The organism is Metabacillus sp. KJ11-3 (assembly GCF_055808295.1).
In genome coordinates this window covers 1,499,456-1,557,126 of sequence record NZ_CM147865.1, presented here as the reverse complement: position 1 = coordinate 1,557,126, position 57,671 = coordinate 1,499,456, and the positions used below count along the sequence as shown (strand labels likewise).

At 35.4% G+C, this 57,671-nt stretch carries 56 protein-coding genes (2 of these 56 running past the window's edge); 13 read left to right on the top strand and 43 right to left on the bottom strand.

Annotation, left to right across the window (positions count from 1 at the left end; genetic code table 11):
- A protein-coding gene (locus tag AC0L8O_RS08205) for a DUF294 nucleotidyltransferase-like domain-containing protein (protein WP_473448766.1) crosses the window boundary here: on the top strand, nucleotides 1-602 show its final stretch. The gene continues 1,309 nt to the left of window position 1, outside the view; 602 of the gene's 1,911 nt are visible here — the last part of the coding sequence; the start codon falls outside the window, past its left edge; the stop codon is at nucleotides 600-602.
- Nucleotides 603-607: 5 nt separating this feature from the next.
- Nucleotides 608-1,309, top strand: coding sequence for a 3'-5' exonuclease (locus tag AC0L8O_RS08200; RefSeq protein WP_473447254.1), 702 nt, complete (start codon nucleotides 608-610; stop codon nucleotides 1,307-1,309).
- A gap of 34 nt (nucleotides 1,310-1,343) precedes the next feature.
- On the opposite strand, the gene AC0L8O_RS08195 is transcribed toward AC0L8O_RS08200, so the two are convergent.
- Nucleotides 1,344-1,598, bottom strand: a complete 255-nt coding sequence (locus tag AC0L8O_RS08195) for a hypothetical protein (RefSeq protein WP_216774022.1) — start codon at nucleotides 1,596-1,598, stop codon at nucleotides 1,344-1,346.
- A gap of 243 nt (nucleotides 1,599-1,841) precedes the next feature.
- On the opposite strand from AC0L8O_RS08195, the gene AC0L8O_RS08190 reads away from it, so the two are divergent.
- Nucleotides 1,842-2,834, top strand: coding sequence for a hypothetical protein (locus AC0L8O_RS08190; protein WP_473447253.1), 993 nt, complete (start codon nucleotides 1,842-1,844; stop codon nucleotides 2,832-2,834).
- A gap of 52 nt (nucleotides 2,835-2,886) precedes the next feature.
- On the opposite strand, the gene AC0L8O_RS08185 is transcribed toward AC0L8O_RS08190, so the two are convergent.
- The 19 genes from AC0L8O_RS08185 to AC0L8O_RS08095 all read right to left on the bottom strand — a co-directional run bounded on the left by AC0L8O_RS08185 (nucleotide 2,887) and on the right by AC0L8O_RS08095 (nucleotide 24,451).
- Nucleotides 2,887-4,947 (bottom strand): heavy metal translocating P-type ATPase, encoded by a 2,061-nt coding sequence (locus tag AC0L8O_RS08185; RefSeq protein WP_473447252.1) that lies wholly within the window; start codon nucleotides 4,945-4,947, stop codon nucleotides 2,887-2,889.
- 22 nt (nucleotides 4,948-4,969) lie between these two features.
- The gene (locus AC0L8O_RS08180; protein ID WP_473447251.1) at nucleotides 4,970-5,296 is read right to left on the bottom strand and encodes an ArsR/SmtB family transcription factor; all 327 of its coding nucleotides are present in this window, start codon (nucleotides 5,294-5,296) and stop codon (nucleotides 4,970-4,972) included.
- A 122-nt stretch (nucleotides 5,297-5,418) separates the two neighbouring features.
- Complete coding sequence (locus AC0L8O_RS08175; protein WP_473447250.1) at nucleotides 5,419-7,662, bottom strand: AAA domain-containing protein; 2,244 nt, start codon at nucleotides 7,660-7,662, stop codon at nucleotides 5,419-5,421.
- A 136-nt stretch (nucleotides 7,663-7,798) separates the two neighbouring features.
- Nucleotides 7,799-8,167, bottom strand: coding sequence for a rhodanese-like domain-containing protein (locus AC0L8O_RS08170; protein WP_473447249.1), 369 nt, complete (start codon nucleotides 8,165-8,167; stop codon nucleotides 7,799-7,801).
- 117 nt (nucleotides 8,168-8,284) lie between these two features.
- Complete coding sequence (locus tag AC0L8O_RS08165) at nucleotides 8,285-9,076, bottom strand: HAD family hydrolase (RefSeq protein WP_473447248.1); 792 nt, start codon at nucleotides 9,074-9,076, stop codon at nucleotides 8,285-8,287.
- Between the two features lie 401 nt (nucleotides 9,077-9,477).
- A complete protein-coding gene (locus AC0L8O_RS08160; RefSeq protein WP_473447247.1) occupies nucleotides 9,478-9,879 on the bottom strand; it encodes a 2-oxo-4-hydroxy-4-carboxy-5-ureidoimidazoline decarboxylase in 402 nt (133 codons plus the stop codon).
- A gap of 22 nt (nucleotides 9,880-9,901) precedes the next feature.
- Entirely contained in the window at nucleotides 9,902-10,390 is a 489-nt protein-coding gene (locus AC0L8O_RS08155) for a (2Fe-2S)-binding protein (RefSeq protein ID WP_473448764.1), read from the bottom strand.
- Between the two features lie 22 nt (nucleotides 10,391-10,412).
- Nucleotides 10,413-12,698 (bottom strand): xanthine dehydrogenase subunit D, encoded by a 2,286-nt coding sequence (gene pucD / locus AC0L8O_RS08150; protein WP_473447246.1) that lies wholly within the window; start codon nucleotides 12,696-12,698, stop codon nucleotides 10,413-10,415.
- The gene (locus AC0L8O_RS08145; RefSeq protein ID WP_473447245.1) at nucleotides 12,685-13,572 is read right to left on the bottom strand and encodes an FAD binding domain-containing protein; all 888 of its coding nucleotides are present in this window, start codon (nucleotides 13,570-13,572) and stop codon (nucleotides 12,685-12,687) included. The genes pucD and AC0L8O_RS08145 overlap by 14 nt, the downstream gene beginning before the upstream one ends.
- Before the next feature lie 112 nt (nucleotides 13,573-13,684).
- A complete protein-coding gene (locus tag AC0L8O_RS08140; protein WP_473447244.1) occupies nucleotides 13,685-14,194 on the bottom strand; it encodes an NTP transferase domain-containing protein in 510 nt (169 codons plus the stop codon).
- A complete protein-coding gene (locus AC0L8O_RS08135; RefSeq protein WP_473447243.1) occupies nucleotides 14,181-15,191 on the bottom strand; it encodes an XdhC family protein in 1,011 nt (336 codons plus the stop codon). Before AC0L8O_RS08135 ends, AC0L8O_RS08140 begins: the two co-directional genes overlap by 14 nt.
- 280 nt (nucleotides 15,192-15,471) lie before the next feature.
- Nucleotides 15,472-16,296, bottom strand: coding sequence for a Cof-type HAD-IIB family hydrolase (locus tag AC0L8O_RS08130; protein WP_473447242.1), 825 nt, complete (start codon nucleotides 16,294-16,296; stop codon nucleotides 15,472-15,474).
- A gap of 151 nt (nucleotides 16,297-16,447) precedes the next feature.
- On the bottom strand, nucleotides 16,448-17,389 hold the full coding sequence (locus tag AC0L8O_RS08125; protein ID WP_473447241.1) for a VanW family protein: 942 nt from the start codon (nucleotides 17,387-17,389) through the stop codon (nucleotides 16,448-16,450).
- A gap of 377 nt (nucleotides 17,390-17,766) precedes the next feature.
- The gene (locus tag AC0L8O_RS08120; RefSeq protein ID WP_473448761.1) at nucleotides 17,767-18,840 is read right to left on the bottom strand and encodes a branched-chain amino acid aminotransferase; all 1,074 of its coding nucleotides are present in this window, start codon (nucleotides 18,838-18,840) and stop codon (nucleotides 17,767-17,769) included.
- A gap of 308 nt (nucleotides 18,841-19,148) precedes the next feature.
- Nucleotides 19,149-21,203, bottom strand: coding sequence for a choice-of-anchor I family protein (locus AC0L8O_RS08115; protein ID WP_473447240.1), 2,055 nt, complete (start codon nucleotides 21,201-21,203; stop codon nucleotides 19,149-19,151).
- Nucleotides 21,204-21,879: 676 nt separating this feature from the next.
- Nucleotides 21,880-22,308 (bottom strand): cell wall hydrolase, encoded by a 429-nt coding sequence (locus AC0L8O_RS08110; RefSeq protein ID WP_473447239.1) that lies wholly within the window; start codon nucleotides 22,306-22,308, stop codon nucleotides 21,880-21,882.
- Between the two features lie 127 nt (nucleotides 22,309-22,435).
- Complete coding sequence (locus tag AC0L8O_RS08105; protein WP_026560788.1) at nucleotides 22,436-22,756, bottom strand: MerR family transcriptional regulator; 321 nt, start codon at nucleotides 22,754-22,756, stop codon at nucleotides 22,436-22,438.
- Between the two features lie 276 nt (nucleotides 22,757-23,032).
- Nucleotides 23,033-23,191 carry a hypothetical protein gene (locus AC0L8O_RS08100; RefSeq protein WP_473447238.1) on the bottom strand — a complete coding sequence of 53 codons (159 nt, stop codon included), beginning with the start codon at nucleotides 23,189-23,191 and terminating at the stop codon, nucleotides 23,033-23,035.
- A 78-nt stretch (nucleotides 23,192-23,269) separates the two neighbouring features.
- Entirely contained in the window at nucleotides 23,270-24,451 is a 1,182-nt protein-coding gene (locus AC0L8O_RS08095) for an MFS transporter (protein ID WP_473447237.1), read from the bottom strand.
- Nucleotides 24,452-24,623: 172 nt separating this feature from the next.
- Between AC0L8O_RS08095 and AC0L8O_RS08090 the strand changes: the two genes are divergently transcribed.
- Entirely contained in the window at nucleotides 24,624-25,466 is an 843-nt protein-coding gene (locus AC0L8O_RS08090) for a deoxyribonuclease IV (RefSeq protein WP_473447236.1), read from the top strand.
- A 126-nt stretch (nucleotides 25,467-25,592) separates the two neighbouring features.
- On the opposite strand, the gene AC0L8O_RS08085 is transcribed toward AC0L8O_RS08090, so the two are convergent.
- Nucleotides 25,593-26,312: a metallophosphoesterase family protein gene (locus tag AC0L8O_RS08085; RefSeq protein ID WP_473447235.1), complete on the bottom strand. Its 720-nt coding sequence runs from the start codon at nucleotides 26,310-26,312 to the stop codon at nucleotides 25,593-25,595.
- Nucleotides 26,313-26,502: 190 nt separating this feature from the next.
- On the opposite strand from AC0L8O_RS08085, the gene yyaC reads away from it, so the two are divergent.
- The gene (yyaC, locus tag AC0L8O_RS08080) at nucleotides 26,503-27,096 is read left to right on the top strand and encodes a spore protease YyaC (protein ID WP_473447234.1); all 594 of its coding nucleotides are present in this window, start codon (nucleotides 26,503-26,505) and stop codon (nucleotides 27,094-27,096) included.
- An 86-nt stretch (nucleotides 27,097-27,182) separates the two neighbouring features.
- On the opposite strand, the gene AC0L8O_RS08075 is transcribed toward yyaC, so the two are convergent.
- The 8 genes from AC0L8O_RS08075 to gltB form a co-directional block, all read right to left on the bottom strand.
- Nucleotides 27,183-27,638, bottom strand: coding sequence for a CoxG family protein (locus AC0L8O_RS08075; protein WP_473447233.1), 456 nt, complete (start codon nucleotides 27,636-27,638; stop codon nucleotides 27,183-27,185).
- Between the two features lie 141 nt (nucleotides 27,639-27,779).
- Nucleotides 27,780-28,916: an alcohol dehydrogenase catalytic domain-containing protein gene (locus AC0L8O_RS08070; RefSeq protein ID WP_473447232.1), complete on the bottom strand. Its 1,137-nt coding sequence runs from the start codon at nucleotides 28,914-28,916 to the stop codon at nucleotides 27,780-27,782.
- Entirely contained in the window at nucleotides 28,913-30,547 is a 1,635-nt protein-coding gene (locus AC0L8O_RS08065; RefSeq protein ID WP_473447231.1) for an electron transport protein, read from the bottom strand. Before AC0L8O_RS08065 ends, AC0L8O_RS08070 begins: the two co-directional genes overlap by 4 nt.
- Nucleotides 30,529-30,810 (bottom strand): hypothetical protein, encoded by a 282-nt coding sequence (locus AC0L8O_RS08060; RefSeq protein WP_473447230.1) that lies wholly within the window; start codon nucleotides 30,808-30,810, stop codon nucleotides 30,529-30,531. Before AC0L8O_RS08060 ends, AC0L8O_RS08065 begins: the two co-directional genes overlap by 19 nt.
- A gap of 87 nt (nucleotides 30,811-30,897) precedes the next feature.
- Nucleotides 30,898-31,305 (bottom strand): YuzC family spore coat inner layer protein, encoded by a 408-nt coding sequence (locus AC0L8O_RS08055; protein ID WP_473447229.1) that lies wholly within the window; start codon nucleotides 31,303-31,305, stop codon nucleotides 30,898-30,900.
- Between the two features lie 159 nt (nucleotides 31,306-31,464).
- Nucleotides 31,465-33,105 (bottom strand): PAS domain S-box protein, encoded by a 1,641-nt coding sequence (locus AC0L8O_RS08050; protein WP_473447228.1) that lies wholly within the window; start codon nucleotides 33,103-33,105, stop codon nucleotides 31,465-31,467.
- A 196-nt stretch (nucleotides 33,106-33,301) separates the two neighbouring features.
- Nucleotides 33,302-34,786 (bottom strand): glutamate synthase small subunit, encoded by a 1,485-nt coding sequence (gltD, locus tag AC0L8O_RS08045; RefSeq protein ID WP_473447227.1) that lies wholly within the window; start codon nucleotides 34,784-34,786, stop codon nucleotides 33,302-33,304.
- Between the two features lie 50 nt (nucleotides 34,787-34,836).
- Nucleotides 34,837-39,366 (bottom strand): glutamate synthase large subunit, encoded by a 4,530-nt coding sequence (gene gltB, locus AC0L8O_RS08040; RefSeq protein ID WP_473447226.1) that lies wholly within the window; start codon nucleotides 39,364-39,366, stop codon nucleotides 34,837-34,839.
- Nucleotides 39,367-39,503: 137 nt separating this feature from the next.
- Here gltB and AC0L8O_RS08035 point away from each other — a divergent pair, with 137 nt between their 5' ends.
- Both AC0L8O_RS08035 and AC0L8O_RS08030 read left to right on the top strand, forming a co-directional pair.
- Nucleotides 39,504-40,406 (top strand): LysR family transcriptional regulator, encoded by a 903-nt coding sequence (locus tag AC0L8O_RS08035; protein ID WP_473447225.1) that lies wholly within the window; start codon nucleotides 39,504-39,506, stop codon nucleotides 40,404-40,406.
- Between the two features lie 239 nt (nucleotides 40,407-40,645).
- Complete coding sequence (locus AC0L8O_RS08030; RefSeq protein WP_473447224.1) at nucleotides 40,646-40,831, top strand: hypothetical protein; 186 nt, start codon at nucleotides 40,646-40,648, stop codon at nucleotides 40,829-40,831.
- Nucleotides 40,832-40,862: 31 nt separating this feature from the next.
- Here the strand turns inward: AC0L8O_RS08030 and AC0L8O_RS08025 are convergent, their stop codons facing one another.
- On the bottom strand, nucleotides 40,863-41,663 hold the full coding sequence (locus tag AC0L8O_RS08025) for a glycerophosphodiester phosphodiesterase (RefSeq protein ID WP_473447223.1): 801 nt from the start codon (nucleotides 41,661-41,663) through the stop codon (nucleotides 40,863-40,865).
- 109 nt (nucleotides 41,664-41,772) lie between these two features.
- Between AC0L8O_RS08025 and AC0L8O_RS08020 the strand changes: the two genes are divergently transcribed.
- Both AC0L8O_RS08020 and AC0L8O_RS08015 read left to right on the top strand, forming a co-directional pair.
- A complete protein-coding gene (locus AC0L8O_RS08020) occupies nucleotides 41,773-42,531 on the top strand; it encodes an NADPH-dependent oxidoreductase (protein ID WP_473447222.1) in 759 nt (252 codons plus the stop codon).
- A gap of 143 nt (nucleotides 42,532-42,674) precedes the next feature.
- Nucleotides 42,675-42,809 carry a hypothetical protein gene (locus AC0L8O_RS08015; RefSeq protein ID WP_473447221.1) on the top strand — a complete coding sequence of 45 codons (135 nt, stop codon included), beginning with the start codon at nucleotides 42,675-42,677 and terminating at the stop codon, nucleotides 42,807-42,809.
- Here the strand turns inward: AC0L8O_RS08015 and AC0L8O_RS08010 are convergent.
- The 3 genes from AC0L8O_RS08010 to AC0L8O_RS08000 all read right to left on the bottom strand — a co-directional run bounded on the left by AC0L8O_RS08010 (nucleotide 42,806) and on the right by AC0L8O_RS08000 (nucleotide 46,322).
- On the bottom strand, nucleotides 42,806-43,156 hold the full coding sequence (locus tag AC0L8O_RS08010; protein ID WP_473447220.1) for a hypothetical protein: 351 nt from the start codon (nucleotides 43,154-43,156) through the stop codon (nucleotides 42,806-42,808). The two genes, AC0L8O_RS08015 and AC0L8O_RS08010, sit on opposite strands and share 4 nt — an antisense overlap.
- A gap of 2 nt (nucleotides 43,157-43,158) precedes the next feature.
- Complete coding sequence (helD, locus tag AC0L8O_RS08005; RefSeq protein WP_473447219.1) at nucleotides 43,159-45,504, bottom strand: RNA polymerase recycling motor HelD; 2,346 nt, start codon at nucleotides 45,502-45,504, stop codon at nucleotides 43,159-43,161.
- Nucleotides 45,505-45,698: 194 nt separating this feature from the next.
- Nucleotides 45,699-46,322, bottom strand: coding sequence for a hypothetical protein (locus AC0L8O_RS08000; RefSeq protein ID WP_473447218.1), 624 nt, complete (start codon nucleotides 46,320-46,322; stop codon nucleotides 45,699-45,701).
- Nucleotides 46,323-46,484: 162 nt separating this feature from the next.
- On the opposite strand from AC0L8O_RS08000, the gene AC0L8O_RS07995 reads away from it, so the two are divergent.
- Nucleotides 46,485-47,267: a hypothetical protein gene (locus tag AC0L8O_RS07995; RefSeq protein ID WP_473447217.1), complete on the top strand. Its 783-nt coding sequence runs from the start codon at nucleotides 46,485-46,487 to the stop codon at nucleotides 47,265-47,267.
- Nucleotides 47,268-47,377: 110 nt separating this feature from the next.
- Nucleotides 47,378-47,593, top strand: a complete 216-nt coding sequence (locus tag AC0L8O_RS07990) for a hypothetical protein (RefSeq protein ID WP_473447216.1) — start codon at nucleotides 47,378-47,380, stop codon at nucleotides 47,591-47,593.
- Nucleotides 47,594-47,630: 37 nt separating this feature from the next.
- On the opposite strand, the gene AC0L8O_RS07985 is transcribed toward AC0L8O_RS07990, so the two are convergent.
- Both AC0L8O_RS07985 and AC0L8O_RS07980 read right to left on the bottom strand, forming a co-directional pair.
- Nucleotides 47,631-48,680 (bottom strand): aldose epimerase family protein, encoded by a 1,050-nt coding sequence (locus AC0L8O_RS07985; RefSeq protein WP_473447215.1) that lies wholly within the window; start codon nucleotides 48,678-48,680, stop codon nucleotides 47,631-47,633.
- 255 nt (nucleotides 48,681-48,935) lie between these two features.
- Entirely contained in the window at nucleotides 48,936-49,598 is a 663-nt protein-coding gene (locus AC0L8O_RS07980) for an alpha/beta fold hydrolase (protein WP_473447214.1), read from the bottom strand.
- A gap of 236 nt (nucleotides 49,599-49,834) precedes the next feature.
- Here AC0L8O_RS07980 and AC0L8O_RS07975 point away from each other — a divergent pair, with 236 nt between their 5' ends.
- The gene (locus AC0L8O_RS07975) at nucleotides 49,835-50,050 is read left to right on the top strand and encodes an alpha/beta-type small acid-soluble spore protein (RefSeq protein ID WP_026560765.1); all 216 of its coding nucleotides are present in this window, start codon (nucleotides 49,835-49,837) and stop codon (nucleotides 50,048-50,050) included.
- A 120-nt stretch (nucleotides 50,051-50,170) separates the two neighbouring features.
- The gene (locus AC0L8O_RS07970) at nucleotides 50,171-50,341 is read left to right on the top strand and encodes a hypothetical protein (protein WP_473447213.1); all 171 of its coding nucleotides are present in this window, start codon (nucleotides 50,171-50,173) and stop codon (nucleotides 50,339-50,341) included.
- Between the two features lie 164 nt (nucleotides 50,342-50,505).
- Here the strand turns inward: AC0L8O_RS07970 and AC0L8O_RS07965 are convergent, their stop codons facing one another.
- From AC0L8O_RS07965 to AC0L8O_RS07930, 8 genes are all read right to left on the bottom strand, one after another.
- Nucleotides 50,506-51,129, bottom strand: coding sequence for a CAP domain-containing protein (locus tag AC0L8O_RS07965; protein ID WP_264142683.1), 624 nt, complete (start codon nucleotides 51,127-51,129; stop codon nucleotides 50,506-50,508).
- A gap of 126 nt (nucleotides 51,130-51,255) precedes the next feature.
- Entirely contained in the window at nucleotides 51,256-51,447 is a 192-nt protein-coding gene (locus tag AC0L8O_RS07960) for a hypothetical protein (protein ID WP_473447212.1), read from the bottom strand.
- A gap of 8 nt (nucleotides 51,448-51,455) precedes the next feature.
- Entirely contained in the window at nucleotides 51,456-52,220 is a 765-nt protein-coding gene (locus tag AC0L8O_RS07955; RefSeq protein ID WP_473447211.1) for a 2-amino-3,7-dideoxy-D-threo-hept-6-ulosonate synthase, read from the bottom strand.
- Between the two features lie 18 nt (nucleotides 52,221-52,238).
- Entirely contained in the window at nucleotides 52,239-53,270 is a 1,032-nt protein-coding gene (locus AC0L8O_RS07950; protein WP_473447210.1) for a 3-dehydroquinate synthase II domain-containing protein, read from the bottom strand.
- 20 nt (nucleotides 53,271-53,290) lie between these two features.
- Nucleotides 53,291-54,544, bottom strand: coding sequence for a phenylacetate--CoA ligase family protein (locus tag AC0L8O_RS07945; RefSeq protein WP_473447209.1), 1,254 nt, complete (start codon nucleotides 54,542-54,544; stop codon nucleotides 53,291-53,293).
- 14 nt (nucleotides 54,545-54,558) lie between these two features.
- Complete coding sequence (locus AC0L8O_RS07940; protein WP_026560760.1) at nucleotides 54,559-55,314, bottom strand: amidohydrolase family protein; 756 nt, start codon at nucleotides 55,312-55,314, stop codon at nucleotides 54,559-54,561.
- An 11-nt stretch (nucleotides 55,315-55,325) separates the two neighbouring features.
- Nucleotides 55,326-56,621, bottom strand: a complete 1,296-nt coding sequence (locus AC0L8O_RS07935) for a phenylacetate--CoA ligase family protein (protein WP_473447208.1) — start codon at nucleotides 56,619-56,621, stop codon at nucleotides 55,326-55,328.
- Nucleotides 56,622-56,655: 34 nt separating this feature from the next.
- Nucleotides 56,656-57,671, bottom strand: partial view of a hypothetical protein gene (locus tag AC0L8O_RS07930; RefSeq protein WP_473447207.1) — the 3' portion only. Its footprint extends 475 nt past the window's final position; 1,016 of the gene's 1,491 nt are visible here — the last part of the coding sequence; its start codon lies beyond the right edge, outside the window; the stop codon is at nucleotides 56,656-56,658.

Genomic DNA, 57,671 nt, shown 5'->3' with positions numbered 1-57,671 from the left:
CACAATGGAAAAAGGATATACAGACCTGGAAAAATGAACTTGACGCTCAGGAAATCCAAAATTTTACGATGTTTTACGATTTCAGACCTATCTATGGAGATTTTTCGTTAGCAAGTGAAGTAAGAACATTTTTAAATGAAAAAGCACAGCATTCTAAAATGTTACAGCAATTATTAATGAAGGACGCTTTGCGTTTTAAAATTTCAGCTCATCCTTTTGGACTCATAAATATAAAGCAAAAAAACAAAAAAATTAATGTCAAAAAAACAGGTCTAACACAAATTATATATTCGACAAGAATAAACGCGATAAAATATGGAATCAATGAAGTAAGTACAATAAAAAGACTTAATGCTTTAAAAAACATACAAGCAATGCATCCTCGAGATGTTGAAAATGCTAAAACAGCCCTTCATTATTTACATTATTTTAGACTTAGACAAAACTTGAAAGAATTAGAAAACAATAATCATGTTTCTAACGAAATCCCGATTCATGACCTAACTAAAGAAGACAGAATGAAGCTTAAAGAAGCATTACAGGTTGCTCATCGTATGCAACAAGTAACAAAAATCAGCTTTAACAGAAACCGGGTGGTGTAACCAGTTTGCCAGATGAAATTAAGATCATAAAGTATTTTCTTTGGGATCACTACTTTCTAAAATACCATATAAAAAAAATGACGCAATTACCTTCCTTTTCAACAGCTAGACAATCAATCGAGAAATTCCTATCTAGTCAACAAGGACTGATGAAACAATCGCTGTCATCTTGCACCTTTACAATTTTTGATTTAGAAACTACGGGATTTTTTCCCGCTATGGGTGATGAAATCATTTCAATAGGTGCTATAAAAGTAAAAGATCTCCAAATACAATATAATGAAGCATTTTATACAATCGTCAAACCTATTGGAAAAATCCCAAAAGGAATCCAAGAACTTACAGGTCTGCCAGAAGAGATTCTTAACAAGGCAGAACCTTTTCCAGTTGGTTTATCCAAGTTTCTGGACTTTAGTAAAGGAAGTATATTAGTTGCACATCCCGCTACCTTCGATATTGAATTTTTAAAATCGACAATCAAACTATGGAGTCTTCCTCATTTTTCTGTTGAATATTTGGATTCACATCTTCTTGCAAATGAAATGTTCCAAGGAATGCGCAATTACTTAGATGAACTAGTTGAACGTTTAGGCATACCTGAACGAGAAAGGCATCATGCTTTAAATGACGCGATAATGACTGCAGAAGTTTTTATAAAGCTAATTGAAAAGTTTGATCCATCTAAAATGATTTCAGAATTACAGTAAAAAGGAGTGACTTTTGTAAGTCACTCCTCAATTTTTATACTTTTTTAAAGACTGCAGCCTGTATGGCCATTTCTCCTTGGTTATGATTTGTAATATGTGAGAAAGTGTAAACACATCCACATCCATCTATATCAAATAATGTCATTTCCATAAAATCTTGTGGCAACTCGTGCAAATGCTTTAAAATAATTTCGTTTTCAGATGTGTAATAAAGATCTCCTTTCTGTAAGTAGTGAACGAAAGGATTTGTTTCTAGTAGATTTTCTGACGGAATGTTGAAATAATTCATTTAAAGCACCTCACCTTTTTCTTTTAATTCAGTATTTTCTGATTATTTATATAATACATGATTATTTACACTTTGAAAACTATTTTTTAAACATTTTTTCAAGATTAATCTTCTGCCTTTTTCTACAAAAATTTCTTTTTTTCCTACAACTGTTTCTCCTGCATTCCTCTTTAATGACAAGCAAATGATACCAATTACCTAATCTACTTTTCATGATAAAATAAGCTGAAGGATGTGATAGAAATGATACGTTTTAACCAAATTTTCATTATATTACTATTATCATTCCCTTTTTTAATCAGCTTTGAAACCACTGATATAGATGATAAGACATTTGCATCTTTTCAATCACCTGAAGGAATAGATTTTACGAGTTATACGCCTTCTTGGAATGAAGATAAATTGAAAGATTTATATAAAGAACTGTTATTAAATAAACATGGGCAAGAGATATCGGAATTAAATGAAGTTAGGATTTTAGGTGGAACACATTCTAGCACAAACACGAAAGGAAGTTATCATTCTCTTACGAAAACAATTGTTTTATACCAAGGCAATAATTATGAAACACCCGTTGATTACCGGGGAACACTTTCACATGAATATGGGCATCATTTTGCCTATCATTATTTTCCAACACATCACCTTCCATTCTCAGAGTGGCAAAGAATACGAGGAATTGATGTTGCTGACATGAGGTGGGACTCTTTTTGGAATTATGATGAACGTTATCACGCATTCTACCCGCAAGAAATTTTAGCGGATGATTATGTTCTTTTATATGGTGCCACGAGGGAAGTAGAATCTGAAGATCTCATGTCAAATGAGATCTTCTATCTGCGTACCCAGCATGAAAATCAAGATATTCCAAATGTGCTGGAAAACAAGAAGTTACATTCTTTTTTGGAGGAAAAAACTGGCCTATCTATTGATTCATCACGGATCATTGAATCACCAAGTTTAATCGAGTGGAAAGATCAAACCATTCGTTTCTCAGTTTCATCAAGAGACCATATTGCATACCGCCTAAACCTTGAGCTAATTAATCAAAATGAAAACAAATTAATTGAATTGTATGAAGTAACCTCACATGATACGAATACATTGAACTTTAATCTACAAGATCAGGATATAATTAATTTGACCGACTATGATTATGCCTTAATTTCGATTGATATTGTTGACTTAACAACATCAATTGGATTTGAAACAGACGAAACACGCGTTTCACTTTAGTATTTTTTAAAAAAGGATTGAATAACTTAAGAGTTACTCAATCCTTTTTATGTTACTTTTTTTCATATAAAACGGTTAAGCTAATTAATGTGACGAGAATGGTAGCACCCATATCTGAAAGAATTGCAATCCAAAGGGTTAATAGTCCCGGAATTGTAAGGAGCAGTGCAATTAGTTTTAAACCTAATGCTAGTGCGATGTTTAATTTAATAATTGAATTTACCTTTTTTGCTGATTTAATTGCATTAGGTAGTTTCCCGAGATGATTTTGCATTAACACGATATCAGCTGTTTCAATGGCACTATCTGTTCCTTTTCCCATTGCAATTCCTAAGTCAGCTGTTGCAAGTGCAGGCGCATCGTTTATTCCATCACCAACCATCGCCACTTTTTCACGATTTGATAGCTCTTTTATTTTTGCCACTTTTTGATCCGGTAGCAAACTAGCAAAGTAAGATTTCACCCCTACCTTACCTGCTACCTTTTCGGCCGTTTTTTCATGATCACCTGTTAGTATGACCGTATGTTGAATTCCTGCTGCATGAAGATTTTTTATCACATTAATACTTTCTTCTCTAATTTCATCAGATATACCCATAATTCCAAGAGCATCACCGTCTGTTGCTAAAATGACAATTGTCATTCCTCTTTCTTTGTATTGCTTAATTTGTTCGATCACATTTTGTTGAAAAGTGAAATTCTTCATATGTGATTCATTTCCAAGAAAATACGTTACTCCCTCAATTTGGGCAACCAATCCACTACCTGTCACTGTTTTTAACTCTTCTACAGGTAGATATGATAATCCCTCTGCTTTTTTTACGATCGCTTTTGCAATTGGATGTGTAGAGTTTTTCTCAATGGAAGCTGCTATTTGCAGAAAGCCGGGATGATATTCAATATAATCTTCTACATAAGGTTCACCTTTTGTTAATGTCCCGGTTTTATCAAAGGCAATTGTCGTAACCTTTCCTAATTGTTCCAGGAAGACTCCACCTTTTATGAGAATTCCATTGCGGGCATTCTTCGTTATGCCTGACACAATCGCAATTGGGGAAGAAAGGACTAATGCACATGGACAACCAACAATTAAAACAGCTAACCCCTGATAAAACCAATCGCCCCAACTACCATCCAATAGCAATGGAGGGATCAGCATAACAAATGCTGCAATAATCATAATGAGAGGGGTATAATATTTTGCAAATTTATTAATAAATAATTCCGTCGGTGTCTTTGTTTCCTGTGCCTCTTCCACAAGATGAAGGATCTTAGCCAGTGATGAATCTTCATATGCTTTTGTTATTTTAATTTTTAAGATTCCTTCATTATTTATACTTCCTCCAAAAACGGGTTCATTAATTGCTTTTTCAACAGGCATTGCTTCTCCAGTAATGGCAGCTTCGTTAACAGAACTTTTCCCTTCAATCACGATTCCATCAGAAGGAATTTTTTCTCCTGCTCGAACGAGTACAATCTGATCTACACCTAATGAGGAAATACTGACTATCCGTTCTTCATTGTTTTCTATTACAGTTGCTTCTTTTGGTGCAATTTCAAGAAGCTTTTCCATGGATTTTCTCGCCTTTTGCATGCCGAGTCCCTCTAAGTACTCGTTCAGGCCAAACAGTATAGCGACTAATGCACCTTCTTTCCATTCACCAATTCCTAATGCACCAATCAAGGCAATTGTCATTAATGTTTCAATATTGAATTTAAATTTGCTTAAATTTTTTAACCCCTTTAAAAAGGTTTGATAACCACTTAAAACTGTTGCCGCAAGGAACATACCGATTGCGATATATTCATTTAAGAAATTCTCTGTGATAAACCCGGCGATATAGAGCAAAGCTGATATGGACAGAAGAACAATCCAATTGATACCTGATTGATGTCGATGATCATGGTCGGTACCCTTTCCATCTTCTATAAAAGCTCCATCAGAAGATAAGATCTTTTTAACCTTGTTTAAATCTACAGAATGATCTACCTTCAGCTTTCCTGTATTATAACTTAATGAGGCTGATTCACCTGATGGCAGTTTATTAATTTCTTCCTGAAGCTCTCTTGTACAATTGGCACAAGTTAATCCTTTTACTTTGTATTCATTCATTTCTCTCAACTCCAATGAGTGCTTAATGATGTTGCGCATGGTGAATGGTTTGCTGCAGGACATTCATGACATGATTATCATCAGGAGAATAAAATAATGTAGTACCTTCTCGTCTATATTTAACCAATCTGAGGTTTTTCAAAAACCTTAATTGATGAGAAACTGTCGATTGAAGAAGAGAGAGCTGCTCAGCTATGTCATTTACAGAATGCTCGTTTTGGGACAATAAGTGAAGTATTCTAATTCTTGTTGGATCTCCTAAAGCCTTAAAAGTTTGTGAAACAATAAATAGTGTTTCTTCATCAAGTTGCTCTTGATCCTTTTGTTCATGATTTACTGATTCATCCATTACATTCACCTCTTGCTTTTATTATATATTCAAATATGTATATATGTTCATATTATATAACTAAATAATAAAAAAAGAATTGGCTGCTGTCAAGCACACCAATTCATTTATTACAATAAATGTTATTCAATTATTTGTTCATGAACGTATTCAACCAGCTTCATAGAGGAAACACGAACGGCTACATAGGGTGGTTTGCTATTTTCTGATAGTTCATATGGCATTCCCAGCCACAGATACTTCTGATCAATGATGATAAATGGAAATGGGACGTTTCTTTTTATCAATCTGTCATATTTAACTCTTGATACAGAATGACTTGCAACTATAGAGAATGTGACTGTTGATTTTCTTTCGCCACACATTGTGCTCCATTCCACAGGCAGGTCCTTCTCCATTGGAATTCCGATTATAATTGAACTTCTTGCTTGTTGTATATCTTTTTTAAGGTATTCTAATTTCTTTGCATGTAACCATGTTACCCGTGAATGTTGGTTTTTAATCCAAGTACCAATTTCATGTGGAGAAACCTCTTGTTTCCTTGCTATTTGATGGTCTACAAGCTTGCGAATAATTTTGCCTCTATATACCTTCGATTTGACAAAATGCTTATCTGCAAGATGAATAAATTTACCTCTTGTTCGAGTCATGGCTACATTAACTAACCTTTCACTATTCTTTCCAATTAATAGCATACCCGGCCGTTCTTGCGGAAAGCTATCCACGGTATCAAACACCATAACGTCACGTTCACTTCCTTGAAATTTATGAACGGTTGCCGATATAATATCTGCCTCCATCAATTCTTCGGAATATATTTCGTTTAACAATGCCTCCATCAATACTGCTTGAGCTCGATAAGGGGTGACAAAACCAATTGACCTTGACCCTGAAATATATGCTTCATGTAAGACTTGGAATGATAATAATAAATGCCAAAAATTATATCTGGAATTAGAGGCTTTTTCACTTAAACAATACATTCCAGTAAAACTACTATCTAATAAAACAGATGCAGAATTTGCAAATGGTTTACGCTCAACAATCTCATGTCTTGCCGTTCTTACACTTTTATGGTCACCTACAAGAGAATTGTACACGTATTTATTTGTAAACGAAGAGATATCAGGATGCATTCTTCTCTGCTCTTTTAAAAGAAACAGATGAGGGTGCAAAGGTTGGCTATCATTTCTGTTTAACCATTCAACTACACCAGCTTTATGAAAGATATCCTCTCTTAACCATTCATCAACAAGTGGATGTATGGCTGTTGCAATCGGTGGTAATTGCTTAAAGTCTCCACAAATAATGATCCGTTTCCCTAACGAAGCCGCAAATGCAATTTGTGGAACATAAGCCATACTAGCTTCATCGACCATGACCACATCGAAGTTTTTTTCATATATAGCAGGATCGGTGGCTGCTTTAGCCAATGTTGTTCCTACAATATCCGCATCATGAACAAGTTCTATTTCCTTATGGCGAATTTTTTCCGAAACATTTGATAATTTACGTTCAATTACCAGAAGTTGCTCTGAGTCTCTTCGACTGTATGATTCCGCTAAAGATACTTTCATTAACCTTCTATCTTCGTAGAGCTCAGCTCTTTCGTTTGCTAAATCAGGGTGTCTTTTTTGGATCAGTTCATTTGTTGTTAAGTTGGTATTTGTATGTATGATTGTTTGTGATCCATAGCGTACAAGATCACCTTCTCGATATAAACCTTTATTATGGATAAAGCGTGTTATCTCCATCATAAGAACATCAACAGCTTGATTACTTTGCGATAAAACTAATACCGAATCTTTTTTGTTGTATTTATTTGCAGCAACCCGGCTCAATGTATATGTTTTTCCTGTACCTGGTGGACCCCAAACAAATGTTACCGGGTTATATTTACTCCTTAACACAAGTTCGTGAACAGGTGATTTAATTTTAGCAATGGGATGCTTTGCTTCATTTGAAGGATTCATTAACCTTTTTACCCTTGCGCGTTTCCTTTTACTTTCCTTTATCTCATCAAGCCGATCATGAAGCTGATCTAATAGCTCCCAAGGGTCATGAAGCAAGTATAAATCAAAAAGTTGATGACCTAATGATTGTTCCAAAGAAAGAATAACACTTTTGCCTTCAGATGATAAAATCCTGCCATTTACAATCAACTTACCAGATTCTACCTTTATCGTGGAACCAACTGGTACCTTTAGAGGCATAAGGGATTCAAAATAATACGTAAAACCATCCTTATTTGACATTAGTTGTCCATTTTTCAGGGCGTATTTTGTACTTCCATATTTTTTAAGATGCATAATTTCTGCTCGCAATGCTTTTTGCCATAATTTAATGTATAGATTTGTGGATTTCATTCGTTCAATCCCTCGCAAATTTCAGCTTATCTCTAAATCGTATATAACGAACCATACTATAACATGTTAAAGTGTAAAAAGCCATGTAAACGAAAAAGAGTGGAAACTTAACAGCTCCCACTCACTTAAAAAACTTTTATAAAACCATATTTTTAGAATGATTTGAACAAGTGTATTCCGCAAGACTATATCCTGTCACATCGAAACCGTTTTTTTGTAAGAAACGAACACCTATATTTTTTTCAAGCTGGCTTCCTGCTATTACATGGACCTTTTTTGACGGAATCTCATGATAATATCGCTTTAAATAAGGTATTGGTATGACAATTGCACCTGATATAGTCATTGTTGATAAATTATTATAATCGCGTACATCAACAATCTGACTTGCTTGATCATGGTTCTTGACATCAACACATGGAACGTTTTTGATCCATCTGCTCCTCTGTACAATAAAGTAACAAATTAGTAAAAAAAGTGCTAATCCCCCAATAAACAATAACAATTACTTTCCCCCTTTTTGCCGGCCATGTTGGAACACAATCTTACTATAAATGGTATAGTTTGTATAAATCAAGAAATTAGATTTAATGGAAACTTCAACCATCGAATAAATAGAAATTTAATTATTATTTAATTCATTTAAAATCGGGTAAAGTTCTTCCAGATGAGTGATTTCATAATCAGGTTTTACTTCGTTTTTTTCTTTATTATGACGATTAATCCAAACTGATTTCATCCCAATTCTTGATGCTCCGAGGATATCAGTCATTAAATTATCTCCTACCATTATGGCTTCATCTTTTGTAAGATTCATTTTTTCTAATGCATGCTCAAAAATAGTTGGATCTGGTTTTCCTCTTCCAAATGCTCCGGAAATAATAATTTGTTCAAAGTAGGGTACAAGCTCCGGAGTAATATCTAACTTTGTATTTTGTAAATCCGGTGATCCATTTGTTAATAATAACAATCGGTAATTTTCTTTTAGTTTATCTAAAACTGAGAACGATTCCTCATACACAAATGGGCTTTTTCGTCTTTGAGCCGGAAATTCCTCAGCCAACTTTTGACCAAATTCAGGATCATCAATTCCACATGCTTTTAACCCTTTAGTCCAAGCATCTTTTCGATATGTTGGAACGATTGCACTCATTTTTTTAAAATTTTCTTCATCGTCAAGGAAATTCCCCCAAAGACCTTCAAACGGGTTAATTCCAATCATTTGGGTAAATGAATAGGTTTCATATGAGGAATAAAGCTCCCGAGCTTCTTTTCTAACTGCTTCCTCTAGTTCGACAGGATCAATCCCGTATTGTTGCTTCGCTACTTCACATGTAGCAACAAATGCTTCCTTTACACTTTTTTGATCCCAAAGTAGCGTATCATCTAAATCAAAGAAAATGGCTTTAATCAATTTTATTCCCCCAATAATATCTTTACCTTATTTAAAAACTCTTACTATTCAAACAATAGATTACAGAGATTTAAACAAGTTGTAAATAGCTTAGAGAAAATCCTTGTTAAAAAATACAGTGTCTTTACTATATATCTATTCGAAAAACATGACTTACCGCCAATATGGCGGTAGTCGATGGCTTTTCATATACTTTAATCCTTTAATACAATTAAACTTTTTAAAGAAAAAAACCGTTCAGCAACTGAACGGAATCAAATTTCTCTTATTCCTTTACTTATACACCGACTGTCGATCCAAATGGTAATTTTCTTCATTTTGGATTGTTTCTCTTAATCGATAAAAATAAACCCGTAAAAGCTCGTCAAGAGAGTTTAATATTTCTTCCGTTTCTGAATGTTTTACTCTTTTTTTAAAACATCATAAATGGATTGTTTATTGTGCCCTCGAACAGAAATAACAAAAGGAAATCCGAATTTCTTTTCATATTTATTATTTAACAAAACAAATTTTTTGTATTCTCGTGAAGAGAGCGAATAAAGCCCTGCTAACTTACTATCAGCTTTTTGTGAACTTCCATGTGTTATCATGTCAACAAAGCTTGGATAAGCTTGCAACAACAAAAGTTTCTGTTCAATTGGAGATTTTTTCACCAACTTTTTTACAGCGAGATGAAGAAATTGATAGCTTGGAAATGGGCGTAATTCCGATACTTGTTCAACAATCTTCACATCAAAAATCCAGCAAAACTTTAAGACGAAATCCTCTTTGGAAAGCTCATTCACTTTTTGTATTGTTATCACAAGTCCCCACTCTCCCCTTCTATCATATAGTGCTCTTTTTTACCATCTTCTCTTTATAATTTTTTATAGCACGAAGAATACCAGTGTATCCGGTGCATCTGCACAAATTTCCTGATAAATGCTCCAATACCTCTTCATCAGTTGGAACAGGGTTATTTTCCAGTAAATCGGCTAGTGCTATAATCATTCCTGGAGTACAATATCCGCATTGTAGACCTCCTTCTTCAAGGAATGCCTGCTGAATGGGGTGTAAACTGTTTTTGGAAATAGATTCAATTGTCTCCACTTTAGCATGTTGAAGCTGATACGCCATCACTAAGCAAGAGGTTACAGCCTGACCATTAATCAATACAGTACAAGCACCACATCGACCTATTTCACATGACATTTTAGTGCCGGTTAAATTCAGATCTTTCCTGAGGATATCAACTAATCGATAAGTAGGAGGTACGATTAAATCCACTTTTTCACCATTTAATTCGAAGGTCACTTCACTTTTAGTATCATCCATTCTATTTCTTACTTCAACATGCTCAGCCACTTAAAACACCTCCTGCTTTACAGGGTAATAATTCCTCCAGAGCATTCAATATTTCTTCGGAAGAAACGGGTAGTTTTTTCACCCATATCCCGCAAGCTTGATGAATCGCTGCTGTTATAGCAGGTGCAATTGCGACCGTTCCAATTTCACCGACACCTCTTGGACCAAACACATCTCCTTCCATTAAAGATTCATCAACTATTACGGTCGTTTCGTTTGGAATGTCCTTAATCGTTGGTATTAAATAAGAATCGAAGTTTTCTGTTTGATAACGTCCATTTTCCATAACTGAGTCTTCAAATAAAGTAAACCCTAAACCCATGACAGCTCCACCTTCAATTTGTCCCAAATAACCAAGAGGATTGACGACAGGTCCAGCTGCAACGGCATGATCCATTTTTATCACTTTTACTTGTCCTGTTAACAAGTCAACTTCAACCGCAGCTGCTACTGCGGCAAAGCTATATAAATAATGTCCTCCAATTACAGGATCTGGTGTTGTCGGAAAATGAAAATGTGTTTGAAACGTAATAAGGGATGGGTCTGCAAAGTTTCCAAGCTCGCGATAACTTAACACAAATTGATTTCGTTTGCCTTTTCTCCATACTCCATTCTCACCTAAATAGAGAAGTTTCCTTGTTGTATTCGTATAGTCGGCAACCAAATCTAATACTTTATCTATAAATGGTTCCTTTAATTTTTGAATTCCGTTCCATATCATATTAGTTGATCGAGATGCTGTGGAGGAGCCTGACGAAGGAACAAGATCAGTATCTCCAATCACGATTTTTATATCTTCTTTACTACAATTCAGTGCTTCCATTAACATGATCTCAATCGAAGCGATTAAACCTTGACCAAACTCTTCAAAACCAAATGCAATTTCGATTTGTCCATCCTTTGTTAATGAAAGCCTTGCGCCTGAAGGATCAGGTCTTCCGTATCCAAGGCCTCCTCCGTGCATCGTGATCGCTACTCCTTTTCCTGTTAGTTTTTTAGGATGTTTCTTAGGCTGATCCATCAATACAGATGATGTCTTTATCATCGTAAGCACTGATTTTGCTCCATCATTTTTAACAATTCGTTGACCTAATGGACCGGGGTCATCTGCATTGCGAAGGTTCTTCTCACGGAAATGAATCGAATCAATTTTCAGTAACTCTGCTAATCTTTCAATCTGTGTCTCTAAAGCGAAGGTCACTTGATTTCCTCCAAATCCACGATACTCACCCGCAACTCCATTATTTGTAAAAACAGATACACCTTCAACATCAATATATGGAATCATATATGGACCTGCAGCATGCTCAACCGCAAAGTCTAAAACCGCCGGTCCAAGGGTTGCATAAGCTCCAGTATCCGCTGTAATTCTGACATAATGACCAACAAGCTTACCATCCTTATCTGCACCAGTAATCATCTTAATTTTCATTGGATGACGTTTAATACCTGCTCTAACTGATTCACTTCGTTTATTATGAAGTTTTACAGGTTGCTTTGTTTTTAAAGCAAGTAAAGCTGCATATGGTTGAATATTCAGCTCATCTTTACCTCCAAATGAACCACCAATCGGACTTGAAACGACTCGTATTTTACTTTCTGGTATGGATAAAATTCTCGCTAACTGCATTCGATCTTTGAACCCATGTTGGGTTGCTGCATAAACCGTCACTTTCCCATCTTTTTCAGGAACGACTACTCCTCCTTCTGTTTCCATATAGGCGTGCATTTGCCTAGGAGTTTCATAGGTGTCTTCTACAACATACGGACAATTCTCTAGCTCTATTAAAACTTGTTCACTATTTTTATAGCTTGCCTGATGAAGAATGTTTCCTGACGGATGTAACGATATACAGGAACTGCTTAGTGATTTTTCAGGACTATCCATTACTTCAAGTGGTTCATATTCTACACGGATAAGAGATAGAGCTTTTTCTGCGATCTCTTCACTTATTGCCGCAACTGCTGCAACTGCATCACCAACATAACGGACTACATCCTCACAAAGCACAGGCTGATCCGGAAAAATTAGACCAAATCGATTCATACCCGGAACATCTTTATACGTTATTACTGCTTTTACACCCTCTAATTTCTCTGCTTCTTCCGTAACAATAGATTTTATCTTCGCGTGTGGATAAGTGCTTCTAAGGACCTTACCATATAACATGTTCGGGAAGGTATAGTCAGTTAAATATTTTAAAGAACCAGTTACCTTGTCATATCCATCTGGTCTAACTCTCCATTTTCCCCGATAATTATCTCTATTTAGTTCCATCTTTTCCCTCCTTAACTATGATGTTGGCTAATTCTGTCATAAGGATGTTTGCTGCAACCTTTTTTCGGTACTCTTCAGACACAAACGGATCTGAATATGATTGGAATTCATTCAATATCGTTTTATAGAAAATCTCTTTATTCGTTATTCCCTCTTGTAGAAGCAGCTCAACGTTTTTAAGCCTGATTGGTCGATGATTTCCTCCACCAACTGCAATTCGGACAAATTGAAGCTTACCATCGTTGTTTTGTTGCCATTGACCACTTATTGTAAGGATAGAAGGGATAAATGCCCCTCTTCTACCAACTTTTCGATAAAAATGCTTTGTATCTTTAGGAGAAATAGGAATCATAATCTCTAGCAAAATAAATGGTGATTGGTTTTTATTAGCTAACCATTCCCATAGAGTCATAACATGAATTTTGTCTTTCATTGCCAGTTTTACCTCTGCGTTTAAAGCCAAAAGTGCCGGTATCGTATCACCTACAAAGCTTGCAATATTTCCCCCTATCGTTGCTCTGTTGCGAACGGCAGGGGCAGCGATGTTTCGGCAAGCCTTTACGAGTAATGGTGCATGTTTGACCAACACAAGATGTGTTATACACTCTGCAATAGTTGTCAAAGCTCCTATTATTATTCTTGAAGACGTACCCGAATCTTGGTAAGTAATCCCCTTTAGATCTTGAAGTAACGAAAGATTTATTAACGTTTTTGGAATAGGGCTCCCCGACTCCCAATGAACTTGAAGTAATGTGCCCCCTGCAACAAATACATCTAAGGGTTCTTTCTTTTGAGTAAATGCTTCTTCGAGAAATAATGGATGCTTCACAATCATGTCAGATTTTAATATCGCACCTTCTTCTTCATGACTCAAATGATCACCCCGTTATCAAGACTTTTGGAATATTCATACTGTTCTTTCGTATCAATATCTATTAATTTTGAACGATCTACATGTATTTTTACTCCCTTTAATATTCCTCTCTTCAATAGGCTTTTTGCTCCCTGATCACCAGTAGTTGACAAAAGAAATGGAAATGCTTTTTTTGAAATAATATAGGAGGTTTCATATGTTGACCATCAAACGCTGCCACAAAATCCTTCTCCTTGTCTGATTGATGGATGAGGTGGTTAATTATATGTGAGGTAATAAAGGGTTGATCAGCTAAAAAAATGACAACAGAATCTGCTCCAATTTGTATAGCTCGTTGAATACCAGCTTGAAGTGAATAGGATTGACCTAAGTGTGTCTGCAAACTTATGATATTTTCCCAATATATAGTGTTTGTTAGTAACATTTCGACTGACCTTAGCCATGATGTTTGAAGATCTTTTGTAACAATTAGTAAAGAATTGATTTTTGATTGAACGATTTCTTTTAATGCCATTGCTCCAAGTGGGACACCGGCAAATGGTAATGATAATTTACAGGTCCCCATTCTTGAGCTATGACCAGCTGCTAAATAAATACCAACTATATGTTCATACGAGGACACTAGCATCCCTCCTCTTTTTAGTTAGTTGAATCAGTTCTGCCATTATACTGATGGCAATTTCATGAGGTCCTTCTGCACCAATATCTAATCCAACAGGAAAGTGAACCCAACCGGGAGGATTTAACCCATTAAATAATCTGCGTGCCCGATCTTTTGATCCTAATATTCCCAAATAACGAATTCGTGTTTTAATTAATAACTTAATTAACTCAACATCTATTTGAAAATGATGGGTCATTACCACAATCGAATCAACTTCTGAAAAAGAAAATGTACTCACAAATTCACCTGGGGTAACGACATAAGTTTTTGAAAAGGGAAAATTGTCTTTATGACAAAGTCCTGCTCTCCAATCTGCAACAATTACTTGATAGCCTGATAAAGAGGCAAGGTTGGCAAGTGGTCTAGCATCTGTTCCAGCACCATAAATAAAGAGCCTTGGCCTTGCAGGTATTGTCTGTTTAAAGAAAATGCCTCTTTCTGAAAACGATAGTTTATTTAATGTTAATTCATTTATATTTGGAATATCTCCATTCCATTGGCCAAAATACTCTGAGGCTGCTGTAAAAAAGAGATAGCCTGTTACAAAACCTTCCGGCGTCATCCTCTTTACACATGAGACATTTTGACCATTATCAATATAGTCTTTTACCTTTTTAAAGTGGGTAGATAACTGAGAGGTTATTGTTTCAATTAATACGGTGATTTTACCGTTACATCCAATCCCCTGTCCCCATGAAAGATCATCTTCAGCTGATAAATCATATGTCACAATAGTTGAAGCTTGTGCTTCTAATAAATCTTTAGATCTTGCATGAAGGTCTTCTTCCAGACAACCACCACTTAATAAGCCAGTTTGTTCTCCATTTTCATCTATTAGCATCATGGAGCCACCTTTTTTATATGAAGAACCTTCAACATTTATAATTGTGGCAAGCACCTTCTTGACTTTTGTTTGTGAGATCGACTCAAGTATTTCATAAACATCTGATCGCATCCTCTCCCACCTTTTCATATATCAACAATTCTTTTATTGACCGATATCTTGTATTTCCGTCGAATGTCACATACTGAGTATTTAGGCATTTTTAATGGTAAAAGTTACCAAATATAACAACCTTAAACGATTTGGAAATTATTCCTACGATATATTAATTAAAATTATACATTTGTGAACTATTTGACGTTATAAATGCGTTAGTTTATCTAACATAGTTTTTAGTCAGCAAAAGAAAAAGACCAACAGATTGACTGTTAGTCTTTGATATTCCAGTAATTTATACTTCTACATGATGGGCTAAAAGAATAAATTCTTCCACCACTTTTGCAACACCATCATTCATGTTCGTATCTGTTACAAAATTAGATTTTTCTTTGATGTCATCAGGAGCATTTCCCATTGCTACTCCCAGTCCCGCAAACTCAATCATTGATAAATCATTATAACTATCGCCAACGGCAATTACTTCCTCACGCTTGATTCCACAAGCTTGTATTAATTGATCTAAGCTTGTCCCTTTTGTAACACCTTTTTCCGTAAACTCTAAGAAATAAGGCTTGGACCGCATGATACTAAATTCATCTGCAAGTTCTGTTTGTAACTTTCTTTCAACTTCCTTCAATTGTTCAGGAGGTCCCACCATTAAGCTTTTTACAACGGGTTCATTCACAGCATTCACAAAATTAGAAACAATCTTTATTGGTAAGCCTGTTAAATTTGCTTCAATGTCTGTGTAAGGATTTTCATCTTGGGTAATAATTTCGTCCCCCATATACGTGTGAATAAAAACGCCCTCTCTTACACTTACTTCATATAACTTATGGATAGCTTCAGGACTTAGTGTACTGCTAAACATTTCTTCATCGGTTGAGCAGTTTATTATTTTCCCACCGTTAAATGAAAGAATGAAGCTTCCATAATGATCCAAATGTAATTCTTGAGCAATATGTCTCATCCCAAATGTAGGACGACCTGAAGCCAGGACAACTTTCACTCCAAGCTCTTGTGCTTTCATCAACGCATCTTTTGTTCGAACTGAAACGGTATGATCATCACAAAGTAAGGTATCATCTAAATCTAATACAATCATTTTATATGACATATTATTCGTTCCTTTCTATCAAGCAATCTTCTACTATCATACTATAAAAAGTCCTTTTATAGGAGTGTGATGAAAAGGAAGATTTTATATATTTACTAAAAATAAAAAAACTGGTGGCACCAGTTTTTTTATTCAACAATATTCTTTTTCCTTATACCTTTGCAGCATTTTGTTTTGATGCTAAAATTTGAATCTCAATTGATCCGGATTGTTTATCTACGATTGTTTTGATCATCACAGGATAATCTTTGTTATTCATAAATTTAAAGTCCGGACCTCCCCACGATACAGTTGCATCTTTCCCAGCCGGAACATATCCAACAGACCTTGAATGAGAGTGAAGTTCAATAATTTCCAATCCAGCCTCTGCGACAGCATTATATAAGGTAGAAGAAGTTTGGCATATTCCTCCACCGATTCCTTCAACAAATTCTTTATTGACTATTTCCTTTGCTTTTTGATAACCTCTCGCAGTTGTTCGTTCACCAACAACCAGATTAAAATAAAAGCGATCCCCAGGTCCAAGTACAATTTGGTTAATTTCATTTGCTGATAAGAAAATATTTTGAGAGCGTCCGGTCACACTAGGATCAAACGAAGTTTTATAGCTTCCGATAACTACTTCATTTACCCCTTTAACAGTTTCAGCTGTTACATTGGGTTCCGCTACTTCTAATGGCAGATCTAACGTTTTATCCAACGGCCTGACATTCAGAAGCATATCAACTAATTTACTTTCATCCAAAATCACACGGCTCTTGCCTGCTGTTAATTGACCATTGCCGGTGTATTTGGCAGGAACCATCGCCTGATCCAGGCTGGTTGCTAATTCATCTGCAATTTTGGCAATTTCTTTTTTATACTCATCTTGATTCTCATGAACGGTTGGAATAAAGGAATATAGGATATCTTTCGTTTTAGGATGTAATAAATTTACTGCATACTCTACTTTTTTCTCAGATAGTTGTGACAGATGTGTGGTCATTTGACTGACTGGTAATGGACCTTCTTCTTGACTACCGTTTGCCACATTCGAACTACAGCCTGCCATCATCAATAAGAGAATCATTGTCGATACACACTTTTTTCTCATAGTACTCCCACATTTCCCTATAAATTTTCTAAAACTATAACAATATTATAAAAACATAATATTTTTTACAATCATTACAATTATATTTCATATTTTATCAAAATATCCTTCTTTATTGTTAAAAATTCCCTTGAAAGAGCGAATTTTTTTATTAAGGAGGAGTATCATTATTAAATATATATGTAAGACGAATAAACGAAACAAAATGTTTCAAATTTATTACAGCTTTTTTTCTAAAAGATTTATTTGTTTTTTGAATTAGAGAATCTATATATGACAGGATATGATTTTAATGGAGGAGTATGTTTGAGAAATGAACTTATAGAGATAAAACAGGCAATAAAAAGACCACCTAAAATGTGGCGGTCTTTTCAAAATCAGTTTACTTCTACTACCCAATTAAATGGATCCTGCATTGTGCCTCTTTGAATACCTGATAATGTATCGTATAGTTTTTTAGATAGTTCGCCGGTTAAACCATCGTTAATCACCATTTTTTGTTCATTATATAGGAACTCACCAACTGGAGAGATAACTGCTGCTGTTCCAGTACCGAACACTTCCTCAAGTTGGCCTTTTTTATAGGTGTCATAAATTTCTTCCATAGATATTTTTCGTTCTGACACGGGGATATCCCAAGATTTTAATAATTCAATAATTGAATTTCTTGTTACACCTTCTAAAATACTACCATTTAACTCAGGTGTAACAACCTCACCATTAATTTTGAAGAAAATATTCATACTTCCTACTTCTTCGATATATTTCTTCTCCACTCCATCCAACCATAATACCTGTGAGTAACCTTTTTTCGCTGCTTCTTCCTGAGCTTTTAAGCTCGCAGCGTAGTTTGCACCGGTTTTCGCCTTACCTGTACCGCCATCAACTGCACGAACATAATGATTTTCAACAAAGATTTTTACAGGTTGGATACCTTCCTTATAATATGAGCCTACTGGAGAAAGAATGATCATAAAACGATAAAAATTAGATGGTGCAACACCTAAAAAATATTCTGTCGGAATAATAAATGGACGAATATATAGTGAAGTTCCTTCCGCTGTAGGGATCCATTCTTTTTCAATCGAAACCAATTGTTTTAAAGCTTCAATGACAAATTCACCATCGATTTGTGGAATACACAGCCGTTCGTTCGATAAATTCAATCTGTACATATTTTTTTCCGGTCTAAATAGCAATACTTTATCATCTTGTGTACGGTATGCCTTTAATCCTTCAAAAACAGTTTGCCCATAATGAAAAACCATTGAGGCCGGACTTAACGAAATAGGTTCATATGGAACGATTCTCGCATCATGCCATCCTTTTGTTGGGCTATAATCCATTACAAACATATGATCTGTAAATACACGTCCAAATTCTAATTGATCTGATTGTGGTTTTTCCTTCTTTGTTTTGCTTAATGTTACATCGATCTTAGTTTTTGTCATCATGTCTTAACTCTCCCACTCAAATAATTTATCTTCATCAACACTTCTGAGCATATTAAGTTATGTTCATTCAAGTTTCTATATTTCTCTATTTTATATCTTTCATAAGGTAATTAACAACTCTTTTTCGACAAAAGATTCAAAATAATCAATAAAAATATTATATTAGACCAATTTCAACGTTATTTTTAAATATCAAAATACCTAAACATACCAATTTTCCCATTAAACTTAACTTAGACCAAGTATCTCTCTATCCTTTATAAAAAAAGAGCAGGAATTTATCCCCACTCTCACATTATATCTTTCTATTCTTTTACCATAAATCTTTTCTTTACTACCAGCCCTATACCAACAATGACACTTACCATTCCCAGTAAAAGAATAGTAAAGTTATTCGTAGCTGTATTTGGTAAGAAATAACCGTTTTCACTTTCTGATTTTTCTGCTTCATCTAATGCAGCTGTGATCTTTTGTTGTTCTGATAATACCTGATCATTTTGTCTAACTTCTTCTTTATCCTCTGTTACTACAAGCTCCTGATGACCATTGTTGTCAATTGTTTCACCATCAGTAGGCTCTTTAGGGTCCTCGTCAATTGTTGGTTGTTGGTTTTCATCGGGAACTTCTGTTTCAGGTTGCTCTTCATCAACCGGTTCATTCGGATGCTCACTTTCCTCTTCTTCAACTTCAATCCCAATTTGATAAGCAGCAATTGTTCCGGAAACTTCATGTGCTGCTAAAAGAATATTTTGACCAGTTGGACTTTCATCTGCCGGAATAAAAGTTAAACCTTCCGGAGCTGTATCACCATTACCAAGTGTTACCTTTTCCTCGCCATTAAAGATCCGTGATGAGAAGTATCTATTAAATACCGGTTTTTCAGGGTTGTCTATATCGTAAACCATGATTCCACCAACACGCTCTAAGCCAATGAAAGCATAATTCTGACCTTGAACATGACCAATTGTTACTGTCTCCGGCTCCGGCCCTTTATCATCACTGCGGGAGTCAAAATTATTTTCATCATTATTAGAATTAAAGTTATATTCCCCATATACCTGCTTTGTGATTTCCTCAAAATCAGAACCACTATCATATGTTAAATCTAATGAATTAGCATTCCATATAGAAAACGACCTGGCTCCATACCCATAAATCGCCTCATATTTACCATTATCATTCTTTGGTGCTGATATTGTTGTATTCAGCCTTCCTACTTGTTCTTCATTAAAAAGTCCATTTTCAATAAGCTGATTCAATTGTTCTTGAGTATATCCCTCATATAAATCAGCATTTAATTCATAGGATTCTTTCAGATCCGCTACCCTTTCTTCCTCTGAAAAGCCATCATAATCCTGTGCATCACCTTCATTAGCCGATAATATGTATGTTTGTCCATCCACTTTGTATGATGCCATTCCATCAGGTTGGTACATTGATAAAACAGGCCAGTTAGTGATGTTGATCTCATTATCCTCATTTGAAGCATCCATCTTATTTTCCCCTAAAGAATAATCCTTATATCCGAGACTTTTTACTTGGACAAATCTTTTTGCAAGAAGATCCAGTTTTGCTATCGCATTATTTTCCTGTAGTGCAACAAAAGCATATTTACTCTCTTCATCCACAACAATGTATTCCGGTTCAAGATCTTGGGCAAATGTAGAAGTTTCTGAAACCTTTCTTACTCCTTCTTCGATTATATCCTCTTCAAATTCAATAGCTGTGACACTATCATTTGTTATTCCTTCCACACCATTTGAGACATCAATCATACTAACAGAACCCTCTGGATTGGTTTGGTAATCATCACTTGGCTCCCCTTCATTGGCAACAAGCACATAGGAACCATCCGGAGTAAATGTCAGCATATCCGGTAAGGCTCCAACTTTTACATGTGATAGATAAACACCTTCTGTTGACAAAAATACAACATGTCCGGGATCGACTTTATTTGCGGCAGGTGCCGAAACAGCAATATACCCGCCTTTTGGATGAATCGCTACACTTGTAACATCAGAAGCAGCTACACCTAAATCTTTTAAATTGATCTGTTTTACACGAGGGATCACTTGAGAATCATTAAGAACATTTAAATCAATAATATCTACTGCCTTTGCTGAACCATTTACTGAAAAAGCATGTTTGGAGATTGAATCATACGCAACAATCTCTGTTCCTCCCTCACCAATTCCAGCTCCACTGGAGTATCTCCCAAGTAATTGAACATGGACACCTTGTCCATGTTCTCCATCATATTTCATTACATGATTAGCAGCAGATGTTTGAACAGGAGAAAGAAGCAGTACACATGAAGCAGCAGCAAAAATGGTTTTTCTCATAATATGCTGGAATTTCAACCTAGCAACCTCCCAAATTTTAATTTAATATGAAAAGCTTACTAGGTTTTGGTAAAGATTGATCAAGAGTTTTGTAATATTTTTGTTAATTTTATATAAATTCGTCGGTAAATGTTAAATTGGATGTATATTATGTCGATAAAAATCTGTATTGAGCCTTTTCAAAAAGCATTACTTTATAAAAAATTTGTTTAGACTTAAATCCAATTATTGATTTTCCCTCTGCTTCTGCCTTTATGTTTAGTATTATTGAATATTATACAAAAATAATTAGTGGTACTTTATATGATCATTAAGTATTTTAAGTTGTCTTCCTGTAACGGACACTCAATGAACAAATGTAAAGTCTCTAATATATGGTTTGAAAATGATAGTGAATTTTTTGTCTCTTTTTGTTTTGAAATCAGGTAGATTGAACAAAAATTTACATTTTCCATCTTTTCGGACGCAGTTAAGGAATTATATAAACTTATTCTATCATTTCATTCAGATACATTTAGTTTTGTTGAAATAAAGCTCATCAATCTTGAAATAATGAGAAAGCATGCAAGAACATGTGTTGAGGTACATAATGGAGCAAACAGTTTGGGGCGCATTTAAAAAAATGAAGAATGAACACACATAAAAAGGAAAACGAACAGGAGGATTAGGAATGTCGTTTTCCTTCTTAACGCCATCAAAATGTATTATAGATATTTTCACATTCTTCTGCAGTAGGCTCATAAAAACAATGAAGTTTGAATCTCCCCACAAGCGGCTGATTGTACCATTGTGAAGGACAATCACCCTGAGGACGAAAATACCATAGGCTAAATTTCGCCGGCCAAAACCTATCACCGTTTACGACTCTACGAGCAAGTCTTTTTTCACTTTCCCTAGCCCTTTGAAAAAAATAACCTTTGGTTGTGGCTTCAAAAGCATGTGGTTGAAAAATCATATTCGGAATTGTTCGTAATCCCTTAAAATCCGAACAGTTGGAACGAATCCGATTTATTCCTACATTTCCGACTAAAAGCATACCTTGAATTCCTTCTCCTTCAGCTTCTGCACGAAGCAGCCTAGCTAATAAGGCAATATCTGTTTCAGTTGCTTTTACAACGGCCATGCTTTCACCTCCCTTTCAATCCTCTTTTTATCATATTTTATAGAAAGCTAGGCACATGACTATTTTATATACATTTCTACATATAAAAAAAGAATGCAATGTTTACGCATTCTCTATTCGTTATCATTTACTTAAATCCGCTTCTCTGGAAGTGTGAGTTTAATTGTCCTCTAATCATTTTTTTCTTTAATTCAGCATCTGTTTCCTTTTTTCTATAATCTCTCCGTATTTCATCTGTTTGAACACCTTCTTCAACTTTTTCTGCAATGTCCATTAGTTTTTCAATATCTGAAAAGGAATATTTACGGAAACCAGTTGAAGTACGCTCAGGAAAAATTAGTTTTCTTTCTTCATAGTAGCGGATTCTTCTCTCCGATAATCCTGTCATTTCACATACTGTTCCCATTGACATTACTTTTTTATCACGGTACGACATACTTTTCTCCATATGAATCCCCTCTTATAAATGATAAATTTCGTTCAGTTAATCTCTTTTTTACTTTAGCAACAGTAACCGTTTTCTAACAAGAATTATTTATGAAATTTTCGGTTTATTTATAATATTCCGTCTTTTCTCTCATGTTTTTTCCTAAGAAATACTTTACTTCAAAAATTTTATACGTAAGAAAAGTTAACACACAAAAATGCCCATAATAATGAAGAGACATCCTTTTTAGATGCCTCTCTTTCTTATTTATCATAGGGCCACCAGGAAACGATCTACTCACTCTGGTTCCCCTATCTCGAAACTGCTATTAATAAGTTCTATTGCTTGTTCAGGAGTAATCTTAAACTCATCCGCTACTTTTTTAATCATATTTTCTCTTATCTCTCTAATAGTCATTAAGAACACAACCCTTTCTCTTTGATCTGTTACTATCATATTATCAGAAAACTCATATACTAAAAGTCGTTTGTAAGAATATCTGACATTGTTTTTCTAGTAGCATGACAGAATACCTTACAACTCTTTTTTATCGTTGTTGATAAGAACTATATATAATATGATTGACACGAAAACAGAAAAAGCTGAAACCAAATAAATTGTATGGTATCCGAATAAATGACCTATCTGCCCAAATAATAAAGCACCCATTCCAACACCTAGATCAAAGGAAGAAAAGAAGGTTGCATTTGCCATACCTCTTCTATGTTTCGGCGCATTCTCTATTGACCATGCCTGTAGAGCTGGCTGTACGGATCCAAAGCCTATTCCATATAATACAGCAGCAATTAACAGAACGGTTGTATTTAATAACCACGCTAATAAAATCATAGCAGCTACAATGAGAATAGTTCCAGGTATAAAAATTGCACGATGTCCTTTTACATCATATATTTTTCCAGCAAACGTTCTGGATGCCATCAAGGCCAAAGCAAAAACAAGGAAATACCATTGTATACCTGAAATTCCTTTTTGAGCAGTATATAATGGCAGGAATGACGCAATTCCCCCAAAAGTTACTGTAATGAAAAAAAGCAATAGGGACGGTTTAAGTGCAGTTTTTTCATAAATATCCCATTTTTCTTTTTTACCTACTTGTTGGGTTTTCTCGATGGTTTTATAATGTATTCTTGAAGAAAGAAGGAACGCTATTAACCCTAGGATTGCACAAATCATAAATAATTGTGTATATGATAAAACCCCCGCTAAGGAAAGTCCCAATGATGGCCCAAAGGCTAATGCGATGTTTCCTGATAAGCCATAGTATCCCATACCTTCTCCACGTCTCTTTGAAGGGATGATATCACTCGCAATTGTTCCAGATGCTGTTGTAGAAAACCCCCAACCAATACCTTGAATAAATCTCATAAAAAATAAAAATCCTATTGCCGGCAGAAAGCCAAAGGATCCAACGGAAACAATAAAAATCAAAATACCAGTTAAATACACAATTTTTCTGCCTCTTGTTTCAAGTGCATGCCCTGCATAGGATCTTACTAATAAGGCTGAAAAAGTGAAAATACTAACAACAATCCCAATTAACTGGTCATTTCCCCCTAACTCTTCTACATAAAGCGGAATCGTTGGCAAAGTCATTTGAAAACCAAGGAATATAAAAAAGTTTGATATACAAATTAATATAAAGTCACGTGTCCAAATCTTTTCTTTATGTAGTGCATTTAATTGCTGAGAATTCAAAAAAGCCCTCCTCTTTCAATGTAATAAGCTATTATTTAATAAGGTTAATATTTATAAGACTAAATAACAAATGATATGTTTTACAATATATAATCAACTAAGAATAAAGTGTTTTATTTTATAAATAATAAGAAGATGAAAAGCAACTAAAGTGACGGTTAGGGTGAGATAAATGAAATTTGGTTGTCATGTGAGTATTAAAAATGGATATTTTGCCGCTGCTAAACATGCATATACCATAGGTGCTAAAGCATTTCAGTACTTTCCGAAAAATCCAAGGAGCTTGTCAGTGAAAGTGTTTAATTTAGAAGATGCAAATCAATGCTCCGGATTTTGTAATGAACATGATCTTGTATCCATAGCACATACACCTTACCCAACTTCTCTTACTCCATCATTAGAGAAAAAAGAACTAACGATCGCATCATTGTTAAATGATTTAGAGATTGCCGAAAGTTGTGGATCTATCGGAGTAGTTGTTCATTTCGGGCATCTTCTCGATGCAGATCACCCACTGACAAGCTATCAGATAATGATTGAGATGTTAAATCTTGTTTTATCCCAATGGAATGGAAAATGCAAGTTGTTAATTGAAAATAATGCCGGTACATCAGGAGCACTGGGGACAACATTGGAAGAGCTTGTTCAAATTAGGAGCCTAATAGATAATCCCGAAAAAGTCGGATTTTGCCTCGATACTTGTCATGCTTTTGCAAGTGGTCTATGGAGCGGGCAACAAAATGAGGAATTTTGGCAAAAAGCAATTGAACTAGGTTACCTTGAATATCTGGAAGCTATACACTTAAATAATTCTAAATACCCGCTTGGATCACGTAAAGATAGACATGCGAATATTTTTGGTACTGGATTCATAGAGAGTGATGAATTTATTAAATTGTTTCAGTTAGATCTATTATCAGAAATTCCTTTTGTTCTTGAAACACCATCAAATGAAGGTGTAACACACATGGAAGAAATAAACCAGCTCTACCAATTTGTTGAGAATAACCGGTAGAGCCTCATCCTTATCTGATTCCACAAAAAATTCATCCGAGAAATCTTACATTTCATAAACCAGCATATTACGACAAAGAACTACCTTTTTGTCAAGTTTTGCGCTTTCCCGAGAAATAAATCTATTTTATATCCTACCGTTTTTAAGGACCTGTATCATCATATCAGCATTTGGATAACCGAATTCTCTATACTGTTTCATAACCTTTTCAATATCATAGCCAACTCTTTCAATAGATGTACTAAATCCACTCTCATCAATTGTGATAACACCGTAAGATGCTTTGGTTACACCATCAAAGGGTAATCCTACACTCCCAATATTCATGATCACTCTACCATTAATGTACCGAATATAAGGCTTATGAATATGAGCATAAAGATAAATAGTTGCATCCTTTTTCGATAGCACCTTTTCATGTAACAGACTATCTTCTACATTTTGGGGTATCACTTCAAATAAACTATTAGGTGTTGCATGAAAAGCAAAGATTTCAATACCATGTTCATTTAGGCATAACTCTGTAGGTAGCTGAGATAAATAGTCGATATCTGTTGATTCAAGGTTTGAAAATATCCATTCACGTTCCTTGTTCATCATTACAAGAGCTCCATCAGGAACTTCTCCTTGCCGAACCCCTCTCACAATCCATTCATCAGCATTTCCTTTTATTACATCAGCTTGTAAGGATTGAATAAGTTCTAACGATCTTTTTGGTTCAGGTCCTCTATAGCATATGTCACCAAGAACACATATTTTTTCAATATTTTTCTTTTTTAGATCTTTTAAGACTGCTTCAAGTGCAACAGCATTACCATGTATATCTGAAATAAATGCAATTTTCACGATCTTATCCCTCCAAATTAACCGAATCTTTCTCTAGTATACCAATACAGTGGTTTGGTAGCCATTTGTAAAAAAATGTTAGTTTAATTATTAAATTTTCTTTTATTTTTTGAAGGATAGTTAAACACAGAAAAAGAATAATTAAACAATAACATTATAGAGAAGATGTGTTTTTACTGGAGGGGAATCAATGTTAGCTCAAAAACATATAAACAGCAATGTCATACCTCAAAGTATTATTCCATATGATCAAAAAATTGCTCCATATCTGATTCGAAATGTTTTATTTCAACATATCCCTAAAGCAACACAACATATTTATGTTGTGGGAATTGGGTCGAATCAAATAAACGGTGACAGTCTCGGTCCTTTTGTTGGTACTCTCCTGCAACATAAATTCCCAAGTCATTTAACTGTGTTAGGAAATCTTCAGTCCCCATTGGATTCCTCTAACTTAGTGAGTGAAGTTACCAAGATCTGTTTACCACAAAATAGTTTTGTCATAGCTGTTGATAGTGTTTTAGGATCTAAAAACATCGTTCAGTCCATTGTCATTAAAGATGGACCAATTCTACCTGGTGAGGGTTTAGGAAAACAGCTTCCCGCAATTGGTGATTGTAGTATTATGGGAGTTGTTCTTGAGAAGGATTTTCAGGATCAGTCAACACTATTTCATACAAATTTACATCTTATCTATACAATGACAACAAATATTGCCAAAGGAATTTCTCTTGCCGTTCGTCAATTTTTTCAATACCCTCCTAATTATCCGATATTTCTTTAGGAAACAGCAGTAGCCGAATGCAGAATCTAATCACGAAATTCTCCATTCGGCACTAATTCTTATCAATTATTTTTGCTTTAGTTATTTTATCGAAGGACATTCTCTCTTTCATCAATTTTGGATACGATTGCTTCCGTTAGCTCTTCTGTTATCTCGACTAAATTTTTTTCTAATTTGGCCCTTACCATTTTTGCTAAGGCACCTTCAGGAGTAATATCAAGAAAACCTGACATTAACGTTTTATTTGATTCTAGAGGCTTTGCTTCAAAATATCCCTTTCCACTAATCTTCTCATTGATTCCGGTTAGGTTAAACTCCACTTTTGATGGTTCTAACCATGTCAAAATATCTACTTTTAGGTGTATTTTTCTTTTTATAACACCTAAGTCTGTTTTGAATTTCCATGTTGATTCTTTTTCACTAATTATTTCATGATCTATATACCCAGGTACAAGTGGTGCCCAATGATCCATTACACTTACAAAGCTCCATATTGAATGTATAGGATGATCAACTTCTACTTTGTATAAATGATTGGCCATTTATCAAACCTACCTTCTTGTTCGATTAATGATTCATAGTTGAAAAACCATTTATACAGTACTTATTCTTTTTCATTGTCCAATATGTGTTTAAATTATATTATTTAAAAAACATTAACTTCCGTTACAAATTTCATTTTCTCAGGGTTTTAAAATAATCTTCAAACAATTATCCTTATGTGAATTAAATATTTTATAGGCATGCTCTGCTTCTTCTAAAGAAAAATGGTGGGTGATTACATCCAGCAAATTTACTTGTTTCGTTTTGAGGAGATCGTACAATAAAGGAATTAGATGGATAACTGAAGCAAGTCCCATTTTTAATGTAATGTTTCTCGCAAATAAATCACCTAATGGAAACTGATTATATCTAGTTCCATATATTCCTACTAATTGTATTATTCCGCCCGAGCGTACTACCTGACTAGCAAATTCAATGGCACCTAAAGCCCCACCCTGCAGCCTAAGAGCTGTTTCCATTATTTCTTTCGGTCTCATTTTCCCGCTCATTCCGACACAGTCAATGACTACATCAGCCCCACCTTTTGTTATTTCTTTAAGATGTTGCTCTAATTCTTTATCTTCTTGAAAATTAAAAGCTTCTACATGATTCCATTTTTCTGCATGTTTAAGTCGATAAGGTACATGATCCACCCCTATCACTCTTTTAGCGCCTTTTAACCACGCAAGTTTCTGTGTGATCAATCCGATAGGACCACAACCCAAAACAATCACAGTGTCACCACTCTTTACCTCAGCTTGCTGTACTCCCCAATAGGCTGTTGAATAGGCATCAGTTAATAGTAATAATTCTTCATCTGCCACTTCATTGTATTCCGGTACTTTAAAGGTCCCAAAATTAGCATATGGAACACGAACATACTCTGCTTGGGTACCACTATAATCTCCAAACAATCTGGAACAGCCATAACAACCGCCAATCTCACCATCGAGATTTGACCTTAAACATTGACTTTCAAGTTTTCTTTTGCAGTTTACACATTCACCACATGCTATATTATATGGTAATACAACTTTGTCTCCTTTTCTAACATGATGTACTTCCGAGCCAATTTCATAGACAATCCCTATTGCTTCATGTCCGATAATATAATCCTTTTTCATACTTGGTATCATACCATGATAAAAATGTCGGTCTGAACCACAAATTGATGTATGAGTTACTTTTACGATGATATCATCCTTACTTTTAATTTGTGGATCAGGCATGTCTTTAACTTTTACATCCATAAACCCTTGATAGGTGACAGCCCTCATTTGCTCTTACTCCCATCGTTTTGATCAGTCACTGTTAATAGATACATAATGAGTGCCTTCTGCTCTTCTTTTGTAAAACCAGTAGTATGATCCACCCAAAAATTATGACCTGATCCACTTACATGTGCTGTATTTAATTTTTGGTTTTCCGCATTTTCTTTGACGACTTTTTGCCTCAATTCGGAATCAATTAACGCTAATAGACTGTTTATTGGATCTGCTTTCTTTCCTTTATATAAAGTTTCATTTACTCCTATTTCTTCATTTAGATTTTGACCGACTGCAACACCCCCGTCATGTAAATATGGTGCACTCCAGTATAGTCCAACTAGACTTGGAACTTTGTAAGCTCCATCGGAACCATTATGTCCCCAACTTCTTTTTAATTGTTTTTCTTGTTCAGCGGTTAAAGTTAGTTTTTTGATAATTGGTTTTTCCGGTAGAGGAACAGGGGTTTCAGGGTCATATAGGCCACCTGTGTTAGAGAAAAATTTTTCAGTGTTGTTAAGCGCTCTAGCTCTTGAACTTTCTGTACCAATCTCTTTGGGAGACATTAATTGATTATTTGTTAAATACTGGCCTGCATGACACTTGATGCAACCGGCACGGTTAAAAACTGATTTCCCGTCAAGTAGTGTTTTTTTATCCGTATTTAATGCTGTTTTGGGCGGTTTTAAAGAATTCATAAAGGCGGACATCGAATTTAATTGCTCCCATGCCCGATAGCCATCAGAACTTGCAAATAAACCTACACTTGTTAAAAATGATACTTTAGGATAAGAAGGAGACTCAATTAACTCTAATACTCCATCTGCATTCGGAGTAGGATCTGCTTTTGCTAAAAAATCCGTCGGACTTTCTCCGCCTTCAGGATCATATCTATACCTTTTATCTGCAGCATTTTGTAGTAATATTGCTACATATAATTCTTTATCAATCCCTAAGACTTCTTTACTAATCGTCATTTGGGAAACAGCGTCCATATTTTGGGCATGTGCGTTATTAATAATTGCGCTTAGTCCCTTAAAGGGTCCTAATTGTCCTTGTCCACTCCATCCATACGGATGGTCACCCAGTGTAAAGACGTCAGGTGTTTGTACCGGATTATTTATTAGATCAATTGTTGTGTCATTTCCACCTCGGGGCCATTTCATTACTTCTTGATCAACATATTTCTCAAGTAGTTGAATGTCTGGTAAAGCGAGTTCATCCCCTTCTGTACTTTCAACAGTACGATCTGTTGAGGTTATAAAGTCTTGTATATTTTTCATTTCAGTATGAGTAAAATATGAAGCAGAATTTGTAGCTAATGCCACAAGTAATCCAATATTTAAATCTTTATTCGGTATTCCATGAACTACCTCTTTCTGATCATCTAATGAAGAGTGACAAACCGCACAACTAATACCAGCTCTTACCTTTCCATCTTCATATCTAACCTTCACTCCAAGAGGGATTAATGCACCCTTAGGTACATCAAGACCTGTGTCAATTAAATCACCTTTATTTACTTTTAAATCACCGACCATTGCCGATTTATCTGCTTGTACTTGAAGATTATCTGTACCTTGTCCGTTTAATTTAATGATTGCCGCCGCTACATTAGGAAGTGTCAATGCACCGTCAAACATGCCCATAACATCTGTAAAAAACACTTCATTTCCGAATGTTTCGTTATAAAAAGCTTTCTGCCTGTTTGTATGAATTCATGATCAGGTTCTTCCTGTACATTACTTGATATCTGGCGAATTCCTTTAAATGAATGGCTCTCTTTAGTATTTACATTTGAGTCTGGAGGTACATATGCGTATTCAATTCCTACCACTGTAAAATAAGCAATTGGTACAATCAAGCACACAAAAAGAATGGATAGTATGATGGATCGTATTCTCAATTTTATTTCTCCTTTAGACTTGATGATAGTTATTATTTAACCATCCATTCACGTTATGCTTATTTTGTTTATTTTTTACCCAAATACCTAAAGCCACCGCAAAGAGACCGTCAATTGACAGCATTCCGCTCCTCCAATTGAAGACGAAAGATTCAAATGTATTCCATCAGGATTAAAGGAGGTTTTCACTTTCGATTTAATTCCAGTTGACTTTATTAGTTTATTAACTTCGTTCATATTAGATTGTTGTGCCGCATACATCACCTTAGTAGCAAAATCTTTTGATTGAGCAAGTTTGTTTAACACTAAACTTGCCTCTTTCATTAAAACTTGCATAGATTTAGCTGATTGCTCAAAAAGTGTGGGGTCTACTTCAGGGAATTGTCTGTTAGAAGGGAATGATGACATGCAATAGTCTTGTACAGTACCGACTATTCTTGAACCATTATAAAAAAGTATACGAAAACATATTGGACAATAGTATATTGGCAGCATAGTAACAGCTCCTTTTCAGGTTCTCCTTCCAATATACGGGAATTAGGAAAAGATGTGATGACATTTCTAAACTAGGCAGGGAAAAGAAATGGAGAAAGTAAAACAACATTACTATTTTTTTACTACCTTTTTTCTAAATAAAAACCCTAAGAAGAAGTCTTAGGGCATTGTACTTTTATGAATAGGTAAAAGAAGTTCAACTTCGGTCCCTTTATTTTTAGAACTAATAAAAGATATTTTTCCTTTATGGAATTCAACAATACGATAACTTACAGTTAAACCAAGACCTGTTCCTTTTTCCTTCATTGAATAAAATGGCTCACCTAAATGTTTTAAACGGTCCTCATCAATTCCACATCCATCATCTTTAAACATAACCTTTACAGTTTTTACATCCACCATTTCAAGTGAAACATATACATTTTTTGATGAAGCTTCAATTGAGTTTTTCATAATGTTAATAAAAAGTTGTTTTAATTGATTTGGTTCACAATCAATAATAGGTAGATTCTCATTTGCTTGAATATCTAATGCCACTCCATAAAGATTTGCTTCTGATTCAAGTAAGGACTTTACATCCCTTAACAGATCATTAATATCCTTTTTTTGAAATTGAATTTTTTGAGGTTTTGCAAGTACTAACAATTCACTTGCAATAATATTCATTCTTTCAAGTTCATCTAGCATAATACGGTAGTAGAAATCATTCTCTTTATTGCTACTCTGAAGTATCTGTACAAAACCTTTTAATGATGTTAACGGATTTCGAATTTCATGAGCAACGCTTGCTGCAAGCTCGCCTACAATTGATAATTTTTCTGTTTTTCGAAGCAGCATTTCTGTTTCTTTTTCTTTTGAAATGTCTACTGCATATCCAATGATCCCGACTGTCTTTTCGTTTATAATCATTGGCACTGATGTGCATCTCAATATTTTTTTGGTATGATCTTTCATTACAATTTCAATCTCTTCGTTTGTAAACGATTGATTATGGTGGATAATTTGTTTGTATGACTTGTAAATCTTCCAACGGTCTCTTTTTGATATAATTGGTAAAACCGTTTTATTCAAAATTTCTTCTTTTGTAAATCCTGTAATGCGGTAAAAATGTTCATTTACTTCTGTGAGCCTTCCTTCTAAGTCTATCATATATACTAGCTCAGGGTTAAAATCAAATAGAGATTTATACCTTTGTTCACTTGCTGCTAATTTTTTCTCAGCTAAAACTTTTTCTGTTACATCTCTTCCCATCACAACTAATTCCTTACGTGATCCATCTTCATGAAAAAGTGGAATCTTAATGGTATCAAATGTTTTTACACTACCATCTGGCATAGGTATTTCTTCAATACATCTGCTTTTTGTTCCAATTAACCATGCCTGCTCATCAGATGTTTCACAATACCTTAATGCTTCAGCATAAAACTCAGTATATTCAGCTAGTTCCGAGTCCTTTTTACCAATATAATCCATATCTTTTAATTGAAATAATTCAAGTGCAAAATCATTCGCTTTTGTCCAGCGTCCTTCTCCATCCTTAAAATTAACAAAATCAACCATTGAGTTAATTAAAACGCTTAGTTTATTTTTTTCTCGCTTTTCATTTTTATAAGCTTCTCTTTTTAAGACTAAATAAAAAATAAAGATGCTGGTTAAAAGGACAAACAAGAAACCTTTTATATTATGAAATAATAGTAAGGTCCCTTTGGGGATATTTAATAGAACCAAAAGATTGTCTGTAGCAAGTATCCATATCGAACTGAAAAGCACATAATATATTAGAATTTTATATTTATTCACCTAAAATTTCTCCTTAGTGATTGGTTAAACCTACGTCACCTGTACGATTATTTCATCTGTTATGTTATTTCAAAAGTTAATTCTACTAAAAATGCACGATGTCGTCCAATAGGAATTATTACTAAAAAAATAGACATTTATTGAGACGAAAGAAAAAGGATCAAAGCAACTAAATGCCTTGATCCTTAGAAAAATATTATGCTAATACAGTGCTTCCCATTAAATAATAATCTACTTCACGCGCAGCTTCTCTGCCTTCATTGATTGCCCATACAATCAAACTTTGACCACGACGAGCATCGCCTGCTGCGAAAACACCATCAATGTTTGTACGGAAGTCTCCATATTTAGCAGCAACAACATTGCGTGCAGTTTGTTCAACATTAAACTGCTTTAATACTGGTTGTTCTGAACCTTCAAATCCAATCGCTATAAATACTAGTTGAGCAGGCCATACTTTTTCAGAACCCGGGACTTCTTTGAAGTAATATAAGCCTTGTTCATCTTTTAGTTTTTCCATTTGAATTGTGTGAAGTTCTTTTAGGTTTCCATTTTCATCCGAAATAAGCTTAGTTGTTTGGATACAGTATTGACGCGGATCCTCACCAAACTTAGCTTCTGCTTCTTCATACGCGTATTCCATCGTAAATACATGAGGAGCCTCCGGCCACATATTTTCAACTGTTCGGGACATTGGCAATTTAGGGTGTTTACCAAATTGAACAACACTATTACAATTTTGGCGAAGTGCGGTTGCCACACAGTCAGCACCAGTATCTCCACCACCGATTACGATCACATCTTTGCCTTCTGCATTGATAAATTGATTATCTTCAAAATTTGTATTTAGATAGCTTTTTGTTACATCTGTTAGATAATCCATTGCAAAGTGAACTCCGTTTGCTTCGCGTCCTTCGATACGTAAATCACGTTGCTTCTGAGCACCTACACATAGGATCACAGCATCATGTTTAGCACGCAATTCATCTGCCGTAATGTCTTTTCCAACTTCTGTATTTGTAATAAATGTAATACCTTCTTGAGTCAGCAGGTTTACTCGACGTTCTACAATACCTTTATCAAGCTTCATATTAGGAATACCATATGTTAATAATCCGCCTGCACGGTCTGCACGTTCATAAACAGTAACTGTATGACCTGCTTGGTTAAGTTGATCCGCTGCAGCTAATCCAGCAGGACCAGAGCCAACAATTGCAACCTTTTTACCCGTGCGTTTCTCGGGAATGCGCGGTGTAATCCAACCATTTTCAAAGCCTTTGTCAATAATGGCTTTTTCAATGTTTTTAATTGTAACAGCCGGGTCAGAAATGGCTACATTACAAGAACCCTCGCAAGGTGCCGGGCAAACCCTTCCAGTGAATTCCGGAAAGTTATTCGTTTTTAGTAAGCGTTCAAGTGCTTCCTTCCATCTACCACGATAGACTAAGTCATTCCACTCAGGAATCAAGTTATGAATTGGACATCCTGATGTGAAACCATTAATCTCAGTTCCAATATGACAGAAAGGAGTAGCGCAATCCATGCAGCGCGCTCCTTGCCTGCTTAACTTTTCCTCAGAGAAAGGAGCTGAATACTCTTTCCAGTCATCTAAACGCTTAAGAGGATCACGTTCTGCTGCCTCTTCACGTTTAAACTCCAAAAATCCTGTTGCTTTCCCCATCTTCCTCTCCCCTTTCTACTGTACTACTGCTTTGGAACGTGACGGCTTTGTCACTGAACCTTTTTTTCAGATTTTGCATTTGCTTCAAACGCACTCATGATCGCTTCTTCATTCGTTAAACCAGCTTCCATTTGCTCAGCAATACGATTCATCATACGCTTGTAGTCTTTTGGAATGACTTTAACAAACTTCGGAAGTATTTCGTTCCAGTTGTCTAATATAAATCTAGCTTTTGGACTGTTTGTATAATGTAAATGATTTTGAATCATTTCGTTTAGGAATTCAATTTCCTTTTCATCTACTAAACTTTCAAACTCAATCATTTCATCATTACTAATCGTTTTAAATTCTTCTTTATTATCAGCAAGTACGTAAGCAATACCGCCTGACATACCTGCACCAAAATTTTTGCCTACTTCACCGAGGATAACTACACGGCCACCTGTCATGTACTCACAACCGTGATCTCCTACACCTTCAACGACTACATTAACTCCACTGTTTCGAACACCGAAACGTTCTCCCGCACGACCATTGATATATGCTTCACCACTTGTCGCACCATAGAATGGAACATTTCCGATAATTACATTGTCAGCAGCTACAATACTTGAATCAACTGAAGGTTTAACGATAATTTTACCGCCTGAAAGTCCTTTACCGATGTAGTCATTCGCATCACCCGTTAAGTGCATAGTGACACCTTTTGGGACGAATGCTCCGAAACTTTGACCTGCAGATCCTGTAAAGCGTAATGTGATTGTATCTTCCGGTAATCCTTCTTCACCATATAATTTAGAAATTTCACTACCAACAATTGTTCCAGCCACACGGTTGATGTTCTTAATGTTAAATGAAGCATCAATAGGTGTACCTGCTTCAATTGCTTTTTCAACTTTTGGTAGGATTTCAACCATATCTAAAGACTGATCAATTTTATGGTTTTGTTTGATTCTAGCTGTACGTGCACCTTCCGGTTGGTACAGAAGTGTAGATAAATCCAAATCTTTAGCTTTCCAGTGAGCTTTTGCACGTTCGCTAACCTCAAGTACATCTGTGCTGCCAACCATTTCTTCCATAGTTCTGAAGCCAAGTTCTGCCATGATTTCTCGAACTTCTTGAGCAACAAAACGCATGTAGTTAACAATATGATCCGGATCTCCAGTAAATTTATCACGAAGCTCTGGATTTTGTGTAGCTACTCCAACAGGACATGTATCCAGATGACATACACGCATCATAATACAACCCATTACAACTAGCGGAGCTGTTGCAAAGCCATATTCTTCAGCCCCAAGGATAGCAGCTAATGCTACATCACGACCTGTCATTAATTTACCGTCAGTTTCTAATACAACACGATCACGAAGACCGTTTAGCATCAAGGTTTGGTGTGCTTCGGCCAAGCCAAGCTCCCAAGGTAAGCCTGTGTGCTTAATACTCGTTTTCGGAGAAGCACCTGTACCGCCATCATAACCGCTAATAACAATTACATCCGCTGCCCCTTTTGCAACACCTGCAGCAATTGTCCCAACTCCAGCTTTAGCAACTAACTTAACGCTAATACGCGCATCACGGTTAGAGTTTTTCAAATCGTGGATAAGTTGTGCTAAATCCTCAATAGAATAAATATCATGATGAGGAGGAGGTGAAATTAATCCTACACCAGGTGTTGAACCACGAACATCTGCAACCCATGGATAGACTTTATTTCCAGGTAACTGACCACCTTCACCAGGCTTAGCACCTTGTGCCATTTTTATTTGAAGCTCATCTGCATTTACTAGATAGTGACTTTTTACACCGAAACGACCAGATGCGATTTGTTTTACTGCACTGCGACGTAAATCGCCATTTTCATCAGCAATGAATCTGTTTGAATCTTCTCCACCTTCACCACTGTTGCTTTTACCACCAAGACGATTCATCGCAATTGCTAATGTCTCATGTGCTTCCTTACTTAATGAACCAAATGACATTGCACCAGTTTTAAAACGTTTTACGATCGAATCAACTGATTCAACTTCATCAATTGAAATTGATGATCTGTTGCCATTGAATGAGAATAGATTACGTAAGAATCCAATTCTTTCTTCATTCGCAGCATCTGAATATTTTTTAAATAGACTATAATCATTTTTACGACAAGCCCATTGTAATGTGTGAATTGTTGAAGGATTGAAAGCATGGTGCTCTCCATTTTTTCTCCATTGGAAGTCACTTCCTGAATCCAGAACCTTGTCAACTTTCTCAGAATAAGCATCTTGATGACGTAATACTGCTTCTTTTGCAATTGTTTCAAGATTAATTCCGCCAAGTTGTGATGCTGTTCCAGTAAAGAAACGGTCAATCACATCTTGACCAATACCAACAGCCTCAAAAATTTGTGCTCCTCGGTAACTTTGAACAGTTGAGATCCCCATTTTAGACATTACTTTAACGACACCTTCAGTAACACCTTTGATATACTTCGCAACAACCTCTTCATAGCTATAAGGTAAACTGCCATCTAAAACTGCCTCTTTGTATGTGGCAAATGCAAGGTAAGGGTTAATTGCATCTACTCCATATCCAATTAAAGCTGCAAAGTGATGTACTTCTCTTATTTCACCGGATTCAATAACAAGGCTTGCTTTAGTGCGTGTACCTTGACGAATTAAGTGTTGATGAAGTGCACCCACAGCTAATAATGCAGGGATTGCAATATTCTCTGAATTCATTCCACGATCGGAAATAATCAGGATGTTCATTCCGTTGTCGATTGCTTCATCTGCCTCAGCACATAATTTCCGGATTGATTCGTCTAAATTTTCAGTGAACAAGGACTGAATCGTTTTGCTCTTAAATCCGGGATTTAAATTTAAGCGTAATTGTGCTAATTGGGCATTAGAAAGTACAGGCGAATCTAACTGGATTCTACATGCATTTTCTTTAGTAGGATGCAGGATATTTCCTTCAGTTCCTAGCAGTGTCATTGTAGATGTCACAATTTGCTCGCGAATTGCATCAATTGGCGGGTTTGTAACTTGTGCAAATAATTGTTTAAAATAATTAAATAATGATTGAGGGCGATCTGATAACACTGCGAGTGGTGTATCATTCCCCATTGATCCTAATGGATCTTTTCCTTCCGTAATTATAGGAAGTAAATATTTTTGAATATCTTCATACGTATATCCAAAAGCACGATGACGCACTGCAATATCTGTTACAACTTCTTCTACTACATTAGATTGGTCATCAAGCTTAATCAGTTGCTCGTTTAACCATTCTTGATATGGCTCTTCTTTTGCCATTTCTTCTTTAATTTCCTCATCAGAAATAATGCGTCCTTCTTCTAAGTCAATTAGAAGCATTTTACCTGGGCTTAAGCGATCTTTGTATAATACATCTTTTTCATCTACTTCTATTACGCCTACTTCAGAAGAGAAAATGATGTAATCGTCTTTTGTTACATAATAGCGCGCCGGGCGAAGTCCGTTACGATCAAGAATAGCACCAATTTGCTTTCCGTTCGTAAATGAAATTGCGGTTGGTCCATCCCATGGCTCCATTAAGCAGCTATGATATTCATAGAAAGCTCTTTTTTCAGGGCTCATATGTGGATTCTCAGTCCATGGCTCAGGAATCATCATCATCGCAGCATGTGCCGGCTTCCGACCTGCCAAGACGAAAAACTCAAACGCGTTATCTAAAATAGATGAATCACTACCATCTGCATCTAGAATTGGTAGTACCTTTTCAAGATCCTCACCAAATGCTTCTGATACAAACTGTTGCTCTCTTGCTTTCATCCAATTCATGTTACCACGTAGAGTGTTAATTTCTCCGTTGTGAATTAAATAACGGTTTGGATGTGCTCTTTCCCAGCTTGGGAATGTATTTGTACTAAAACGTGAATGTACAAGTGAAAATGCAGAAACAAATTCCTCATCCTGTAAATCCAAGTAGAACGCATCAACTTGTTCAGGTGTTAAAAGTCCTTTATACACAATTGTGCTGCTTGAGAGACTAGTAAAGTAGAAACGAAGTTCACGTTCTCTAGCCCAATTTTCTGCTTGTTTACGAATCACATACAATTTACGTTCAAACGTAATATTGTCTTGGATTGATTCATTTGCTCCAATAAATACTTGGCGAACAACCGGACAGCTCATTTTAGCAACTGGTCCAATTTCCTCTGCATTAACCGGTACATCTCTCCAGCCTAAAAGTGTCTGACCTTCAGCTTCAATAAATTTGTTTAATTGCTCTTCAATTTGTTGGCGTTCCGAATCGTCATTTGAGAAAAACATCATCCCCACACCATAGCGGCCCTTATCAGGAAGAGTCATTTCCTTGCAAGCCTTTTTGAAGAACGCATCAGGAATTTGCACCATTAAACCAGCGCCATCTCCTGTTAATGGGTCACTGCCTTGTCCACCCCTGTGATCTAGTTGACAAAGCATATTTAGTCCTTTTTTTACAATATCATGTGTAGCATGGCCTTTAATATGAGCATATAAACCGATACCGCATGCATCATGTTCAAATTCAGGACGGTAGAGACCTTGTGCTTTAGGTATTTGATTGTAAGTCATGTATATCTCCCCCCGTTAGATAATCTTACACTCGATAATTTTCAGATAATTACATTATATCTTCCATAATTGATGTTAACAATATATAATTTAGATAGAATCGATCTAATATTGATATATATGGACGGAGGCCTAAGATGGAATTAAGACAATTACGATATTTTATGGAGGTAGCAGAGCGTGAACATGTTTCAGAAGCTGCTCAATATTTACATGTTGCTCAGTCTGCAATAAGCAGACAAATCGCGAACCTTGAATCAGAGCTAGGTGTTACATTGTTTGAAAGAGAAGGGCGAAACGTTAAACTTACACCAATTGGAAAGGTATTTCTTACCCATACCAAAACAGCCATGAAGGCAATTGATTATGCAAAAAAACAAATCGATGAGTATTTAGATCCTGAAAGAGGAACGATCAAAATAGGGTTTCCTACAAGTCTAGCAAGTCACTTGCTGCCAACTGTGATTTCGGCCTTTAAGGAAAAATACCCAAATGTTGCCTTTCATTTGCGTCAGGGTTCGTATAAGTTTTTAATTGATTCAGTAATAAATCGTGAAATAGATTTAGCTTTTTTAGGTCCTGTACCACAGAATATCCCTGATATTGAGGGGACAATTTTATTTACAGAAAGTATTTTAGCTTTATTGCCATCATCACATCATCTCGCTTCTAAGAGAAGTATTCTATTGAACGAACTGAGAAACGATTCATTCGTTTTATTTCCAAAAGGTTATATCCTTCAAGATATTGTCGTGGATGCTTGCAAGCAAGCTGGTTTTGTGCCGAACATCTCCTCAGTTGGTGAGGATTTAGATGCTATCAAGGGGTTAGTATCTGCCGGGATGGGTGTTACACTTTTGCCTGAAAGTACTTTTCACGAAAGCATTCCTCGCTTTACGATAAAAGTTCCGATAGAACTTCCATTAGTTAGAAGATCAGTTGGTATTATTGTTTCGAAAAAAAGAGATCTAGCTCCGTCAGAGAAGGTTTTCTATAAATTTGTAAAAGACTTCTTCTCGATGCTTGAACAATATAAATAAAAAAAACAAAAGGCTGACAAGTTTTTTCATTTGTCGGTCCTCTTGTATTATATCAATTATTAATATTCTGTTATTTTGTAAATTATGGATATGGAATTCTTGATGAGTTCCTACTATTATATTTAGTTTTATAGCGCTTCCATTTCAACCTCTTTTTTGTATGAGAAATCATTTTTTGGAAAAAGATATGTATGATAAGAAACACTTAATCTGTCTCTTATAAGAAGGAGGATTTTTTTATGGAAAACATAGAAAAGTACTTAACGAACGCTCCAAAAGATGAAAACATCACAATTCAAACAGACAGCACATTTCCAAATTTTAAAAATAGTAATGGAGATTCAGTGAACAATCATAAACAGCAAGAAGTAGCAAATTCGATCATTTCAGAGAAGGAAATTGGCCAACAACAAGAAAATCTTTGACATTCAGGGGTTCCCTGAATGCCAACTTTATCTAATTAAAGTAATCCGGGAAATCAGTAATGATTCCATCCACATTTGCATCTAATAGGTTTTTAATTGACTTTTTATCTCTCACTGTATATGGCATAACTTTCATATCGTATGAATGAATTCGTCTAACCAAATTCTTAGTAATTAATGCTTTATTTGGATTAATGTATTGTACCAAAGAAGACCAATCTCTTAATTGAACTTTTGATATTCCATGAACTCTATATTTCACTAATAGCCCAAGTGGTATATTTGGCAAGGATTTATGAAATGTCTCCAGCCATTCAAAGTCAAATGACTGTATGATTATTTCATTGTTTATTGGACGGTCTACATTACACTTTTTCATTACTTCTTTCAACTTTAAGATTAAGTTCGGATACATGACCGGATTCTTAATTTCGACCAGTAAACCCATTTTATTTTTATATGTTTCTATTACTTCCTCCAGGGTTGGAATGTATTGACCGGTAAATCTTTTATGAAACCAGCCCCCTGCATCTAAGTTACGGAGCTCTTCATATGTATATTGATGTACCTCACCTGTTCCATTCGTTGTTCGATCTACAGTTGGATCATGAATAACAACCAATTTTTCATCTTTGGTCATTTGTATATCTATTTCAAGATAATCGGATTTCATTTGGAATGCTTTTTCAAAAGCAGCCATCGTGTTCTCTGGTGCATAGCCTGAAGCTCCTCGATGGGCTACAACCAGCTTGTTTCTATTCCCCTTTTTTTCACCTAATGGAAAAGTTTTCATTTTACTGAAATGATTCAGAATAAAGATTTTTTTACTCATACTTTTCACACCTTTAAAGGATTGTCATTAATATTAACTTAAATCTTTGAAACTCACTTATATTTCAAGTAAAGTTATTAGTAAGATCATTATCTAGGAGATATCTTTAGTGAACGAAGTACTAAATACTTTAACAAGTCATCGATCTTTTCGTCAATACCAGGATAGACCTGTGGAAGAAGGACATTTAGAAGACATCCTCCAAGCAGCACAGGCTGCTCCTACTTGGATCCATGGACAGCAAGTGTCTGTTATTGTGATCAAAAATCAAGATAAGAAAAGACAATTAGCTTCTTATTGTGGAAATCAGGAGCATATTAGACAGGCACCTGTTTTTTTAGTATTTTGTGCTGACTTTTATCGTGCAAAACTGGCAAGTGAGCTGGAAGGTATGTCATTTGAAGTCGTAAACGATACTGATGCATTACTTGTTGGTGCAACTGATGTTGGGATTTCCATGGGCAATGCTATAGCTGCTGCAGAATCAATTGGGTTGGGTACAGTACCAATTGGTGGCATACGAAGAAATCCATTAGATGTCATTGAGCTGTTAGAAATCCCTAAATATGTTATTCCTATTGCAGGTTTATGTGTGGGTTACCCATCAGAAGACCCTGGACTTAACCCCCGACTTCCAAAAGAAGCATTTCGACATGACGAAAGGTACAACTCTAATCAGACTCAATATATTAAATCATATAATGAGATATTCAAACAACATCAACTAAAAAGAACAAATGGAAACCACGAAAATAATTGGTCATATAGAATATCTAAATTTTATCAAGAAAAGCATTATAATAACCAATATCCAGACGTTCCCAAAATGCTGCATCAACAAGGTTTTACTTGTAAGGATATAAAATAAGTTACAGACTGCCGAAAAGCGGGCAGTTTTTTTGTAAAGGCCTTAATAGTAACTTAAAAAATATAAATGTATGTTTCACCTTTAATACTTATGGGTAAAGTATTAAGATTACTTTCTTTACATATTAATGGGGGTGGGATCACTTGACAGATCAGAAAAAAACGAATATCGATAATAAATTAATTCTCCTTATTAACGAAGCGATGAAATCCGGTGTTAGTAAAGAAGAGTTCTCACTTTTTATTAAGAGAAAAGCGTTGGAGAAAATGAATAACTAAGACTCTAACAAAAACGGGACATTTTCATAAAGAATTTGTCCCGTTTTTTTCCATTCCTTTACTTCTTTAAATTTTTTTATAAAAATTTGTGGATTTATTCTTACAGTGTAGGAATACATACCCTTTGTTGTATGAAGATATAAAAGACCTAGTTGCTGTGAAAAATCACGGAATGAAATATCTAATACTTCTGCAAGGGAAAAAATATCACATGAGGTTTCAATTCCTTTTGTTGTTAACGTGATAACATGTTCCTCTTCCTTATGGTTTTGAACGTTGTTTTCAATAACCCTTGTTACCTTCATATATCGGATATTTGCAAGAACTTCCATATCCTCTTTATTCAATACTACGACTCCTTTGTGTACAGATGATTTGGGACATTTTCGACTAATGAAGAAATGTTTCCCCTTGAGAATATAACCAGTTCATGCATAGCTCTTGTACAAGCAGTATAAAATAGGTTTTTCACTTGTTCACTCCCGTAAACTACATTTGAACCATCATAAATAATGACTACATCAAACTCGATACCTTTTGCCAAATAAGCAGGAATGATTACATTGCCTTCATTATATTCATTACTACGTTTATCTACTAATTGTACCTCTAACTCTGATTGTAATTTATTATGAACAACCTCTGCTTCCTGAGCGGATTGGCATATGATCGCAACCGTCTTGTATTGTTGAAAAGAATTCACTTTTTCAATAATTCCTCTGAGCAAATCTTCCTGATTATCTTTTTTGATCACAATTGGCTTTTTTCCATCGCGGTTAAAGGGAATGATGGATTTTGCACTGTCTAAAAGCTCACGAGTAAATTCAATAATTGGTTTTGTTGAGCGATAGCTTTTCGTTAGGATAATGGTTTCACCCCTCACATCTGGAAAAAGTTCTTTTAATGCATCTATACCAGATTGAGAGTTATGAGCATAAATTGCCTGATTCATATCCCCTAAAATAGTTAGTCGTGCGTTTGGGAATAAGTGATTAATAAAAGCATATTGAAATGCGGAATAGTCCTGTGCCTCGTCAATAAACACATATTTCACACTCGTATTCACTTGGAATCCAATGATCTTCTCCTTTAAATATAAAAAAGGTGTTGCATCTTCATAAAGTAGTCTATCACGTTTTAACTCTTTTAAAGTAAACGAACTTACTCCCTCCCATGTTTCCATTGAAAGATTTAAGGTTTCTTCTCCAAGTAAAGTCTTCGGGTCAAGTTCGAAAATCTGCTCATACATTTTTTTCATATTTAGAAACGCTTGAGTCTTGATTTGTTTTCTAACAGGACTTAAATGACGTTTGACAACATATTTTCGAAGCATTTCTTGTTCCCTGTCATAGTCATCAAAGGTGTCTTGTGTAAAACGCTTCTGTTTACTTAACTTTTCATAATAAAATTGATATTCTTCTTTACTTAAATACTGTATTTCTTCGTCTACCCAAGCCTTTTTCTTTTCTCTTTTTTCAATCGTTTTTAATTCACCTAGGAGCCAATCTGTCAAAAGCTTTATGCGATTTGGGGTAGGAATTGTCTTACTTATTGAATAAAAATGTGATTTGATTTGCTCTGAGGAAATTACCAGTTCTCCTCTAAAAATAATGTCATGAAAAACGAGCCCTTCTTTACTTAAATGCTCAAGGTAATGATTAATTAATGTCATATATTGAAAGGATGATTTAAACTTTGCTGAGTGCCGTCTTATATCATAATTATCATCACTAGTTGCTGTAAGCATGTATTCCATTTGTGTAAACGGATCTTCTACCTCAAAGTCCTTTGCCAAAAAATGCTCAAGATATTGTTGAAATGTTGTTTGTTGCATATTTTCTTCACCAAGTTCAGGTAACACATTTCGAATATAACTATTAAACATAAGGTTTGGAGAAAATAAAAGAATTTCTTCCGCCTCTAGGGTTTCACGATATTTATACAATAAATACGCTACTCGTTGAAGAGCTGCAGATGTTTTTCCGCTCCCCGCAGCACCTTGAACAATAAGTAACTTACCCTTTTCATTACGAATCACTTGATTTTGCTCCTGTTGAATTGTTGCTACAATACTTTTCATTTGTGTATTTGATTGATTCCCTAATACCTCCTGCAGCAACTCATCCCCTATCGTAATACCTGTATCAAACATCCCTTCAATAACAGCGTCTTTTATGATAAATTGTCTTTTCAAAGTAAGCTCACCTTTAACTGTGCCACCTGGTGCTTTAAATTCTGCTTGACCAAGAGAATAGTCATAATAAAGGCTCGAAATAGGAGCTCGCCAATCATAGATCAGGAATTCATCGGTTTTTCGATCTATATAAGAGGCAATTCCAAGATAAATGCTCTCAATCACTTGCTCACCTTTTTCAAGAAAATCAATTCTTGCAAAATAAGGGGTGTCCATTAATCTCTGCAGGTTTTTTAGATCTCGGTGAAGATGTTTATGACGGTGTTCCCGTTCAGATAAAAATTCCGCTTGCTGTTTGATGCTTGCTGCTGTTTCGCTTGCTTCAACTGCATCATCAAGATTTACCGTAACATCTTCCCAAAAGTTTTTGCGCATTGACACTATATCTGTTTTAACAGTAGACGTTTTTTCTGTTAAAGCGATTAAATCAGCTTTTATCTTATGTAATATAAAATCAATTCTTTCCTGTTCGAATTTTTTAGTTTCTTCAAAAGAATTCATATAACCCCGCCCTTCATAACATACCTATTAATTAGTTCGATATATCTTTTAAAAACTCCTACATTCTCTAATGTTTCTATTAACATTTTCTTTTTGAAACCCAACAATATCCATTATAAGGCCAAATAAAACGAAAAAAGATGCTAAAAATGAATACATTCATTTAAAACATCTTATATTGTTCAACATATTCATTACAGCTCAAATTCAGACAAAGAATCCATATGACTCGCAATCATAGCTATAATTGTGCTTGCCTCTTCTTTACTGAAAATAAAATTTGTTTCATCTTTGATAAGATCATCATCTTCTGTTTTGATGCGGTTTACGCGTCGTAGTACCCCATCACCTGTTTCTTGAACAATGCCAAACTGATACGTGACTTCTACCTCATCTTCATAAATAAATGCTGTCACTTCAGGAGTTTCCCACTCCACATCAATTTCTTCAAAAATATCTGTTTCTTCCTCATCTATAACATCATCAGCAAATTCTTCATCTAGCTCATCATTTATGTACACATGAAAGCTTTCATGGACTGCTTCAATAATTTCTTCAATATCAGCTAAAATTGTCCTTGTGGTTTGCTCATACTCAAAGTCAAATGTTTCAAAATAGAATTCCTCATTATAAGGGTCAAAAAACAAAGTGCAAAAATATTCTCGATCATCATCCTCTGTTTCAATAAAAAACTCAATCCGAGGGTGCTTTGCACCACGATCTATTGACATATTTCCTTCTTGATCATACTTTTCACATATCGATTCTAAATGATCTTGAAGTTCACTACTAACACGATCGAACCACTCCATACTCATTCTCCATACCACCTTCAACTTAATTTCATTTGTAGTATGTCCTTCTTTCTGCAATCTCTTTACATTTTTTTGTTCGTTCAAAAAAAAAACTTATCAAACAGCCCTGCTCACTCATATGATATTAACATCATTTTAAAAGAAGTGTGAAAGGAGTGAGTTTCATTGGTCTATATAAAAAATCAACAAAATCCACTTCTATATAAACAACCAACGAAAGTTGAAGCAACATCCAATCAACCGACATTTAGGAAGAATTATTTACAAGAGTTTATTAAAAATCAACAAACAATGAACGGAGAACTAAAAAATGCTTCTAATTCATTAAATTCTTTACTTCATCAAACAAAACATGAACAACAAAAGCATTTTCAACAATTAACAAAACAACTGGTTGATCAGGAAAATCGAACATTACCATTGCTTGAAAACATAAATAAGCAAGAAGAAGCTAACGAATTGTTCTTTCAAAAATTTACGGCGATCGACTCATTTAACAAAGATATACTAAAAAAATATGAAGAAGAAGGATTAATAAATCAAGCAATAATTGATCAACTTACACTTCAGGATACTGCTATGCATCAGCTCGCAAACAAAATTGACCAATTCAAAGAACAACATTCTAATGTAAATGAACAATTAGTTAGTCAAAAAGAAATTAATGACCAAATTTTAAAGACAATCGAAATTCAAGAAACGTTTCATAAAACAATATTAGATCGCATTGATCAGCAGGAAGCCATAAATTTAAAAACATCTCGTGAACTGGATAGCTTAAGAACTACAATTTTCGAAAGGATTAGTTTTGTTGTTGAAAAGATAGAAGAAAACTACAGGCAAATTACAGGTTATTTTGCCCAATTCTTTAATAGATCTGCTTCAACAAGAAACAATGACAACCAATCATCAGATAAAAAGGAAAAAGAAACAACAATTAGCAGGTAAATAACCTTTTATGACGTGAGGTTCAGGTTATGAAATCATTCATCTCCCTTCAAAATTTTACAACGTAAAAATTTGAGTTTATCCCTCCAATTAAGTAAAAGCTAAACATAATGAAGATAAATGGAGGGATTCTCATAACTATTAAAAAACCAGATTTTATGTATAGTAATTTTTTCGTTGATGAGCCTGGAAATTGGCATTTAAAAAAAGGAGCCCCGGCAGATGTACAAAAAGAGTTTGAGGAATACATGGAGTCATTAAACACGGTGCAGGATGAGCCTGGTACAATTGATAGCATTCGCGTTTCATATCCGTATGGGGAATAACTAAAAGACCCCTCATTTTTTTGAGGGGCTTGAATTTTTATTTTAAAACATTAAATTTATAAGTTGTGGATGTTTTGTACTCTTCCCCAGTATCTAAGATACATGGTGAAAATTGTGGATGATTTATTGAATCTGGAAGACCTTGAGTTTCCAAACAAACACCCATGTACCTTCTAGCTTTTGTTCCTCTAATGTCAAATGGCTCCTCAAGCATATTACTCGTGTAGATGACAACACTTTGTTGATCTGTTTCCACAGTAAGCTTTCTTCCACTCTTTTCGTCGATTAACACAATTTCTTCATTTTGATGGTTATCTAAAAGAAATGGATGGTCCACACCTTGACCCACGAGTTGAATTTGCTCATGAGTTGAAGATATTGCTTCCTCAATCTTCTTACCAGTATTGAAGTCAAAAGGTGTATTTTTAACATTTATAAACTTTCCAGTTGGTACTACATTGGAATTTAACTCAAGGATTTCATTACTCTTTACTTGTAATTTATGTGATAGAATATCATCTTTTAGATCTCCACTTAAGTTAAAATAACTATGATTTGTTAAATTAACTATTGTCTTCTTATCAGTAGTTGCATGATATGTAATAGAAAGCTCATTTTGCTCATTTAAAATGTATGTAATTCTAACAGATAGGTTTCCAGGATACCCGTTCTCTCCATCTTTGCTAACATAAGAGAACTCCACTCCTACTGCGTCAGTCTCATTTATTTCGTGAGCATCCCAAAGCTTTTTATCAAAGGCTTCTGGTCCGCCATGTAAATGATTATTAGCATCATTTTTTGGCAATTCATATAGTTGACCATCTAGTTCAAAATGTCCGTTACTTATTCTCCCTGCTACACGTCCACAAACAGCTCCGAAATAAGGAGAATCTTTTATGTAACTTTCAACATTGTCAAAACCAAGTACTACATTCTCCATTTTACCATTCTTATCTGGTACGACAATGTCTGTGATAATACATCCGAGCGTGATACATGATACTTTCATTCCGTTACGATTTTCTAACGTAAAAGAGTAGACTTTTTCCCCTTTTAACTCTCCAAAAACATCTTTTAAAACCTTCACAATATCTCTCCTCTTTCTTATCAATCTTATCTTTATATTAGAAGATATCTAAACCATTATATCACATTATTTGACAGCGTTTTCCTCCAATGGATTCAAAGATGTACTAACCTATATAATTAAGCATTTATTCTGCTTTTCCTGCCTTATTTGTTATATTCCCACAAAATAATTCGATCTCTTTGTTTGCTATCTTCCATCTTTTTGTTGGGACTTGATGATTTGTTTTGTTAATGATTACAACACGGAGGTGTTTTATCCTTTTTTATAATAAGTATGGTAGGTATTCGTTAATTCTGATTTTGATCCATCAATGATTAAAACCGGGACAGAGATTTTTTTAAGTTCTTTCATAAGATTACAATTTAAGACATCGAAATAATAGTTATACCATGCTTCCTTCTGAGCTTTCCGCATATGCTCTACAAGCATATTTCTTACATACTTATTTCTTGTATGACTTATTGCTAACAAATTACAAAGAAAATCACGATGATGTCTAACAAGAAACATTCCCATTTTATGCTCTAATTGAAATAGCGGATTTACTACAGCTGGGTATCCTCCAAATAAAATTAGCCCTTTCAATCGTTCCTTGTAATGAACACTCATATACTGTGCAATCATTCCTCCTGCAGAATATCCACAAACAATAGCACAATCAATTCCTAATCTATCTAAGAGTAAGATCATTTCTTCTGCATAGTACTTCACTAAATTATCAACTGGTTCAACATGTGAACTATCACCATGTCCTGATAAATCAGGTATGATCAATCTCATACTTTGACTTAGATTTTTTTGAAAATAAAAAACATGTCTACCCATACCTGGTGGGTGAATAAAAACAACCGGCACTCCCTCTCCAATTTCATCATAGGCTATGCTTTGTCCGTTTTCTAATTCTACGGTAGGCATGAACTTTTCCTCCTAAATATTTTTACTTGTAGTGTTCCTAGAACAACAACGGATTACCCGTTTTTAATGGAAAAACTTTCATAAATAAACACTGCATAAATAATTTGTAACCGAGTTATATTAAATATCAACAAAAGCAAATAACTTTTTTAAGGGTTAACCTAGATGGTTAATGGATGGTGCAAATCCACCCTAACCCACCACACAATACATTTTTAAAAGGAGATGGATTTATTATGGCAAGCAACAGTAACAACAATTCTAATCAATTAGTAGTACCTGGTGCTTCTCAAGCGATCGACCAAATGAAATACGAAATCGCAAGTGAGTTCGGTGTAAATCTTGGTGGAGAAACAACATCTCGTGCAAATGGTTCTGTTGGTGGCGAAATTACAAAACGCTTAGTATCTATGGCTCAGCAACAAATGAGCGGCGGAACTGGTAGATTTTAATTAAATATAATTTGCTAAGAGCATCGCATGTTGCGGTGCTCTTTTTATTGGTTTGTCATGAAAATATTCTGATTGGACACCCTAATAAAGCCTCTATTAATTGAAAAAGGAGTGGAGTTAATGGTTAACGAAAACTTTGGTGAATTTATAAAGGCTGAAGCAAAACATAAATCGCAATATCTCGGCTCCAGACAGCCTTCACATGGAAATTATAAAAATGATGAAGAGATTAATTCCCGAACAAATACTGATGACTCCGTAGGAGCGGATGGTCGAGATGTTTTTAAGTAAAACATCTTGATTTTTAGGCAGTCAGTGCTATAAAACAGCTGCCTTTTTTTAACTTGTTGATTTTTTATCTTCGATTCTGATATTTTATCTTTTATCAGACATAAACCTTTACAAATCGACAAATCCTCTTCTTATAATAGAAGAGGATTTGTCCTTATTTATACTTATCTACCCTTAATAAACATTTGCACCCATGCACCATGATAGAACCCTACTCCAATTGCATCAAATTCAGGTTTTAAGATATTTGCACGATGACCTGATGAGTTCATCCAGGCATTCATTACTTCTTGTGGGGTTTTTTGACCTTTTGCAATATTTTCTCCTGCATACGAATAGCTAATTCCAAATGTTTTTAGCATATTAAAAGGTGATCCGTAATTTGGACTTGTGTGTGAGAAGTAATTTGAATTAATCATGTCCTCTGCTTTTTTCTGAGCTACGTTTTTCACATCCGCTCGATGTGTTAAAGGTCTTAATCCTGCTTTGGCGCGTTCTTGATTTACTAGTTGAACAACTTGCTCTTGGAAGCTACTAACACTTTTAGCTGAAGGTTTAAGACGGATTACCTCTCCTACATGCATATTTCTTGGTTCAACGTTAGGGTTTAATTCCATTAACTTCCGGTAATCTAACCCATATCGTTGGGCTATGTACCAGAAAGTATCACCTTTTGATACTTTGTAAAATTCAAATGGCGGTTCTTTAAAGGTTTTAATTTGCCCATGTGATACAGAAGGCATCACCATAAATAAGACAAATGTTGCAAGAAAAAGCTTTTTTAACATGAAGTTTCCCTCCAATTTTTTGTTTTTTCCCATGTTAGTTTGGCTGATTTTCTTGAAACCATACAAAAAAGAGATCAGACTATGGTCCAATCTCTCCTACTTAATCATTTTCTTAGCGATTCTTTGCTATTCATTTTCATCTTTTCCGGCTCTAAAATTCTCCGGTAGTTTATCTAAAGGGATATTAATTCCAATATCACGTAACATATCGAATACAGCACCTTGAATTTGGTCACCGGTTGCTCCTTGTTTCTTTAACTCTGCGATTTTCTTTGATAAGTTACCAATTGCTTCGTTTGTGAATTGTTGTTTCTCCATATTTCACCTCATGATTGATTTAAAATAGATCGGATATTTTTACATAATTTCTTTGGATCATCATCTTGAAAAATGTTTCGACCTATTGAGATCCCATTTGCACCAGCATTTACTGCATCGTCAATCATCGTGATTAAATCACCGTTTGATGATAGTCTTTCTCCACCAGCGATTAACACAGGGATTTTCACACCGGAAACGACTTGTTTGAATGTCTCAGATGAACCACTATAATTGACTTTCACAATATCTGCTCCAAGCTCCTCGGCTACACGTGCAGCATGACGGATACGGTCCGGGTCAAATTCATGCACTCTGGAACCGTCACGAACATACATCATAGCTAATAATGGCAAGCCCCACTTATCACATTCTTCTGCAATTAAACCAACATCCTTTATTTGTTCGGCTTCAAAAGGTGATCCGAGGTTTACATGTGTTGAAATAGCAGTTGCACCCAATCGAATCGAATGCTCTACTGAAGAAACCAGTTCTTTTCGCATTGATTGAGATTCAGGAGCTAAAGCTGTTGATGCTGATAAATGAATGATAAGTTCACCTTTGTTTGAACCAATTGCACCAGTTAAATATCGAACAAGCCCTTTATGAACGACAACAGCATCTGCACCACCGTCGAATACAGCTTCAACTGTTTTGTTAATATCTGTTAACCCTTTAACAGGACCAATCGTAATTCCATGGTCCATCGGGACAATGAGTAGTTTGTCGGAATGATGGTAAAGCTTCTTTAGACGAATTTCTTTTCCGGACATTCTAATTCCTCCAATGTTCTATCTTTCGATAATTGTTTCACTTACTTTTACACCAACGTGTCTGCCTGGTTCACAAATATATGATAATAATTCATCACCCGGTTGTATCGTAGAAGCATTACGCGGTTTACCGTCTGCACTCATAATACGAATGTGCCAGTCGTCTTGTACGATTACGTTTAATTCACGCTCTCCTACTTTACCTTTGATGAGCAACATTGGACGAACCTCTGTTTTTATACGCCCAACTGTTAACACACGAGTTTCACCTTTTGTATTCACACACAGCACCTTATCTCCAGCTTTTAAATCACTTAAATATTCAGCTGCATCCTCAGGCTGCCATACATATGAGTGAACAGCACCAGAAGTTGATCCAATGATCATCCCTTCATCCTGGGTCATAATACCAGTGGTATCAATACATGCACGGACACCCATCCCTGCATGCATCACCTCAGTTACGACCATTGGGTGCAATTCAAGGTTTGGTAAACTTTGTTTTGACATAAATTCAGTTAATCTTTTCACTTCAATAACATTTGATGTAGCAAATAATACGCCATCACTACCTTTTTCAAGTGTTCCATAAGCGATCTCTGTATCAATTGCTGTATTTACTGCTCTTAAAAGGACAGTATTGCTTTCCTCTAAACGGGCAATAATTAACTCTAGTGGAATATTTGTCGGTAAATCAAAGTCAACAGCCGCAAAATCATACTCACTTGCTTCTCTTGAGCAGCGTTCTAACATTTCTCTATTATCAACAGAATAAAAGATACATGTTTGAAACCCTTGTTTTTTCGCTTCTGCTAATACCTCTTCCTTATTAGAAAAAATGACATCTCCAGCAGGGACTTCCTCTAATTGTTCACTGTTTTCAACTTCAGTCATGAACGTCATTTTTTGTGGAAAATAACCTTCTTGGCGTTGTTGTACAGATACCAACACTTTATCAATTGGTGAATGGTTGATTAACTCCCACACATCCATATTTTCTACTGATACTCCTCTTCCGTCATACCATACTTGCCTAGCTTTTTGTTGCATCTATCCTTACTCCTTCCAAACTAATTAGTTTTAATTTTGTTTAATAAATTTACCGTTTCTTGGTCAGTTAAAAAGTAACGGGGCTTCCCTTTCATCCCGAAGGAAACTTCATCTGTTCTGTCGTACAAGGTTCCTTTATCTAAAAGAATAATAGAAATGTTAACCCCGTATATTTTCTTCAACTTTTCAATATCATTCACATGAATCGTATCAGTACTAGACTCCTTTTCAATAAATAGATAGAGTGTATTGGTAATCTTTCCCGCAGACCAAAATCGTCTTGCAGGTAATGGAGCAATTATCTTCTCTAATTCGTACAGGTCAAATGAAACTGACTCAATCGTTATCAGATTTTCTTTTCTGCCTCTAATGACAAATGAACGACCATTACCACATGAACAAGAGCTGTTTATCTCCTGAACAATATCTCCTGTTGCATACCGAATCATTGGTGTAGCTCTTTTACGGAGAGTTGTAATGACAAGATTTCCACATTCACCAGGGTTTACAACAGTTTCAAAATCATCTTTTAAAATCTCAACATGAAAATAATCTTCAAACATGTGCAATTGCTGTTGAGTACAATCAACCATCGCTGTGCCGACCTCTGTCATACCATAGTTATCAAACACTGGAACTCCCCAGATATCTTCAATTAACTTCCTGCGATAAGGTGTTAGTGGTTCACCTGCTGTACATATTGCTCTTAAAAAAGGAAAATCTTTTTTAGGTTCAAGACCATGCATTTCTGCCATTTCCGCCAGCATAATAGCCTGTAATGAAATACACGCAAGGACTGTTATATTTAATCTTTTCATTAGATCAATCACCTTTGGCATAGGTGTAACAGTTGTACGACTATCTGCTGGAATCACACACCCACTCTGCATCTGAACAGACCGGTGCATAAAATGTGATATTGTTGATAGTGCATATGGAAAGCGGATGAGAACTCGGTCATGGCGGTTAAAATTGACTCCACACCTTGCAATACCTCTAGTAATTTCGTCAAGATCAGTCTCTGAATACCATACCGAAACAGGTGTTCCTGTTGTTCCGGATGATTCATGGTATTGAGATAACGACATATTAGAATCAGGCAGTAAACCAAAAGGTGATTGTTCTCTAAGATCAGCTTTAGTCGTTAACGGGATTGTTTTTAGGTCATTAAGGGAATACAGTAGTGGGATTTGAATGCGTTTAGAGTAATATGGGGATGTTTTGGCATAAGTTAGGATTTCATTTATAGCATTGATTTTCTTCTGTGTGTTCATCTACAAACACACCTCTATTTCATTTGTAATAAATGTTTTATATTTTGGCTTAAAATTTCTTCCCGCTCCCGGTCACTGATATTGAGCTTTAAAACTTTCTCGAGTTCAATTCCAGGGTGTGACAGCGGGTATTCTGATCCAAAAATCACCTTTGATGAGCCGACTTTTTTTACTGATTCTTGAATGTGAAGATAATTTCCTGTTGACGTTTCTAAATAAAAGTTCTGCATAACTGCTGCAGCTTCAAGTGCTTCTTGATCAGCAGGACCAAATCCCATATGTCCGATAATAAAATTGGTTTTTGGAAATTGTTTTGCTAATTGAACAAATTTTGCTGTCGAAGCTCCAGGACTGTAAACGACGTGAGAATAAACTGGAAACCCATAATTTCCACATAATTCAGCTAAACCTGTTACTCCCTTAGATGCAAAGGAAAATTGATGTGATAACGGTGATAATTTTAAGCCTTTAAACCCTTGTTTTTTTCCTCTTTCCAATTGAGAAAGAACATCTTTATCATGCGGATTAAGACAAATAAATCCATGAATTTGTTGATTTGCTTTGGATGCTTTTTCAACATATAGGTTGTCGGGAACCGGATTATCCGGTTTTGAACGTCCTGTAATATATTCTGTCATTTTTCGGACATCCAGCATTGCACCTGGTACAGCTACTGCCTCATCTATCCCTGCCTCTTTCATCAATTTCAAATACGTTTCCGTGTTTCCGTATTCGGTATTTGAAAGATGTGTATGGGCATCAATAATCATCTTTTCACCCCCTATTCATAAACAACACGAACTGTTTTTCCTTGTGGCCGTGGAAGCTTATTAACAAATTCCAATTGAAATGGAATGCCTGAAGCAAATTCAAGTTTACTAGCTAAAGAATCAGCTAAATGTTCTGATGGTTCAACTCCATCAGCGAGTTCACAGCGCACATGAATGGTCTCATTATCACCATCACGAGTTAATACAAATTCAAACCAATTTCCTATTTCAGGCTCGCGCATTAAAAACTCCTCAAGATAAAATGGGGACAGAGAGGTTCCGTTGTACTTAATTTGATCTACTACCCTTCCGCGAAGATAGAACTTTGGCATTGTAACTCCACACGGACAGCTTTCCGACTCAATATAGCCAAGATCGCCAGTACGAAAACGAAGAATTGGCGTATCATAACGAAGAGCACTAGTTACAACAATCTCGCCAATTTCCCCTTCATCGAGTGGTTCACCTGTTTTTGGATCAACAATCTCCACAATTGCATGTGCTTGGGCAAGGTGGTAGCCATTATGGTGATCACATTCAATCCCAAGAACTCCGCATTCTAGACTTCCATAAAAGAAGTTAGCGGTAGCTCCCCAAAGATTTTCTAATCTTTGACGAAATGCCGGTGAACATCCTTCACCCGTAATCCAAAGTTTTTTTAATTGCAAACTTTGCAAATCAAAGTCCTGCTCAGCTGCTTCTTCAGCAAGTAACATAGCCCATGATGGAGTTGTTATAACGACATTTGGCTTAAGATCTTTTATCATTTTTAGCGTCTTCTTCGGTGTAGAATAAGCTCCACCTTTACCAGCAGGGATAACCGTTGCTTCACAGCCTTCCATGAACGTTTTATGAAAAGCTAATCCTGCTGCACTCATTTCATATGGCAGTGCATTTAAACAAACATCTCCGGGGTTGACCTCAAATAATTCCGGATATCTGGGAGCAAGATCGTGTAAATAGTAATCATTCCATGTGTACATCATATAGATTTCTTCTCCACCTGTTGTGCCTGTTGATACTTGCACAAGGGCGATATCTTTTTTATCACAAGTTAATAAAATATAAGGCTTTCCTCTTAATTCATCTTTTGTTAAAAATGGTAGCTTACTTAAATCACTTAGTTTTTTAATATTACCTGGTTTCACGTTTGCTTCATCTAGTTTCTGACGGTAAAACTCATTTTTTTCATATGCTTTTTTGACAATTTGTTTTAATGATTCAACATGATAGGTCTCAATCTGCTGTTGAGACATCTTATCTGGATGAACCGATCCATTAAAGAAGCGTTTGATCGTTAAAGGCATTCGTATCTTCTTTAACTTTTTTCAAATAAAGAACTCATATTTCTTCACCTACCTGGCTTGCTACTTGCTGAGCATAATGTGATTGTGGTGCTTCATTTATAAGAGTTTTCCATGTTTTCAACGCTTTATCTACAAAACTAGTTTTTTTGTAGAGATGACCTAAATCATAAAGCAGTTTTACATATTGTTCTTGTGTGATCGGGGGGTTCTCACTGTTTTGTTCATATGCTAATTTAACAGCTTTAAAGTCCCTTACTGCTTTGTCACTTGAATGGAAGAAACCTTCAGGTAAATTGTTATAGATGCATCCACGCAAATACTTCAATTCAGGATTATTGGATTTAATAGATGTTTTTAACATTTTTAATGCCTTTATCGTTTCTCCAAACATTTCCTGGGGATCACTAGCATATTTACCCATTAAAGCTACGGAGGCAGCATAATAGGTGTTCGCAATCTCACAATTTGGAAATCTCTTTCTCGCTAGTTCCCATACTTCCAAACTTTGCTTTGCAGCTATTCGACTCCCTTTCGCTCCCACCAAATGAATTTCTTTTGCTTTGCTGTACATTTTCTCTTGGGAGTAAACCGAGAAGATACGGATGTCAATTTCTTTATATGAATGAACATCTATTTTTTCTTGTATTCTATTTTTCAGTTCCTCACTTGGTTGCATTTTCAATAATTTATTCCAGATTTCCTGAGCATTTTCCAACATCTCCAGCTTTTCATAAGCGTATCCTAAATCAAATAGCAACTGGTGGTGAACTGCCAGCTCGGCTCCATCAATAAAGGGTGTATCTTTTAATAGCATTTCTATATCGCTAACTGCAATAGCAGCTCTTCTAAAAAACATCTCCGGTAAACGTAAACTATGTCTTGCTCGAATTAATCGAAGTTCACTTAAAGTCGGGTGTTCATTTATGAGAGAATCCATAGCTTTCATAGACTTTATAGCAGAGCCAAACATTTCATAGGTGTTAATAGAATCCCTCCCTATCATTGATTGAAGATCAATATAGGTCATTTCTACTTCTGGTTCGGTATTCG

Coding starts and splice junctions, on each gene's coding strand:
- AC0L8O_RS08180 (WP_473447251.1), bottom strand. CDS start 5,296: ATGGATGAATCAGTAAATCATGAACAAAAGGATCAAGAGCAACTTGAT.
- AC0L8O_RS07960 (WP_473447212.1), bottom strand. CDS start 51,447: ATGGAGAAACAACAATTCACAAACGAAGCAATTGGTAACTTATCAAAG.
- AC0L8O_RS07955 (WP_473447211.1), bottom strand. CDS start 52,220: ATGTCCGGAAAAGAAATTCGTCTAAAGAAGCTTTACCATCATTCCGAC.
- AC0L8O_RS08070 (WP_473447232.1), bottom strand. CDS start 28,916: ATGAGGGCTGTCACCTATCAAGGGTTTATGGATGTAAAAGTTAAAGAC.
- AC0L8O_RS08035 (WP_473447225.1), top strand. CDS start 39,504: ATGGAATTAAGACAATTACGATATTTTATGGAGGTAGCAGAGCGTGAA.
- AC0L8O_RS08195 (WP_216774022.1), bottom strand. CDS start 1,598: ATGAATTATTTCAACATTCCGTCAGAAAATCTACTAGAAACAAATCCT.
- AC0L8O_RS08175 (WP_473447250.1), bottom strand. CDS start 7,662: ATGAAATCCACAAATCTATACATTAAATTATGGCAAAAAGCATTGCGA.
- AC0L8O_RS08185 (WP_473447252.1), bottom strand. CDS start 4,947: ATGAATGAATACAAAGTAAAAGGATTAACTTGTGCCAATTGTACAAGA.
- gltD (WP_473447227.1), bottom strand. CDS start 34,786: ATGGGGAAAGCAACAGGATTTTTGGAGTTTAAACGTGAAGAGGCAGCA.
- helD (WP_473447219.1), bottom strand. CDS start 45,504: ATGAATTCTTTTGAAGAAACTAAAAAATTCGAACAGGAAAGAATTGAT.
- AC0L8O_RS08075 (WP_473447233.1), bottom strand. CDS start 27,638: ATGGCCAATCATTTATACAAAGTAGAAGTTGATCATCCTATACATTCA.
- AC0L8O_RS08065 (WP_473447231.1), bottom strand. CDS start 30,547: ATGTTTGACGGTGCATTGACACTTCCTAATGTAGCGGCGGCAATCATT.
- AC0L8O_RS07945 (WP_473447209.1), bottom strand. CDS start 54,544: ATGAACACACAGAAGAAAATCAATGCTATAAATGAAATCCTAACTTAT.
- AC0L8O_RS08030 (WP_473447224.1), top strand. CDS start 40,646: ATGGAAAACATAGAAAAGTACTTAACGAACGCTCCAAAAGATGAAAAC.
- AC0L8O_RS08055 (WP_473447229.1), bottom strand. CDS start 31,305: ATGCTGCCAATATACTATTGTCCAATATGTTTTCGTATACTTTTTTAT.
- AC0L8O_RS08125 (WP_473447241.1), bottom strand. CDS start 17,389: ATGAGAAAAAAGTGTGTATCGACAATGATTCTCTTATTGATGATGGCA.
- AC0L8O_RS08190 (WP_473447253.1), top strand. CDS start 1,842: ATGATACGTTTTAACCAAATTTTCATTATATTACTATTATCATTCCCT.
- gltB (WP_473447226.1), bottom strand. CDS start 39,366: ATGACTTACAATCAAATACCTAAAGCACAAGGTCTCTACCGTCCTGAA.
- AC0L8O_RS08000 (WP_473447218.1), bottom strand. CDS start 46,322: ATGAGTATGGAGTGGTTCGATCGTGTTAGTAGTGAACTTCAAGATCAT.
- AC0L8O_RS08120 (WP_473448761.1), bottom strand. CDS start 18,840: ATGACAAAAACTAAGATCGATGTAACATTAAGCAAAACAAAGAAGGAA.
- AC0L8O_RS08100 (WP_473447238.1), bottom strand. CDS start 23,191: ATGATAGTAACAGATCAAAGAGAAAGGGTTGTGTTCTTAATGACTATT.
- AC0L8O_RS08105 (WP_026560788.1), bottom strand. CDS start 22,756: ATGGAGAAAAGTATGTCGTACCGTGATAAAAAAGTAATGTCAATGGGA.
- AC0L8O_RS08155 (WP_473448764.1), bottom strand. CDS start 10,390: ATGGATGATACTAAAAGTGAAGTGACCTTCGAATTAAATGGTGAAAAA.
- AC0L8O_RS07980 (WP_473447214.1), bottom strand. CDS start 49,598: ATGCCTACCGTAGAATTAGAAAACGGACAAAGCATAGCCTATGATGAA.
- AC0L8O_RS07940 (WP_026560760.1), bottom strand. CDS start 55,314: ATGATTATTGATGCCCATACACATCTTTCAAATACCGAATACGGAAAC.
- AC0L8O_RS07990 (WP_473447216.1), top strand. CDS start 47,378: ATGAAGATAAATGGAGGGATTCTCATAACTATTAAAAAACCAGATTTT.
- yyaC (WP_473447234.1), top strand. CDS start 26,503: ATGTTAGCTCAAAAACATATAAACAGCAATGTCATACCTCAAAGTATT.
- AC0L8O_RS08135 (WP_473447243.1), bottom strand. CDS start 15,191: ATGCGATCAGATGTTTATGAAATACTTGAGTCGATCTCACAAACAAAA.
- AC0L8O_RS07935 (WP_473447208.1), bottom strand. CDS start 56,621: ATGCCTTTAACGATCAAACGCTTCTTTAATGGATCGGTTCATCCAGAT.
- AC0L8O_RS08130 (WP_473447242.1), bottom strand. CDS start 16,296: ATGTCATATAAAATGATTGTATTAGATTTAGATGATACCTTACTTTGT.
- AC0L8O_RS08090 (WP_473447236.1), top strand. CDS start 24,624: ATGAAATTTGGTTGTCATGTGAGTATTAAAAATGGATATTTTGCCGCT.
- AC0L8O_RS07975 (WP_026560765.1), top strand. CDS start 49,835: ATGGCAAGCAACAGTAACAACAATTCTAATCAATTAGTAGTACCTGGT.
- AC0L8O_RS08025 (WP_473447223.1), bottom strand. CDS start 41,663: ATGAGTAAAAAAATCTTTATTCTGAATCATTTCAGTAAAATGAAAACT.
- AC0L8O_RS07970 (WP_473447213.1), top strand. CDS start 50,171: ATGGTTAACGAAAACTTTGGTGAATTTATAAAGGCTGAAGCAAAACAT.
- AC0L8O_RS07950 (WP_473447210.1), bottom strand. CDS start 53,270: ATGCAACAAAAAGCTAGGCAAGTATGGTATGACGGAAGAGGAGTATCA.
- AC0L8O_RS08110 (WP_473447239.1), bottom strand. CDS start 22,308: ATGGCCGTTGTAAAAGCAACTGAAACAGATATTGCCTTATTAGCTAGG.
- pucD (WP_473447246.1), bottom strand. CDS start 12,698: ATGGAACTAAATAGAGATAATTATCGGGGAAAATGGAGAGTTAGACCA.
- AC0L8O_RS07965 (WP_264142683.1), bottom strand. CDS start 51,129: ATGTTAAAAAAGCTTTTTCTTGCAACATTTGTCTTATTTATGGTGATG.